At 47.7% G+C, this 57,671-nt stretch carries 54 protein-coding genes and 1 riboswitch (1 of these 55 running past the window's edge); of the genes, 9 read left to right on the forward strand and 45 right to left on the reverse strand.

Annotated elements, in window-relative coordinates:
* On the forward strand, positions 1-208 hold a 208-nt coding region (locus ACFYU8_RS15730; protein ID WP_390300554.1), incomplete at its 5' end, for a hypothetical protein.
* Between the two features lie 329 nt (positions 209-537).
* On the opposite strand, the gene ACFYU8_RS15735 is transcribed toward ACFYU8_RS15730, so the two are convergent.
* The 15 genes from ACFYU8_RS15735 to uvrB all read right to left on the reverse strand — a co-directional run bounded on the left by ACFYU8_RS15735 (position 538) and on the right by uvrB (position 15,510).
* Positions 538-1,104, reverse strand: a complete 567-nt coding sequence (locus tag ACFYU8_RS15735; RefSeq protein ID WP_390300556.1) for a GNAT family N-acetyltransferase — start codon at positions 1,102-1,104, stop codon at positions 538-540.
* Between the two features lie 160 nt (positions 1,105-1,264).
* Positions 1,265-1,909, reverse strand: a complete 645-nt coding sequence (gene hisIE, locus ACFYU8_RS15740; RefSeq protein WP_390300558.1) for a bifunctional phosphoribosyl-AMP cyclohydrolase/phosphoribosyl-ATP diphosphatase HisIE — start codon at positions 1,907-1,909, stop codon at positions 1,265-1,267.
* The gene (hisF, locus tag ACFYU8_RS15745; RefSeq protein WP_390300560.1) at positions 1,906-2,664 is read right to left on the reverse strand and encodes an imidazole glycerol phosphate synthase subunit HisF; all 759 of its coding nucleotides are present in this window, start codon (positions 2,662-2,664) and stop codon (positions 1,906-1,908) included. The genes hisIE and hisF overlap by 4 nt, the downstream gene beginning before the upstream one ends.
* Positions 2,654-3,403, reverse strand: coding sequence for a 1-(5-phosphoribosyl)-5-[(5-phosphoribosylamino)methylideneamino]imidazole-4-carboxamide isomerase (gene hisA, locus ACFYU8_RS15750; protein ID WP_390300562.1), 750 nt, complete (start codon positions 3,401-3,403; stop codon positions 2,654-2,656). Before hisA ends, hisF begins: the two co-directional genes overlap by 11 nt.
* Positions 3,400-4,014: an imidazole glycerol phosphate synthase subunit HisH gene (hisH, locus tag ACFYU8_RS15755; protein WP_390300564.1), complete on the reverse strand. Its 615-nt coding sequence runs from the start codon at positions 4,012-4,014 to the stop codon at positions 3,400-3,402. Before hisH ends, hisA begins: the two co-directional genes overlap by 4 nt.
* Before the next feature lies 1 nt (position 4,015).
* Positions 4,016-4,615 carry an imidazoleglycerol-phosphate dehydratase HisB gene (gene hisB, locus ACFYU8_RS15760; RefSeq protein WP_390300566.1) on the reverse strand — a complete coding sequence of 200 codons (600 nt, stop codon included), beginning with the start codon at positions 4,613-4,615 and terminating at the stop codon, positions 4,016-4,018.
* Complete coding sequence (gene hisD / locus ACFYU8_RS15765) at positions 4,612-5,910, reverse strand: histidinol dehydrogenase (protein WP_390300568.1); 1,299 nt, start codon at positions 5,908-5,910, stop codon at positions 4,612-4,614. Before hisD ends, hisB begins: the two co-directional genes overlap by 4 nt.
* A gap of 19 nt (positions 5,911-5,929) precedes the next feature.
* Positions 5,930-6,577 (reverse strand): ATP phosphoribosyltransferase, encoded by a 648-nt coding sequence (gene hisG / locus ACFYU8_RS15770; protein ID WP_390300570.1) that lies wholly within the window; start codon positions 6,575-6,577, stop codon positions 5,930-5,932.
* Positions 6,578-6,580: 3 nt separating this feature from the next.
* Entirely contained in the window at positions 6,581-7,756 is a 1,176-nt protein-coding gene (locus tag ACFYU8_RS15775; RefSeq protein ID WP_390300572.1) for an ATP phosphoribosyltransferase regulatory subunit, read from the reverse strand.
* Positions 7,757-7,937: 181 nt separating this feature from the next.
* The gene (locus tag ACFYU8_RS15780) at positions 7,938-8,441 is read right to left on the reverse strand and encodes an acyltransferase (protein WP_106838105.1); all 504 of its coding nucleotides are present in this window, start codon (positions 8,439-8,441) and stop codon (positions 7,938-7,940) included.
* A gap of 15 nt (positions 8,442-8,456) precedes the next feature.
* Complete coding sequence (hprK, locus tag ACFYU8_RS15785) at positions 8,457-9,392, reverse strand: HPr(Ser) kinase/phosphatase (protein ID WP_390300575.1); 936 nt, start codon at positions 9,390-9,392, stop codon at positions 8,457-8,459.
* A 155-nt stretch (positions 9,393-9,547) separates the two neighbouring features.
* Positions 9,548-9,916 carry a phage holin family protein gene (locus tag ACFYU8_RS15790; RefSeq protein ID WP_390300577.1) on the reverse strand — a complete coding sequence of 123 codons (369 nt, stop codon included), beginning with the start codon at positions 9,914-9,916 and terminating at the stop codon, positions 9,548-9,550.
* Positions 9,917-9,955: 39 nt separating this feature from the next.
* The gene (locus tag ACFYU8_RS15795) at positions 9,956-10,585 is read right to left on the reverse strand and encodes an HD domain-containing protein (RefSeq protein WP_390300579.1); all 630 of its coding nucleotides are present in this window, start codon (positions 10,583-10,585) and stop codon (positions 9,956-9,958) included.
* Positions 10,586-10,650: 65 nt separating this feature from the next.
* On the reverse strand, positions 10,651-13,518 hold the full coding sequence (gene uvrA / locus ACFYU8_RS15800; protein WP_390300581.1) for an excinuclease ABC subunit UvrA: 2,868 nt from the start codon (positions 13,516-13,518) through the stop codon (positions 10,651-10,653).
* Between the two features lie 15 nt (positions 13,519-13,533).
* Positions 13,534-15,510: an excinuclease ABC subunit UvrB gene (uvrB, locus tag ACFYU8_RS15805; RefSeq protein WP_390300583.1), complete on the reverse strand. Its 1,977-nt coding sequence runs from the start codon at positions 15,508-15,510 to the stop codon at positions 13,534-13,536.
* 179 nt (positions 15,511-15,689) lie between these two features.
* Here uvrB and ACFYU8_RS15810 point away from each other — a divergent pair, with 179 nt between their 5' ends.
* Entirely contained in the window at positions 15,690-16,622 is a 933-nt protein-coding gene (locus tag ACFYU8_RS15810; RefSeq protein ID WP_390300585.1) for a flagellar hook assembly protein FlgD, read from the forward strand.
* A gap of 64 nt (positions 16,623-16,686) precedes the next feature.
* Here the strand turns inward: ACFYU8_RS15810 and ACFYU8_RS15815 are convergent, their stop codons facing one another.
* From ACFYU8_RS15815 to ftsE, 6 genes are all read right to left on the reverse strand, one after another.
* Positions 16,687-18,381, reverse strand: a complete 1,695-nt coding sequence (locus tag ACFYU8_RS15815; protein ID WP_390300586.1) for a hypothetical protein — start codon at positions 18,379-18,381, stop codon at positions 16,687-16,689.
* A gap of 131 nt (positions 18,382-18,512) precedes the next feature.
* Complete coding sequence (locus ACFYU8_RS15820) at positions 18,513-19,874, reverse strand: PDZ domain-containing protein (protein WP_390300588.1); 1,362 nt, start codon at positions 19,872-19,874, stop codon at positions 18,513-18,515.
* Between the two features lie 15 nt (positions 19,875-19,889).
* Complete coding sequence (locus tag ACFYU8_RS15825) at positions 19,890-21,359, reverse strand: S41 family peptidase (protein WP_390300590.1); 1,470 nt, start codon at positions 21,357-21,359, stop codon at positions 19,890-19,892.
* A 92-nt stretch (positions 21,360-21,451) separates the two neighbouring features.
* On the reverse strand, positions 21,452-22,654 hold the full coding sequence (locus tag ACFYU8_RS15830) for a murein hydrolase activator EnvC family protein (RefSeq protein WP_390300592.1): 1,203 nt from the start codon (positions 22,652-22,654) through the stop codon (positions 21,452-21,454).
* 27 nt (positions 22,655-22,681) lie between these two features.
* On the reverse strand, positions 22,682-23,578 hold the full coding sequence (gene ftsX / locus ACFYU8_RS15835; protein ID WP_390300594.1) for a permease-like cell division protein FtsX: 897 nt from the start codon (positions 23,576-23,578) through the stop codon (positions 22,682-22,684).
* On the reverse strand, positions 23,568-24,254 hold the full coding sequence (gene ftsE, locus ACFYU8_RS15840; RefSeq protein WP_390300596.1) for a cell division ATP-binding protein FtsE: 687 nt from the start codon (positions 24,252-24,254) through the stop codon (positions 23,568-23,570). Before ftsE ends, ftsX begins: the two co-directional genes overlap by 11 nt.
* 335 nt (positions 24,255-24,589) lie before the next feature.
* Between ftsE and ACFYU8_RS15845 the strand changes: the two genes are divergently transcribed.
* Positions 24,590-25,747, forward strand: a complete 1,158-nt coding sequence (locus tag ACFYU8_RS15845; RefSeq protein ID WP_390300598.1) for an iron-containing alcohol dehydrogenase — start codon at positions 24,590-24,592, stop codon at positions 25,745-25,747.
* A gap of 363 nt (positions 25,748-26,110) precedes the next feature.
* Here ACFYU8_RS15845 and ACFYU8_RS15850 read toward each other — a convergent pair whose 3' ends face one another.
* The gene (locus ACFYU8_RS15850; RefSeq protein ID WP_390300600.1) at positions 26,111-27,220 is read right to left on the reverse strand and encodes a GerAB/ArcD/ProY family transporter; all 1,110 of its coding nucleotides are present in this window, start codon (positions 27,218-27,220) and stop codon (positions 26,111-26,113) included.
* Between the two features lie 140 nt (positions 27,221-27,360).
* On the opposite strand from ACFYU8_RS15850, the gene ACFYU8_RS15855 reads away from it, so the two are divergent.
* On the forward strand, positions 27,361-28,272 hold the full coding sequence (locus ACFYU8_RS15855) for an acetamidase/formamidase family protein (protein ID WP_390300602.1): 912 nt from the start codon (positions 27,361-27,363) through the stop codon (positions 28,270-28,272).
* 60 nt (positions 28,273-28,332) lie between these two features.
* On the opposite strand, the gene argH is transcribed toward ACFYU8_RS15855, so the two are convergent.
* Positions 28,333-29,778 (reverse strand): argininosuccinate lyase, encoded by a 1,446-nt coding sequence (argH, locus tag ACFYU8_RS15860; protein ID WP_390300604.1) that lies wholly within the window; start codon positions 29,776-29,778, stop codon positions 28,333-28,335.
* A complete protein-coding gene (locus ACFYU8_RS15865) occupies positions 29,775-31,034 on the reverse strand; it encodes an argininosuccinate synthase (protein WP_390301031.1) in 1,260 nt (419 codons plus the stop codon). Before ACFYU8_RS15865 ends, argH begins: the two co-directional genes overlap by 4 nt.
* A gap of 279 nt (positions 31,035-31,313) precedes the next feature.
* On the opposite strand from ACFYU8_RS15865, the gene ACFYU8_RS15870 reads away from it, so the two are divergent.
* Positions 31,314-31,853, forward strand: coding sequence for a histidine phosphatase family protein (locus tag ACFYU8_RS15870; RefSeq protein WP_390300606.1), 540 nt, complete (start codon positions 31,314-31,316; stop codon positions 31,851-31,853).
* Positions 31,854-31,881: 28 nt separating this feature from the next.
* On the opposite strand, the gene ACFYU8_RS15875 is transcribed toward ACFYU8_RS15870, so the two are convergent.
* From ACFYU8_RS15875 to ACFYU8_RS15920, 10 genes are all read right to left on the reverse strand, one after another.
* A complete protein-coding gene (locus tag ACFYU8_RS15875; protein ID WP_390300608.1) occupies positions 31,882-33,219 on the reverse strand; it encodes an HD-GYP domain-containing protein in 1,338 nt (445 codons plus the stop codon).
* Positions 33,203-33,754 (reverse strand): DUF5317 domain-containing protein, encoded by a 552-nt coding sequence (locus ACFYU8_RS15880; RefSeq protein WP_390300610.1) that lies wholly within the window; start codon positions 33,752-33,754, stop codon positions 33,203-33,205. The genes ACFYU8_RS15875 and ACFYU8_RS15880 overlap by 17 nt, the downstream gene beginning before the upstream one ends.
* A 170-nt stretch (positions 33,755-33,924) precedes the next feature.
* Positions 33,925-34,008, reverse strand: a riboswitch (cyclic di-GMP riboswitch).
* A gap of 92 nt (positions 34,009-34,100) precedes the next feature.
* The gene (gene argF, locus ACFYU8_RS15885) at positions 34,101-35,072 is read right to left on the reverse strand and encodes an ornithine carbamoyltransferase (protein WP_390300612.1); all 972 of its coding nucleotides are present in this window, start codon (positions 35,070-35,072) and stop codon (positions 34,101-34,103) included.
* Entirely contained in the window at positions 35,017-38,259 is a 3,243-nt protein-coding gene (carB, locus tag ACFYU8_RS15890; RefSeq protein ID WP_390300614.1) for a carbamoyl-phosphate synthase (glutamine-hydrolyzing) large subunit, read from the reverse strand. The genes argF and carB overlap by 56 nt, the downstream gene beginning before the upstream one ends.
* Complete coding sequence (locus ACFYU8_RS15895; RefSeq protein ID WP_390300616.1) at positions 38,252-39,358, reverse strand: carbamoyl phosphate synthase small subunit; 1,107 nt, start codon at positions 39,356-39,358, stop codon at positions 38,252-38,254. Before ACFYU8_RS15895 ends, carB begins: the two co-directional genes overlap by 8 nt.
* A 149-nt stretch (positions 39,359-39,507) precedes the next feature.
* Positions 39,508-40,689 (reverse strand): aspartate aminotransferase family protein, encoded by a 1,182-nt coding sequence (locus tag ACFYU8_RS15900; protein WP_390300618.1) that lies wholly within the window; start codon positions 40,687-40,689, stop codon positions 39,508-39,510.
* A 14-nt stretch (positions 40,690-40,703) separates the two neighbouring features.
* The gene (gene argB / locus ACFYU8_RS15905; RefSeq protein WP_390300620.1) at positions 40,704-41,504 is read right to left on the reverse strand and encodes an acetylglutamate kinase; all 801 of its coding nucleotides are present in this window, start codon (positions 41,502-41,504) and stop codon (positions 40,704-40,706) included.
* Between the two features lie 13 nt (positions 41,505-41,517).
* Positions 41,518-42,558 (reverse strand): N-acetyl-gamma-glutamyl-phosphate reductase, encoded by a 1,041-nt coding sequence (gene argC, locus ACFYU8_RS15910; RefSeq protein WP_390300622.1) that lies wholly within the window; start codon positions 42,556-42,558, stop codon positions 41,518-41,520.
* Positions 42,559-42,694: 136 nt separating this feature from the next.
* Complete coding sequence (locus ACFYU8_RS15915) at positions 42,695-43,084, reverse strand: c-type cytochrome (protein WP_390300624.1); 390 nt, start codon at positions 43,082-43,084, stop codon at positions 42,695-42,697.
* Between the two features lie 76 nt (positions 43,085-43,160).
* Positions 43,161-43,430, reverse strand: coding sequence for a YciI family protein (locus ACFYU8_RS15920; RefSeq protein WP_007718215.1), 270 nt, complete (start codon positions 43,428-43,430; stop codon positions 43,161-43,163).
* Between the two features lie 142 nt (positions 43,431-43,572).
* Between ACFYU8_RS15920 and ACFYU8_RS15925 the strand changes: the two genes are divergently transcribed.
* Positions 43,573-45,009, forward strand: coding sequence for a PAS domain-containing sensor histidine kinase (locus ACFYU8_RS15925; protein ID WP_390300627.1), 1,437 nt, complete (start codon positions 43,573-43,575; stop codon positions 45,007-45,009).
* Here ACFYU8_RS15925 and prfB read toward each other — a convergent pair.
* From prfB to hpf, 4 genes are all read right to left on the reverse strand, one after another.
* Positions 44,999-46,112, reverse strand: a protein-coding gene (prfB, locus tag ACFYU8_RS15930; RefSeq protein WP_390300629.1) for a peptide chain release factor 2 whose coding sequence is annotated in 2 segments (ribosomal slippage) — positions 44,999-46,030 and positions 46,032-46,112 — 1,113 coding nt in all. Because the reading frame shifts where the segments join, the coding sequence is not laid out codon by codon here. The two genes, ACFYU8_RS15925 and prfB, sit on opposite strands and share 11 nt — an antisense overlap.
* Before the next feature lie 114 nt (positions 46,113-46,226).
* On the reverse strand, positions 46,227-46,688 hold the full coding sequence (locus tag ACFYU8_RS15935; protein ID WP_390300631.1) for a hypothetical protein: 462 nt from the start codon (positions 46,686-46,688) through the stop codon (positions 46,227-46,229).
* Between the two features lie 245 nt (positions 46,689-46,933).
* The gene (secA, locus tag ACFYU8_RS15940; RefSeq protein ID WP_390300633.1) at positions 46,934-49,453 is read right to left on the reverse strand and encodes a preprotein translocase subunit SecA; all 2,520 of its coding nucleotides are present in this window, start codon (positions 49,451-49,453) and stop codon (positions 46,934-46,936) included.
* Between the two features lie 199 nt (positions 49,454-49,652).
* Entirely contained in the window at positions 49,653-50,210 is a 558-nt protein-coding gene (gene hpf, locus ACFYU8_RS15945) for a ribosome hibernation-promoting factor, HPF/YfiA family (protein WP_015893536.1), read from the reverse strand.
* 209 nt (positions 50,211-50,419) lie between these two features.
* Here hpf and ACFYU8_RS15950 point away from each other — a divergent pair, with 209 nt between their 5' ends.
* Positions 50,420-51,472, forward strand: a complete 1,053-nt coding sequence (locus tag ACFYU8_RS15950; RefSeq protein WP_390300636.1) for an HD-GYP domain-containing protein — start codon at positions 50,420-50,422, stop codon at positions 51,470-51,472.
* Positions 51,473-51,579: 107 nt separating this feature from the next.
* On the opposite strand, the gene ACFYU8_RS15955 is transcribed toward ACFYU8_RS15950, so the two are convergent.
* The 4 genes from ACFYU8_RS15955 to ACFYU8_RS15970 all read right to left on the reverse strand — a co-directional run bounded on the left by ACFYU8_RS15955 (position 51,580) and on the right by ACFYU8_RS15970 (position 55,010).
* The gene (locus ACFYU8_RS15955) at positions 51,580-52,254 is read right to left on the reverse strand and encodes an amino acid ABC transporter permease (RefSeq protein ID WP_390300638.1); all 675 of its coding nucleotides are present in this window, start codon (positions 52,252-52,254) and stop codon (positions 51,580-51,582) included.
* An 88-nt stretch (positions 52,255-52,342) separates the two neighbouring features.
* The gene (locus ACFYU8_RS15960) at positions 52,343-53,134 is read right to left on the reverse strand and encodes a basic amino acid ABC transporter substrate-binding protein (protein ID WP_390300640.1); all 792 of its coding nucleotides are present in this window, start codon (positions 53,132-53,134) and stop codon (positions 52,343-52,345) included.
* A 291-nt stretch (positions 53,135-53,425) separates the two neighbouring features.
* Positions 53,426-54,208, reverse strand: coding sequence for an OmpA family protein (locus tag ACFYU8_RS15965; protein WP_390300642.1), 783 nt, complete (start codon positions 54,206-54,208; stop codon positions 53,426-53,428).
* The gene (locus ACFYU8_RS15970; protein WP_390300644.1) at positions 54,201-55,010 is read right to left on the reverse strand and encodes a motility protein A; all 810 of its coding nucleotides are present in this window, start codon (positions 55,008-55,010) and stop codon (positions 54,201-54,203) included. Before ACFYU8_RS15970 ends, ACFYU8_RS15965 begins: the two co-directional genes overlap by 8 nt.
* A 157-nt stretch (positions 55,011-55,167) precedes the next feature.
* Between ACFYU8_RS15970 and ACFYU8_RS15975 the strand changes: the two genes are divergently transcribed.
* Positions 55,168-55,344 carry a putative motility protein gene (locus tag ACFYU8_RS15975; RefSeq protein WP_390300646.1) on the forward strand — a complete coding sequence of 59 codons (177 nt, stop codon included), beginning with the start codon at positions 55,168-55,170 and terminating at the stop codon, positions 55,342-55,344.
* A gap of 48 nt (positions 55,345-55,392) precedes the next feature.
* Entirely contained in the window at positions 55,393-56,490 is a 1,098-nt protein-coding gene (locus tag ACFYU8_RS15980; protein WP_390300648.1) for a DUF2920 family protein, read from the forward strand.
* Between the two features lie 346 nt (positions 56,491-56,836).
* Here the strand turns inward: ACFYU8_RS15980 and ACFYU8_RS15985 are convergent, their stop codons facing one another.
* The 3 genes in view from ACFYU8_RS15985 to fliD are tightly spaced (at most 15 nt apart) and all read right to left on the reverse strand, a layout consistent with a single transcriptional unit that may run on beyond the window.
* A complete protein-coding gene (locus ACFYU8_RS15985; protein WP_390300650.1) occupies positions 56,837-57,196 on the reverse strand; it encodes a flagellar protein FliT in 360 nt (119 codons plus the stop codon).
* A gap of 7 nt (positions 57,197-57,203) precedes the next feature.
* On the reverse strand, positions 57,204-57,581 hold the full coding sequence (gene fliS / locus ACFYU8_RS15990) for a flagellar export chaperone FliS (protein WP_087341645.1): 378 nt from the start codon (positions 57,579-57,581) through the stop codon (positions 57,204-57,206).
* Between the two features lie 15 nt (positions 57,582-57,596).
* Positions 57,597-57,671, reverse strand: the 3' end of a protein-coding gene (gene fliD / locus ACFYU8_RS15995) for a flagellar filament capping protein FliD (RefSeq protein ID WP_390300653.1). The gene runs 1,413 nt beyond the window's last position; only the last 75 of its 1,488 coding nucleotides appear in the window; its start codon lies off the right edge, out of view; the stop codon is at positions 57,597-57,599.

Raw genomic sequence — 57,671 nt, forward strand, 5'->3', positions numbered from 1 at the left:
CTCTCCAATAAAGTTTGTTACTGGTTCAAAGCTGGCAAATCATTTAATGATAGACTCATTAACGCTTTCGCTGTTCAGTTTTCAAAGAGCATTTTTTGTCGAACGTTTTACATCTTATCACGTTCGTTGTTTGCGAGTCAAGAAGTTTTTTATCGAATCTCGTTTTCTTTTCTCGTATTTTGTCGTCGTTCTTGGCGACAAGGAATAATCTATCACATATAAAATTCTAAATCAAGAGTGATTTTGAAAGTTTTTTTTATCGGTAAACGAGAAACAGCTAAAATATCGCGATACGAAAGGAAAAAGAGCGAGAAAAACATCTCGCTCTTTCTATCAAATACTCTACTATATTCAAGCTTGAACTACATAGGGGGAGAGATTTGTCAAAGGCAACCCGTACGATCTTCTCCTCCGCTTTGACCATCTCGGGAAACAAGCCGATCAAGAAAAGCAAAAGGAGTAGCCAAGGCCCTCTTTTATTGCACAAATCCTCCCCCCTTATGCAAATGCCGCTAGCGAAAAAGAAACAGGGACTTATTATTCCTTTGCTTGCTGGTAATACTCTTCGCGCAGCAGCCCCATCATGATGGTGTCATAATATTGTCCGTCTACATATTCATTTTGGCGTAGTCGTCCTTCTATAACAAAGCCTGATTTTTCATAGGCGCGGATAGCACGAGCATTTCCGCTCCACGTATCCAGCTGCACACGATTCAAGTTCAGCTTGGAAAAGAGAAAGTCGAGCAGGAGTCGCAACGTATCTGTACCGTAGCCTTTGCTCCAATACTCTTTTGCCATAATCGCAATGCCAATCGTGGCTGTCCGCGTAATGGGATTCACATCTCGGTAATCACAATTGCCGATATGCTCTCCATCCAAAGTATAGACAGAGAATACAAAACCCTTTAATTTGTCATCCGGCCGTGAAGCACGAACGATTTCCTCATACATTGCCCGCAGTGAGTCGAGCGAAATATAACTGTATGTTACCAGGCCTGAGCCCGCTGCCCATTTGGCCGCTTCTTCATCGTTGCGCCACTGGAACAATCTCTCCATATCCTCAGCAATAACTGGTCGTAATTCTACTAAATTCCCTTTGATCATTTGGTATCCTACCCTTCGATTGGTGTTTGAAAATGGAGTCTCTTTGGTTTGAAGTGAGTCTGAATTTGTTCATGGTCACCACACCTTTCACAAGTAAGATACCGATTATTCTAACAAAAAAACCACGCTCTGGAAACAGAGGTGGTTATTGCTTTATCTATTAACGACGCCTCTGAAGCTCCGTCAGTACTTCATCCAGCGGCAGCTTTTGCTCCCGTAACAGAACCATCAAGTGAAAGATCAGATCAGATGCCTCATACCGCAGCTCCTCACGACTGCGATTTTTCGCTGCAATAATGACCTCGGCAGCCTCTTCTCCGACCTTTTTCAAGATTTTGTCTACGCCTTTTTCGAACAAGTAGGTGGTGTAGGAGCCTTCCGGGCGCTCTGCCTCCCGCGCAGCAATCAATTCTTCCAGCTCACTCAAGATTGCGAACCGATCTGCTTGTACCGCCTCATCATCTGTATGTGCGGGAACATCTGTCGAGAAACAGCTGTAAGCTCCCGTATGACAAGCAGGTCCATTCGGCTCGACCATCACAACCAGTGCATCTCCGTCGCAATCATAACGCATAGCGACGATCCGCTGCGTATGTCCAGAGGTCTCACCCTTGTGCCACAATTGTTGTCTGGACCGGCTCCAAAACCATGTTTCTTTGGTAGCCAGTGACTTTTGTAGCGATTCTTCATTCATATAAGCAAGCGTCAGAACTGTCTTGCTGCCGGCATCCTGTACGATGACAGGGATTAAGCCCTTTTCGTCAAAACGCAATTTTTCTACCGCAAACTCTTCTGCTCCTGTCATGGTCGTACGACAACTCCTTTGGTTTGCAAGTACTCTTTGACCGAGTGAATCGACGTCTCGTCATAGTGAAAAATGGAAGCAGCCAGCGCGGCATCTGCCTTTCCTTGCGTCAGCACATCGTAAAAATGCTCCCTTGAGCCCGCTCCACCAGAAGCAATGACCGGAATCCCGACCGCTTCTGATACCCGCTTGGTCAATTCGAGTCCAAAGCCTTTCTTTTCTCCATCGTCGTCCATGCTGGTCAAAAGGATTTCGCCAGCTCCGAGCGCTTCTGCCTCCTGCGCCCAACGGATGACGTCCCGCCCCGTCGCATTCCGTCCACCGTGAGTATACACTTCCCAGCGATCTTCCCCGACACTTCTCGCGTCGATCGCCACGACGATACATTGTGAGCCGAAGACCTTCCCACCCTCGCGGATCAACTCCGGGCGTAACACAGCTGCTGTATTCAGCGAGATTTTGTCCGCACCCGCACGCAATATCCTTTTCATATCGTCGACGCTGTTAATGCCGCCACCAACCGTGAAAGGAATCGTAATATTTGCGGCCGTTTTTTCGATGACATCCACCATCGTCTTGCGCCCTTCGTGGGACGCAGAAATATCGAGAAAGATCAGCTCGTCCGCTCTCTCATCGCTATACTTTTTTGCCAGTTCAACCGGGTCTCCTGCATCGCGCAGTCCGACGAACTGCACGCCTTTTACCACTCGTCCGTCTTTTACATCGAGACACGGGATGATTCGTTTAGCCAGCATGCGATTCACGCCCCTCCATACGCTGGAGCGCTTCTTCCAATGTAAAAGCGTCCGTGTAGAGTGCTTTGCCAACAATCGCGCCAGAAACTCCGTCTGATGCATGGGCAGCCAGCGTCAACAAGTCGTCCAGTTGGCTGACGCCTCCCGAGGCAATCACCGATTTACCTGTAGCTATCGCCAAGGCTGCAATTTCTTCTACATTGGGTCCTGTCATCGTGCCATCGCGGGCAATATCGGTGTAAATAAACGTCTCGGCGCCATACGTAACCAACCGCTTGGCAAGCTCTGTCGCTTGCACATCTGTCGTGGTCAACCAACCTCTGGTAGCCACCAGCCCATTCCGGCAGTCCAGACCAATCGCGATTTTGTCCCCATCGTTTTGAAGAATTCGCTTCGTAAAAGGCTCGTCTTCGATTGCAGCAGTCCCGACGATCACTCGCGCAACACCCGCTTCCAAATAGTCCGCGATCTGCTCTTCTGTTCGAATGCCGCCTCCAACCTGCACGGGTACAGAGATCGAGCGCGCTATCTCCTTGATGAGCGATACATTTGCAGGCTTGCCTTCCTTTGCCCCGTCCAAATCTACGAGATGAACCCAGGACGCCCCTTGCTCTACCCAGCGCTTCGCCATCGCGAGCGGCGAATCAGCGTACACTGTCTCTTGCCCGTAATCTCCTTGGAAAAGTCGAACACACTTGCCCCCGCGAATATCGATCGCCGGATAAATGATAAAGCTCATGTCAAAACCCCCTCGCATTGAACAGCAAAGTTGCGCAGCAGCAGCATTCCTGTCTCTCCGCTCTTTTCCGGGTGAAACTGCATACCGTATACGTTGTCACGATTCACAATGGCCGTGACCTCCTGGTGATAGTCACTCGTCGCAAGCAAGACAGCAGACTGGCACAAGACATGATACGAATGGACAAAATAGACGTAATCGCCATCCTGCACACCGGCTAGTAACGGTTGCTTTTGCTTGATCATCAGTTGGTTCCAGCCCATGTGCGGTACTTTGTAATCCCCGCAAAAACGAACCACCTCACCACCGATCAGTCCCAAGCCCGTATGCTCACCATGCTCCGCACTTTTCTCAAATAAAAGCTGCATTCCGAGACAAATGCCCAAGATCGGACGACCAGATGCTGCGTATCCCTTGATCGCTTGCTCTAGTCCAAGCTCTCGTATATTGGTGATAGCATCCCCAAACGCCCCGACTCCCGGCAAAATCAACCCGCTGTAATCTTGCAGACGCTCTGCCTGAGATACGAACTCGTAAGAATAGCCTAGCCTTTCCAACGCCTTGCTCAAGCTGTACAAGTTCCCCATGCCGTAATCGATGATGCCGATCATGTTACAAAACTCCTTTTGTTGACGGGACCCCTTTTACACGCGGATCGATCGTCGTCGCTTCATCCAGTGCACGGCCCAGCGCTTTGAAAATCGCCTCGATCATGTGGTGCGTATTGTGACCGTAGTGCAGGATCACATGCAGATTGATCCGGGCCTCGAGTGCGAGCTTCCACAAAAATTCGTGTACCAGCTCAGTGGGAAACTGACCAACCATATTCGTAGGATAAGTAGCGCGATATTCCAGATGAGGACGGTTACTGATGTCAATGACGACCTGAGCGAGCGCGTCATCCATCGGGACAAAAGCATTACCATAACGCTTGATGCCCCTCTTATCTCCCAACGCTTCCCGCAGAGCATGCCCAAGACAAATCCCGATATCCTCCACGGTGTGGTGGTAGTCGATTTCGATATCTCCCTTGGCCTTGACGGACAGGTCAAAATGTCCGTGTCGGGTAAACAGGTCTAGCATATGATCCAAAAAGGGAACACCCGAATTTTGCTTGCTCTCACCCGCGCCGTCTACTCCAAAGGAAAGCGTGATCTGCGTCTCATTCGTGTTGCGTTCGATCTGTGCTGTACGTTGTTTCCCTTCACTCATCTCTTTTCACTCTCCTGCTCTTCGCTCTCAAAATCTCGTAATCGCGCAAGGATAGCTCGACCGTGCCCAGACAGTCCTTCCTGCTCGGCCAGTGCTACAATTTTATGTCCATTGTCTCGCAAATCTCGCTTGCTGTACGAAACAACACTCGACTTCTTGATAAAATCATCTACAGATAATGGCGAGGAAAAACGCGCCGTTCCATTCGTAGGAATCACATGATTGGTACCGGCAAAATAATCACCGACTGGCTCTGAGCTGTATGGGCCGAGGAAAATCGCACCTGCATTCTCCACTTTTCCGAGATGCTCAAACGGCTCCGCAGTCATGATTTCCAAATGCTCGGGTGCGATCCGGTTGATGACGGCAAACCCTTCGTCCAAATCGTCGACGAGCAAAATAGCACCGTAGTCGCGTATCGCCGCTTCTGCAATAGATTGGCGTGGGAGATCGGCAAGCTGTCGCTCAACTTCCTGTGACACCTGCTCGGCTAACGCTTGCGATGTCGTAACCAATATCGCGGCTGACATCGGATCATGCTCGGCTTGAGACAGCAGGTCTGCCGCAACGTAACACGGGTTGGCCGTTTCATCTGCGATCACAGCAATTTCACTCGGCCCTGCCACCATATCAATACTGACCAGTCCGAAAACCTCTCTCTTCGCCAACGCCACGAAAATATTACCGGGCCCAACAATTTTATCGACCACTTTGATTTGCTCCGTTCCATAGGTCAGAGCCGCAATCGCCTGTGCCCCACCTACCTTGTAAATTTCAGTCACACCTGCAATTTGGGCCGCAACGAGAATCGCAGGGTTGATTTTCCCATCCGCTCCTGGAGGTGTCGTAATGACGACTTGTGGAACACCTGCGATTTTGGCAGGAATGGCATTCATCAATACGCTGGAAGGATAAGCTGCCGTTCCGCCCGGTACATACAATCCAACACGCTGTAACGGGCGTATCAGTTGACCCAGCAATGTGCCACTCTCTTTGGTGGTAAACCAGGACTGGCGCACCTGCCGCTCGTGAAAATCCCGAATATTTTCGCTCGCTTCCTCCAATACCGCTTTGACTTGTGGGGAAACGAGCTCACTTGATTCAGCAAATTCGGCTTCGCTCACCCGGAAGCTTTGCAGATGCACACGATCAAACCGTTCTGTATAATAGCGCAATGCCTCGTCCCCTTGCTGGCGAACCGATGTGAGAATAGCCTTCACCACTTCTTGCTGTTCTCTCGTCCCTGCGTCTACCGATCGTTTCCCGTCAAATTGGCTGGCTGACATGATACGCATGGCTGTCTCCCCTTTTTCTCTAGTTCCCGCGAGGAATGACCTCTAAAAATTTTCCGGCAATCTCGTCCACCGCTTCACTTTTCATCCGATAGCTGGCTCGATTGGCAATAAGCCTCGTCGTAATTTCACAAATGCTCTCCAGTTCGACCAGGCCATTTTCCCGTAATGTCCTACCTGTCGAGACAATATCCACAATACGATCAGCCAGTCCAATCATCGGGGCTAGCTCTACGGAACCATTCAGCTTGATAACCTCAACCTGCTGTCCCTGCTCACGGAAATAACGTGACGCAATCTTCGGATATTTTGTCGCAACACGTAGCGCTTCCGTCGGTTTCCAATCTGGAAGACCCGCTACCATCATGCGACAATACCCGATATGCAAATCCAACAGCTCGTAAACATCTCGTTCTTCTTCCAATAAAACATCCTTACCGACCACTCCAACGTCAGCAACCCCATACTCTACATAAGTAGGAACATCGGTAGGCTTCGCCATAATGAACTCTAGCTTGGCATTTTCCACAGGGATGATCAGTTTACGAGAATCTTGCAGCTCCGCAGTGACCTGCAATCCAGCCTGCTGGAGGAAGTGGATGGCCTCTTCAAAAATCCGCCCTTTTGGCATGGCGATCGTCAGCTTTTGGTCGTTTTTAATGAATGCCATCTCCTACTCCTCCTGTTGTGTCATGCAAATGACCTTGGTATATCCCGCTTCTTCTCCAACCTGTGTCTCATCGTTCTTGGAGACGAGACGTGTCACCACCACGAGCCCGTCCTCACGCAATTGCTGTGCCTCTGCCAAAGCGGCGCTACGACAATCCTCCGTGTAAACAAGCAAAACTCGCGCAGGTGCTTGCCTTTTTACGAAAGGAGTGACCTGAAGCAGCCGATCCATCTTGATCGCAAAGCCTGTGGCGGATGCTGCACGCCCAAATTGTGAGAGCAATTGATCGTAGCGCCCTCCGCCCAATAGCGGGGAGCCCAAGTCTGCCGCGTACCCTTCGAAAACGATGCCTGTATAGTAGTTCAAATTGATGATCAGATTGAAATCGATCAACAAATCTTCCGTCACCCCATAGGCTTCTAACGATTCCCACAAGGAAGCAATCGTCTCGACTGCCCTCCGTGCCTTTCCGTTGCCTGCCAGTTCACGGGCGACCTCAATCTTCCCTTCCCCCCCTTGCAGGCGCAACAAGGATTCCAATCGGCTTTTTCCCTCCGTACGGATGTCTACTGCCGCGAGTAACTGCCGGAAGCCAACGAAGTCCCGCTCGTATAAAAACTGGCGGAATTGATTGCGAACATGCTCATCCTCAATCTCTTCCTCTAGAAGACCGTCTACAAAATCGACATGCCCAATGGCAATGCGAAACGTCTCCACACCCGCTGCCCGCAAACAAAACACAGCAAGCGCAATTGCTTCCGCATCCGCATCAACAGACGCATCTCCGATCAACTCGATCCCGGTTTGTGAAAACTCCGCATTCCGTCCCGCTTCCTTTTCTTGTGCCCGAAACACATTTGCCTGATAATACAACCGAATTGGCAATGGAACATCTTTATATAGGGAGGAAACAACCCTTGCAATTGGCGTCGTCATATCTGGTCGCAGGACTACGGTGTGGCCTTGTTTATCCAGGAGGCGAAACATCCGGTCCGTCAGTGTCGCGCTTGCTGCTCCTACCGTATCGAAGTATTCCAGAGAGGGTGTGGATATTTCGTCATAGCCCCATCTCTCGATACACTGCCGCAGCTCCCGCTCCAAGTGCCGTTGTTTCGCCAGTGATTCCGGCAGTATGTCCCGCATCCCGAGCGGCTTTTCGAATCCCAACGGCTTTGCCATTATTGTTCCCTCCATCACGTTCGCTTTACTCTGCTAATATGGTAATAAACTAAAGTGTTATGAAGAAGATTACCACGTCGAGTATCTTAGGTCAACCAAGATGAGAATAGTCGGAAAATTTAGCGCAAAACAAAAAACCGCCAGGATAAACACCTGACGGCTGATCACATAAGAAGAGACGCTACATCACTTCTTCCTCTGAAGCTTTCGTTCGAATGAGCTGCATGGGGTTCCCACCTACAAAGGCACCAGGCGGGACATCTTTATGAACAACCGTTCCCGCTGCGACAATGGCCCCTTTACCAATCGTTACTCCAGGCAAAATGGTAGTGTTGGCTCCCACCAGGACAGCATCCTCAATAATTACTTCTCCCAAACGGTATTCATCTATCAAATATTCATGCGCAAGTATGGTCGTATTGTACCCGATCACGCAATTACGACCGATCTTGATTTTCTCGGGAAACATGATATCCATCATCACCATCAACGCAACCGCGCTATGCTGCCCTACTTCCATACGCAAAAATGTGCGGTACATCCAGTTCTTCCACGAGACGATCGGCGTATATCTGGAGAGTTGGATGACGATAAAATTTTTCATGACTTTCCAGAAGCTTACCGTTCGATACATGTGCCAAAGCGGGTTTACCCCATTTACGGGATAACGTGTTGTCTTCCTCATATGCGTCTCTTTCTCCTACAAGTCAGAATCGGCATCTTCTAAAATGGCATTCGACTGTTTCCGAGTGAAGTGCATCGCTGCGTTGTAACCCATCCGTTTCAGACGGAAGTTCATCGCCGCAACCTCAATGATAACTGCCAGATTTCGTCCTGGTCGAACAGGTACGGTAATGATTGGAATTTCGGTATCCATGATCTTCAAGGTTTCCTCATCGAGCCCCAACCGCTCGTACATTTTATGCGGCTCCCACAGCTCTAGCTGAACAACCATCTCGATGTTCTTTACATTGCGCACGGCACCTGCACCAAACATCGTCATAATGTTGATAATCCCCACACCGCGGATTTCCAAGAGATGTTGAATCAGCTCAGGGGCGCTACCACTTAATTGCCCACCTTGTGTCTGCTTAATCTCCACTGCGTCATCTGCTACGAGTCGATGACCGCGTTTTACAAGCTCAAGTGCGGCTTCACTCTTCCCGATTCCGCTCGATCCCATAATCAGGACACCGACTCCGTAAATATCTGTGAGTACCCCATGGATCGTCGTCGTTGGAGCCAGTCGATTCTCCAGGAAGTTGGTCACTTTCCCGACTAGCGTCGTAGTCGCCAGTGGGGACTGAAGTACAGGTACCCCCAACCGATTGGAAACGTCAATCATCTCTTCAGGCACCATCTGATTACGGGTCACACAGAAGCATGGAACCTGCCCTTGCATGAGGAAGTTCATCCGTTCCAGCCGTTCCTCTGGGGTCAGCGTCTGAAAAAAGTTAGTTTCCGTCAAGCCGAACAATTGAATCCGCTCTTCCGCATAATACGAATAGTAACCGGCTAACTGCAGGCCGGGACGACTCAAATCCGTTACGGTAATTTCACGCCCCAAGCCTTCTTCTCCGCTCAAGATCGTCATATTGAAATGGTCCACTAGATGGCTCACATTCGTCTTACGCATGAAGCTTCCCCCTCACATGGGATTTTCCGTCCCTATGGTTGTGTCTCTATTGTATCGAAACCTCTGTGCTTACGACAACCTAATAAGACCTCGCATCCTTATTAGGCAAAAACCCCGTGACTCGTTTGAGAGATTACGGGGCTTTTTGAAACCTACTATCTCTTTTCTTTTTTCATCCCTACCACAACTTCAATGATGTAGCCAAAAATACTCATCAGTGCTGCTGCCACGATGACAGTGCCAATGTTGTCAGGCCATGGCCCCACTTCAAATCCATCAATAAAATAGGCAGTCAACGCAAACGTCACGGCATTAATGACAAACCAGAACAAACCGATCGTCAATACTTGCAAGGGTAACGTAAAAAACAGCAGGATTGGCCGAATCACTGTGTTTACCATCCCCAAAATCAACGTAGCCCATAGTGCCACGGTGAAATTCGCGACATAAATGGAATGGAACCAATTGCTGATCAAAAGTAACGCAGCCCCATTTAAAAGCATTTTGATTATCCAGCGGCTCATGGTGCATTCCCCCTATACAGTCTTGCCATCGCGCAACAATTAACGGATCCCGGTTACTTCCCATTCCCATTGCTCAAAAAAATTAGTCATGAATCGATGCCTGTCTTCGGCGATTTTCTGGGCAGTTTTGGTGAAAAGCTTGTCTTTGATGCGCTGCAGCTTCCACGTGTATTCCTTATAAGGTGTATGCTGATTGGGATCATCCGATTGTATGGGTTGCCCAATAACTCCAGTATAAGCAAAAACCCGAGCCACTCCAATAGCCCCAATCGAATCCAGCTTGTCGGCATCAAACAAGATCTTTTCTTCCAAGGTATGGGGAGGTCGTTCTTTTCGGAAACGATGGGCGAGAATCGCAGACTGTACACGTGAGATGAATGCTTCTGTCATACTGCGTTCTGATAGCCATTCCCCTGCTAGTCTTGCGCTGATTTCGGCATGGCACTCACCTTTTTGCCGTTCTTCTGCTCTCCCGATATCATGCAGCAATGCAGCGAGGCGCAGCACTTCCATATTTGCCCCTTCCTCGCGACCAATCCGCTCACACATCGCCATCACACGCAAATTATGCTGCCAATCGTGTGCAGGATCTTGTCCATCAAAGAGCTTCTGTGCTTCTGCCACCAGAACGGCAGGTAGTGCTGCGAGAGCTGCTTGTACGTAATCCATCTCTTCCTCCCCTATGCGTCCACCTAGCAAAGACGCCCCCCTGAATCAGGGAGGCTGTCTATCGATTACTTCGAAACGAATTGCTCTAGCTTGGCATTCGTCCGTTCTTTATCGCGTTCCAAAATCGGCTTCAAATAGATACCCGTGTACGAGCCTTCCAATTGTGCCACTTCTTCCGGTGTACCCGTTCCGATAATCTCTCCACCGCGGGTGCCGCCCTCTGGACCTAAATCTACGATGTAGTCCACCGTCTTGATCACATCGAGATTGTGCTCGATGACTAGCACCGTCTCCCCGTTTTCCACCAATCGTTGCAGTACCTTCAACAAACGATCAATGTCATCCGTATGCAGACCAGTTGTCGGTTCATCCAGAATGTAAAGCGTACGCCCTGTGCTGCGTCGATACAGCTCAGATGCGAGCTTGACACGTTGCGCTTCCCCGCCCGAAAGCGTCGTAGCAGGCTGCCCAAGCTTTACGTATCCTAGCCCTACGTCTACAATCGTCTGTAGTTTGCGCTCAATCTTTGGCAGGTTGCGGAAAAACTCTACGCCATCCTCAATGGTCATTTCTAGCACATCTGCAATGTTCTTGCCTTTGTATTTTACATCGAGCGTCTCGCGATTGTAGCGCTTGCCATGGCATACTTCGCAAGGCACATACACATCCGGCAAAAAGTGCATCTCGATTTTAATGATCCCGTCACCGCTGCACGCTTCGCAACGGCCGCCCTTGACGTTAAAGCTGAAGCGACCTTTTTTATAGCCGCGCACTTTGGCTTCGTTGGTAGAAGCAAACAGGTCGCGAATATCGTCAAAGACACCTGTATACGTTGCGGGATTGGAACGTGGTGTGCGTCCAATTGGGGATTGATCGATGTCGATCACTTTATCCAGATGCTCCAGTCCCAGAATGCGACGATGCTCACCTGGTTTCACCTTTGCTTTGTTCAAATCGCGAGCCAGTGTCTTTTGCAAAATTTCATTGATCAGCGTACTTTTTCCTGAACCAGATACACCAGTTACGGCAACAAAAACGCCTAGAGGAAGCTTCGCAGTGACGTTTTTCAGATTGTTTTCCTTCGCGCCCTCAATCTTGATCCATTTGTCCGAAGGCTTGCGACGCTCCATCGGAACAGGGATGAATTTGCGCCCGCTCAAATAAGCACCAGTCAAGGAGTTAGGGTCCTTCATGACTTCCTCAGTAGTTCCTGCCGCTACGATTTGACCGCCATGAATGCCGGCGCCCGGTCCAATATCGATAATGTAATCGCAGGCCATCATCGTATCCTCGTCATGCTCGACGACGATCAACGTATTCCCCAGCTTGGTCATATGCTCCAACGTCTTGATCAGACGCGCGTTATCCCGCTGATGCAGTCCGATACTCGGCTCATCCAAAATGTAGAGAACGCCCATCAGGCTAGAACCGATCTGCGTAGCCAGTCGAATCCGCTGCGCTTCTCCCCCGGACAGTGTTCCCGCTGCACGGCTCAGCGTCAAGTAATCCAGTCCAACATCAATCAAGAAGTTCAGTCGCGCCTTGATTTCTTTCACGATCAGATTCGCAATCTTCGTTTCCCGCTCTGTCAGCTCTAGACCATCAACAAACTGATGCGCATCGAGAATCGACAAAACAGTCAGCTCGGAAATGCTGCGCTCCCCGACCTTTACCGCAAGGCTCTCCTGACGCAATCGCTGACCTTTACATACTGGACACGGCTTTTGGCTCATGAAGCCTTCAATCTGCTCGCGGATGTAATCCGAGCTCGTCTCCAGATGACGTCGTTGCAGGTTGATTACGACACCTTCGAACGGTACGACTGCCTCGCGCACCTGCCCGAACTCGTTCTCATAGCGGAAATGAATTTTTTCGCCTTCACTGCCGTACATCAAGATTTGTCGATGTCCTGCTGTAAGCTCCTCATAAGGCACATCCATCCGAATGTTAAAATGGCGGCAAGCTGATTCCAACAGTTGTTGATAGTAAGTAGAAGTCTTCGGCTCCCATGCGCCAATCGCCCCGTCATCGAGTGTCTTCGTCGCATCGGGAACGACCATATCCGGGTCCACCTCTAGCTTCACACCCAATCCGTCACACTCGGAGCAAGCACCAAACGGACTGTTAAAGGAGAAAATCCGCGGCTCCAGATCTCCAATGGAGAAGCCGCATACCGGGCAAGCATGCTTTTCACTGAACAGCAGCTCTTCTTGCTCCATCACATCGACGATGACCTTGCCATCCGCCAAACGAAGTGCTGTCTCCAACGAGTCTGCCAGCCGTGCTTGCGCATCCGGCTTCACAACGATTCGGTCAACGACAACTTCAATGTTATGCTTCTTGTTCTTTTCCAGCTTGATGTCTTCGGACAGATCAGTAATTTCACCATTAACCCGCACACGGACAAAGCCCTGCTTGCGGATGTCCTCCAGCAGCTTGACGTGCTCTCCTTTTCGTCCTTGCACCATAGGAGCTAGAATCTGCATTCTCGTGCGCTCAGGATACTCCATCAGTCGATCGACCATTTGTTCAATGGTCTGGGATTGAATCTCGATACCATGCTCCGGGCATACCGCTCTCCCGACACGCGCATACAGCAGGCGCAAATAGTCGTAGATTTCCGTAACCGTACCTACCGTGGAACGTGGATTGCGGCTCGTCGTTTTCTGGTCAATCGAGATCGCAGGGGAAAGTCCCTCAATCGAATCCACGTCCGGCTTGTCCATTTGCCCGAGAAACTGACGGGCGTATGCAGACAAGGACTCCACATAACGGCGTTGTCCTTCTGCATAAATGGTATCAAAAGCGAGTGAGGACTTACCCGAGCCAGACAAACCCGTCAGTACGACAAATTTGTCCCTTGGAATCACTACATCAATATTTTTAAGATTGTGGGCACGTGCACCCTTTACGACAATATGTTCTAATGGCATGAAAAAAACCTCTCCTTAGAGTTCCGCCTTCAGCTCAAGAATCAAATCACGCAATTCGGCAGCACGCTCGAACATGAGGTTGCGTGCGGCTTCCTTCATTTCTTCTTCCATACGTTCTATGACAGCCACGCGATCCTTCTTCGGCATTTTCTTGAAGTCTGCATGTGGCAAGTAATCTGCTTTTTCCTCCGCTACCTTGGTCGCCTCGATCACTTCGCGGACGGACTTCTTCACGGTTTGCGGGGTGATGCCGTGCTTTTCGTTGTAAGCGACCTGGATAGCCCGGCGACGCTCCGTCTCCCGAATGGCAGAGGTCATCGAATCTGTCATTTTGTCCGCGTACATGATAACGCGTCCTTCTGAATTGCGCGCTGCCCTACCAATCGTCTGAATCAGTGAGCGCTCATTACGTAGGAAGCCTTCCTTGTCTGCATCCAAAATAGCCACAAGTGACACTTCCGGCAAGTCCAAGCCTTCCCGCAGCAAGTTAATCCCGACTAGCACATCAAACTCACCCAAACGCAATGAACGTAAAATTTGCATCCGCTCAATCGTTTTAATATCCGAGTGAAGATAGCGGACCTTGATCCCGATTTCTTTCAGATAGTCCGTCAAATCCTCAGACATTTTTTTGGTCAAAGTCGTGACGAGAACCCGCTCATTTTTGGCAATCGTGGCTTGAATTTCACCAATCAAATCGTCAATTTGTCCCTTGATCGGACGTACCGTTACCGTTGGATCAATCAAGCCTGTCGGACGAATAACCTGTTGCACCATTTCTGGGCTGTGCTCCTGCTCATAAGGACCAGGTGTAGCTGAAATGTAGATCGCTTGTTTCAGCTTTGCTTCAAACTCCTCGAACTTGAGTGGACGGTTATCACGTGCGGAGGGAAGACGGAATCCGTGATCGACCAGTACATCCTTCCTAGCGCGGTCACCATTATACATCCCCCGAACCTGTGGCAAGCTCATATGCGACTCATCCATCATGACGATAAAATCTTCTGGGAAGTAATCCAGCAAGGTATAAGGAGCATGCCCGGCAGGCAGTCCTGTCAAATGGCGCGAGTAGTTTTCAATACCGGAGCAGAAGCCCATCTCCATCATCATCTCGATATCGTATCGTGTACGTTGCTCCAGTCGCTGTGCTTCCAAGAGCTTGCCCGCATCACGGAATTCTTTCAGTCTTTCTTCCAGCTCGGCCTCGATGCTTTGGACAGCCAGCTTCATTTTCTCCTCGCGCGTCACGTAGTGAGATTTAGGGAAAATGGCAACGTGATCACGCTGTCCCAAAATCTCACCGGTCAGTATGTCAATGGAAGTAATCCGTTCAATTTCATCACCAAAAAACTCGACGCGAATCGCCTGCTCACTTTCAGAGGCAGGGAAAATCTCCACCACGTCGCCTCGCACCCTGAATGTACCGCGTGTAAAGTTGATGTCATTGCGTGTGTACTGGATGTCGACCAGGCGATGCAAAATCTCGTCCCGCCCTGTTTCCATGCCGACGCGTAACGACAAGAGTAACTCCCGATACTCCTCAGGCGAACCCAATCCGTAAATGCAGGAGACGGAGGCAACAATAATGACATCTCGGCGTTCAAACAACGCACTGGTAGCTGAGTGACGCAGCTTGTCGATCTCTTCGTTAATGCTCGAGTCTTTTTCAATAAACGTATCTGATTGGGGAATGTATGCTTCGGGTTGATAGTAATCGTAGTAGCTGACGAAGTATTCTACCGCGTTGTTCGGGAAAAACTCCTTAAACTCTGCACATAGCTGAGCTGCCAGAGTTTTGTTGTGTGCCATCACGAGTGTTGGCTTGTTCACCTGAGCAATTACCTGGGCAGCCGTATAAGTCTTTCCCGTTCCCGTCGCACCAAGTAATGTCTGGTGTCGCTTGCCAGCCTGTAACCCTGCCACCAGCTCGGCAATGGCGGTCGGCTGGTCACCGGACGGTTGAAACTCCGATACCAATTCAAAACGCTCCATTCCCTCGTTCATCTCCTCATAGCATGACTGTTTCTACTTCCATTATAACACAATTCCGGCTAGTTTAAGCCCAAAATTCGAACAAACGTTTGTCTTCATCTTTCCACCAATTTTTCCGATATAGATGAAGGAAGTACAAACATGCGCAGATAGACTCGCCACCTTCAGGGAGGATTGACATGTCAGATACCGGAACAACCGTTAAAAATAACCCTTATATACAGCCGCATATGAGCTATAAAGGCAAAAAAGAATTCACCACCGAGCTCGACCAAAATGCCTTTATGAAGCTCATGCTGGAGCAGTTAAAGCATCAAGACCCTATGTCCCCAATGGACAACTCTCAGTTCATCCAGCAAACAAGTATGCTGACCATGGTAGAAAAAATCACAAAAATGACCACGCTGATGGAGCAATCGAACAACAGCATGGTCACTTTGGAAAAGTATGAAAAGCTGGTAGGTCGTACAGCTTCGTATTCTATTACCACAAAAGACGAGATGACGGGAGAAACTTCGACGGAGAAGAAAGAAGGCGTACTTGATGCCGTCTACATGGATCAAGGCAAAATCTACTTCCGTATCGCAGGCGAATCGACACCGATTCCGCTGGCAGACGTCTCCGGACTGGAATCGCAAGGTCTGGCTGGTAATACGCTCGATAACAGCGTGAAGTACATGGAAATGATCGGTCGAGAGATTTCCTATAAAGTAACCAAGGAAGTCGACCGGGATGGCAATCCAGCTACCACAAATGACATTTCCAAGGTTGATGAAATCTTGAATGGCGTCATCACTGGCTTTACCACCAAAAACGGTACCGCACAGTTCCAACTGGATAATGGATCAACCGTAAAAGCCGAAGAAATCGTAGGCATGACAGTGAAACCTGAAAACAGAACAATGGGCAACTCCCTTGCCTACGCGCAAATGATCGGCTACAACATCACGTACAACCAGTCCCAAACGAATCCAGACGGCACCAATACTAATACCCCTCTTACCGGAGTGGTTAAGGCTGTCAGCATGAAAAACGGAGTAGTCGAATTCGTACTCCAGGATGATAATAAAGTCGGTCTCAATCAAATCACAGGATTCGAAGCAACTGCCTAAAATCCTATACAAAAAGCCGCACCTCTTCGAAATCGGAGAAGGCGGCTTTTTCTCATGCAGAATCCTATTCGTTTACGATTACTTTTCCGGTTATCGCATCCACATAAAACGTATCATCCACTTTAAATTCTCCTCCGCAGAAGCAGTGCGAGCGAGTTTGGCGAAACGAAAGGTCATAGCCAAGCTTCCAGGTAATCGTGTCTTTCTCGTAATCCAGCTTGTGGATGTAGGTCAGCTCAAGTGGATAGGTTTGTAGCAAACGTGTCATGGCCACTTGTTCTTTGAGCGCTTGGGAACGGGCTGGGTATATGACACTCGCTGGTTTGTTTATGCTCACCTGCTCCCAAGTACCCGTCCATGAATCGATACGAATCGTATACATCCCCTCTTCCACACTCTGATTAATCCCATAGACCGGAATGCCGCTCACAAAGGGATCAGCAGTGATCGAAGTATATCTTTCATTACCATCCTCTATTATTTGTATCTGATTGCTTCCAGACGGAGTCAGTCTTTTTAACAGCTTTTCCGCTTCCGTTCGATCTCGCTTCTTATCTGTTTTCACGTTAGACCATTGCGGATTGTTCACCTTAGTGGAGAACTCTAGCAGTTCACCAGTCTTTGCATCTGTCACGAGGAGATGATGCTGTTCGCCGTTACGGCTTCCCTCAGGAAACGTACTCATTCGAGATATCTTGTCAGCATCGGGAACGCCTTCACCAAAATGGCCCCAAATGAAATAACGAAGGACTGGACCATCATCGTAACTCGCCTCATAGATGGACAGCGGCAGCCTTTCTGTTTCCACTCTAAACAGCATGCGCAACAAGTCACGTGCTTGCGTCCCTGTTTGCGCTACCCACTTCTCTCCTGTTCCAGTCACGTTGATGGTTTGGGTCGGTTTGGCTGTCGTTCCCGTGTTTGTTGTTACTAATCGTTTGCCACTGAAGGCATCCACTGCACTACCTGTATGTTGTTGAGTTATGATTCCATTTTTCAGGACATAAGCGAGCTTTGCTTCTACCTGATCGCTTTGATTATGAATGGGCAATAAATAAACGAGCTCCAAAGGACGGCTCTCTTGCCACTTTTTTACGGCTTGATCAGCAGAGATGACGCGCTGTGGAGACGGGAGTGAGGAAGGACTTACTTTTTCATATAACCTGCCATCAAACGTGGAAAACCAAACGATTCTTCCCGATGCATCAAAACTAACGAGACAATCGTAGTCGTCATCGAGCACCACATTATTCAGTACTCGCACCAGTCGAACCGTCAATAGGTCCTTATTTTTATAAACCTCTCTCGCTTGATAGGTGTTACCCGTTCCCTGCAAACCAGCGACAAAAGCCAGCGCACGTGTTTTGGCTTGCTGCTCATTCGGGTAAACAGGCTTTGTTGCTACTTTCGGGGCAAGATTCAGTCTGAGCAACTCCCCAGTCTGTCCGTCAAAAATCGCATCATCCATGGACGAATCTGCCTCAGCAGCAGACTTTGCAAACGTGACCACCACCCCACTAACACCAGGTCCATCCACATCGCCACCGTAAACGACATAGCGCGAAGACAGCTCCGGTAAAAGCTTGACTAGCTTTTGGACACCTTTCGTCACATGCATCGGCACAGCCACAACCGATTGAGCCTGCGCTACAGTCATAGGACTCGTTGCGTCTGCACCTGATAAGGGTGCGGAAAAAACTGTGGCGGCAGCTAATGTACCCGACAAAAACCACGAGACCGTTTTTCTCACCTTGAACACCGAACCCACTCCCTCTTTTTTCCTCCTACATAGAGACGCAGCAGCCTCCAGTAAGTTTCCGGATGGACAAGCCTTTCTCGAAAAAAAAGAAGGCATGCACTTTTGACTGCATACCTTCTCCCCACCTATTCTTATGCCCCTACATTCAGCTTCTCCAGCTTTTGCTTGATCAGCTCGACTACACTTGCTCGTTTCAAATCAACAAATGCACGGGTATTCGCATCCGGAACCACAATGATTCCCAGTTGGTGATGATTACCCGCATAGACCGCACACTGTACGAACTTCAGCTCGCCCTCACGTGTGAGTACTTCCATTTTACAAAAGGCAGAATTGGCTTGTAGCGCCGGATACAAATCTTCTTTTTCCTGCACCGAAATGCCATTTACTTTCACGATAATCTCACCTGGCGTTATGCCGATCTCCTCTGCTCTTGTACCCGGAATGACACCCATTACTTTTACACCACGCGGAGACTGGATGAAATAAGGCGAGCGCTTTCTTTCTTGATACTGACTCCAGAAAAACAGCGCCTCATGACCGAATAGCGCAAAGATCGCAGCCAGCAAGATCAACGGATAAAACCATACAGTCAGAGCGCACAAACCCAACAAACCGATCGCATACAGTGTCAAATTTTTCGCAACCTGCGCTGCTTTTCTATACGGAGTCATTGTTTGCGTCATATCGGAGAATCCGGTCACCGTCGGCAGAAGCATCAGTCCGAATGAAGCAGCTTCCGGTGAAAAGAATGGCCATCCTGGATACAACGCACCACTGATAGCACCTGGCTCCATCTGTACGAACAGCACAGCTGGCGTCAGCCAAAAAGAATGGAGCAAATAGGCACCGACGATCCGCCCGCGCTGCCCTTCCACGAACAGCGGAGAAGCGTCCCGCCCGCCATTCCAGCGTACAAGCATCGCTTCAATCAGATGCATGATCGCAACTAACGCAAGCAACGGCAAAGGTTTAGCCTGACGAATCATTTCCCAGACATCGCTCAATCCTGGAACATCCATAACCGGTGGAACGACCTGTGCGATCGCATGTAAAATCGCCAAAATCCCTGCAGCATATGCGAAACAGAGAAACCGTAAACGAATCAGCGCCAAGATCAGCGCCAATCCCCATAGTATCCACAAATCCTGTGCTTGCACGACCACGCCGATTCCTGCACTAAGAAGGGAAATAAGCAGCCCTCCCACCAAGCCCATTCCTACAGCCCGAATCGTCGAGAGCAAGGGGGACTGAATGCGCGCAGAAAAAAGCTGTCTTTCCAGGTTCATCTGTCTGCGATAATGCAAATAAATAAAAACCAGAAAGAGATAGAAGACAGGATTGATAAAAAATGCGGCAAAGCCATATGCAATGGTAAGCATATCTGCCTGTATCGCCAATTGCCTCACCTCAACTGAAAGAAAGAAAAACCACGGCATTTGATTTGCCGTGGTTATCATTTCTACGGATAGAAGGTAATTACCTGCTTCCATTTTCTTGATTATTCATTACTTGCCCGTGACTACCTCCAGAGCTTTTTGCAATTGCAGGTCATTCTCTGGCTTCGTCATCGTTTTACGGAGACTTTCTTCCAGCGAAGAGCGTGTCTTCGCGTCTACTTTGCCAGTTACCTCAAGTTTGTTGGAGGTTTGGAACTGCTTGATTACTTCCTCTGTCTTTTCATCAAAGTAGCCATCTTCTCGTCCTGGTGACAGATTCAAGCCCTTCAGGATGAGTTGCAGGTTTTTCACGTCAGTGCCAGCCATGTCGCGCTGCAATACTTTATCTGCAGGTAACAAAGTTGCGTTGAAATAGTCCGGTTGCTTGACTGCAAAGTCTGGCACAATGCCTTTTTTATGGACCCATTCACCATTCGGTGTGACCCACTTGGCAATCGTCAGCTTCAATTGGCTCTTGTCGTTCATTTCCATTGTACTCTGAACGGTTCCCTTACCAAAGGTCTTCTCGCCGACCAGCTTGTAGTTGCCGCTATCCCGCAGGGCACCCGCTAGAATTTCCGATGCACTGGCGCTTCCGCCATTAATCAGTACCGAGATTGGATAAGCCTTGGCAGCTTCTGTATTCGAGAAATACTCTTCTTTTTGCTGTCCGCCATTTCCATACTCGATTTGGACGATCTTGCCTTTATTCGGTACGAGGATTTCTCCGATTTCTTTCACAGCTAACAAATACCCGCCCGGATTGCCCCGAACGTCAATAACCAGACCGCCAATCCCCTTCTTCTCGAGAGCAGCCAGCTGTTCTTTGAAGTGCTTAGCTGTTTCTGTAGAGAATTGGGTAATGTTGATCACACCTACTTTAACACCGTTCTTCTCGAGTATCTGACTGTTTACCGTCTCAATCGGAATATCATCCCGCACACACACGATGGTAAGAGGCTCTGGCACTCCGGCTCTCACTACTTTGAGAACCGCCTTTGTCCCTTTTGGTCCACGAATCTTAGTCACTGCCTGATGCAGGTCCAATCCTTCGAGGGATTCATCGTTTACGCTCAAAATTTGGTCGTTTGGTCGCAGCCCTGCACGCTCCGCTGGAGAGTTTTTGAATGGCGAAACAACCGTTACCCGACCATTTTGCATCGTTACCTCTGTCCCGATCCCTTGGAAAGTCGAGTGTAGGGTAGATGTGAACTCCTCAGCAGAACGAGGGTCCATGTAATCACTGTACGGATCTTCGAGCGATCCGACCATTCCGCCAATTGCACCTTCTACTAACTGTTCATTGGTGACATTTTGGATGTAATCTTTCTTGATTGCTGAAAACGCCTCGTACAGCTTCTTGAACTCTTTCGGATAATCTCCGCTCCCAGAAAACAGCGCCATGCTGGATGCTGTCAGAGCCCCGCCTTGACTTGAACTGGCGCTAGCCGATGTCTTCATGATTGCCATCGTAATAAAACTGCTGGCTACCATCGAGATAAGTACAAGCGCGATTACGGTACGTCCTTTCCATCTCACTGTTACGTCACCATCCTTTGTGCTACCGGAAAAAGATATGCTGCTAGTGTATGCATGTTCCGTTAACAATATTTGTCTGGTCGCACGAGGGTCTACTTCAAGTACGGCATAGGATTGACTGCTACGTCATTTTTATAAACGGTAAAGTGCACGTGATTTCCGGTTGAGCGACCTGTCGATCCTACCTCGGCGATCTTTTGACCCCTCGAGACGGATTGCCCAACAGAAACCTTGATACCTCCCTCGCGAATATGACCGTAGAGAGTGGTATATTCCGCGTTATGCTTAATCATTACTGTATTTCCGTAGCCGCCGTTGTATCCTGCAAAGAGAACGACTCCGTCAGCCGCAGCCAAAATTGGCGTTCCTTTCCGTGCTGCCATATCTAAACCATTATGCCCAGCCGAACGGCCTGTAAACGGATCTTTCCGCATTCCAAAGCCCGAACTGAAGCTAAATTGTCCACTTGCGACTGGCAAGGCAAACTTTCCACCCTTGTAGCCTGTACTGGAGGCGCTCATCGCACGTACTCGCTCCGCGTATTTGGCTGATTCCTGTTTGGTGATAGTCAAAAGCTCCTGTCCATACTGCTCCAAATCCACTTCCAGTGCAGATTCTTTCTTATCTAATTCTGCCTTGACCACCAAACTTTGTTTGTACTGCTTGTCCAATTCGACTTTGAGATCCTCAGCCTCATCGAACATTCCGGAGTACACAGTCAGTTGATGATCAATTTCTTTCTTTTTGGTCTCGATTGTTTCCTTATCACGAATGTTATCCTCTAAAATTCGCGTGTCCTGCTCCAAAATAAGTTGCAAGGCCTGCATACGCGTCAAAAAGTCCCCAAAGTCAGAGGAACCAAGAAGTACATCCAAATAGGAGACATTCCCTCGTTCATACATCGATGTCACACGTGTTCTGAGCAAGGCATCCCTTTTGGCTACGCGGTCTTTTGCCTCATCTAACTGATCCTGTGCATGTGCTGCTTTTTCCTTGGTATCATCCATTTGCTGCTCAAGCTTGTCCAGCTTTTTCTGTGTATCGTTGCGACGCAAATCAATTTGCATCAATTGCGTCTCCAGGCCCTTTTTCTCTTTTTGCACGGTATTGATCTGTTCTTCGGTCTTCTTCAATTGCTGCTGCTGGCTTTTCTTCTTCTTTTGGATTTCTTTTAGCTCTCGATTAATCTTGTCCAAAGAGGCCTTACTAGGCGCTGCCAAGCTCACATTCGTCGGAATCACCGTACCGACTACAAGCCCAGTGATTACGAGTGCTAGCAGGATTCTCTTTCTCATGATACTCCTCCCACGCTCTTCAAATTATTAAACTCGCAAGAAGCGACGTACGGACACCAAGCTTCCCCAAATCCCGATGAATGCACCAATCGCCAGCAAAGCCAGCGCCACTTGATACACGAGCGGGAATAGCGGCAACAGTTTAAACAGTTGGGAAGCTTCAAAGCTAGAGTGAATGGCATCCAGGAGGTAGTAATACCCAACCGTTAACATAATGGTCGGAATCAATGCCCCTGTCACACCCATCAAGAGCCCTTCCACAAAGAATGGCCAACGGATAAACCAGTTCGTGGCACCAACTAGCTTCATGATTTCAATCTCTCTACGACGTGCCACAATCGTCAGCTTAATTGTGTTGGCAATCAAGAACATCGCTGTAAAACCAAGTCCAATAATAAAGCCAATCCCGACATTACGGACTGCTCCAGTCAAGGAAAACAGCTTTTCCACAGTGCCTTCCCCGTAAGTCAGACTCTTGACATACTGGAAATTTTTAATTTGAGCGGCAACAGTAGCAGTCTCTTGCGGTTGCTTCGTTTTTACTACAAACGCATCCGGCAGAGGATTGCTTTCCTCCAAGCCTTCAAACAAGTACGCTTTTTCACCAAGGCTCTCTTTAAACTGCTTCAGACCCTCGTCTTTTGGTATAAATGAAACGGACTCCACTTGCGGCAGCTTCTTGATGTTATTTTCAACCTGCGTGATGTTTTCTTTCGTCGCCAGCAAGTCCATGAAAACACGTATTTCTACTTGTTTTTCTACGGTTTGCGCAAAGTAATTGACGTTCATCGCGAGGATGAGGAAAACGCCCAAGATAAAGAGGGTAATGGTCACGGCACTAATAGAAGCGAACGACATCCAGCCGTTCCGCCCGAGGTTTTTGACCCCTTCACGGACATGGCGCCCCAGCGTCCTAATCTTCATAACCGTATTCCCCTCTCTGCTCATCACGGGCAATCTGGCCTGCTTCGATCGCAATCACCCGTTTTCTCATGGTGTTTACAATTTCTCTATTGTGGGTAGCCATAACGACTGTCGTGCCATTCTGATTGATTTCTTCAAACAGCTTCATGATTTCCCATGAGGTCTCTGGATCCAAATTCCCCGTCGGTTCGTCCGCGATAATAATTCCCGGACTATTCACCAGTGCTCGCGCCAAGGCAACACGTTGCTGCTCACCACCGGACAGCTCGTTTGGCAGCATTTTTGCTTTATGCTTGAGCTTTACCAGACCCAAAACATCCATCACGCGGGGCTTGATTTGTTTAGGATTACTCTCGATTACTTCCATAGCAAATGCGACATTTTCGAAAACCGTCAGTGTCGGCAGCAGTTTGAAGTCCTGGAACACGACACCGATACTGCGGCGGACCAAGGGAATTTGTCGCTCTTTGATTCTGCTGACATTGAAGCCACCCAAAAAGATTTGTCCTTTTGTCGGCTTCTCTTCACGATACATCAATTTGATAAACGTAGATTTACCTGCACCACTGGGGCCTACTACGTACACAAATTCACCTTTCTCAATCCGAATGTTGATACCTTTCAAAGCATTCGTTCCATTCGGGTATGTTTTCCACACATCGAACATTTCGATCAAGCCAATCACATCCTACTTCGTCAGATCCTTCTTTATTTATCTTGATCCTGAATTTTTGTTAACGGTAAAATCGACAAAACCCTCTACCCACTAGCAACCACTGCCATACCTTGTTGAAAAACAGCGGGATTTCCCATCTTATCCATTATACCACCACGATTCAAGGATGGTATCCACTAAATCTCTCATTTCTTGTCGAAACAGCTTCGATTGTTAACAACTGTCACGATTTAGGGAGAAAAAAAGATTGCACATTCGTGCCTAGCATCATGGAAAACAGTTGGCTACAATGAAGTGTGACAAGAGGCTATCATGTAAAAGGAGCTGGTAATAACGTGGAAAATTTTGTTTACCATAACCCGACACAGCTGATATTTGGACGGGGTCAATTGGCCCAGCTCGAGGAAAAAGCAAGACAGCTAGGCCCCACTGTTCTTTTGGTATATGGTAGTGGCAGTATAAAGCGAACTGGTCTCTACGACAAAGTCATTTCTCTGCTTGAGTCTGCGGGCTGCCGCGTACATGAATTGGCAGGAGTGGAGCCAAATCCACGTCTGAGTACCGTCAACAAAGGAATTGAGCTATGTCGCCAAGAGGGCGTCAACTGGATACTCGCTGTTGGTGGAGGCAGTGTAATCGACGCGGCCAAAGCAGTCGCTATTGGTGTTCCCTACGAGGGAGATGTATGGGATTTTTATACCCGTAAAGCGATCGCACAAGAGGCTCTGCCCCTCGGTACCGTACTGACACTTGCTGCTACTGGTTCTGAAATGAATCGGGGAAGTGTCGTCACCAACTGGGAGACACAAGAAAAGCATGGAGCTGGCACGACGTTTCCGGCGTTTTCGATTCTGGACCCTGAACATACGTTTAGCGTGCCTCGCGACCAGACGATCTACGGAATCAGCGACATTTTGTCCCATGTATTCGAGCAGTATTTCACACATACAACCGAAATTCCATTGCAAACCCGTTTTGCCGAGTCGATCATGAAGACTGTCATCGAAAACGCAGAACGCGTCCTCACCAATCCGGAAGACTACGATGCTCGCGCCAACATCCTGTACTGCGGGACAATGGCCTTGAACGGCACTCTCCCGGTGGGAGTCACAACGGACTGGGCAACCCACTCCATTGAGCATGCTGTCAGTGCTGTTTACGACATCCCGCACGGTGGCGGCCTAGCGATCATCTTCCCAAAATGGATGCGTTATGTGTACTGTGATAACGTCGCTCGCTTTGTTCGCTTCGCAACAGAGGTATGGAATGTCGATCCTTCTGGCAAAACAGATGATGAGATCGCTTTGGAAGGGATTGCCGCTACAGAAGCTTTCTTTGCGCGTATCGGTGCCCCGACCCGATTGGCTGATTACGATATCACCGACGAGCACTTGCAGCTCATGGCCGAAAAAGCCACTCCGTTTGGTCCGATTGGTCAATTCAAGTTGTTGACGAGTGACGATGTGGCGCAGATTCTTCGGTTATGTTTGTAAGCCTAGCTTTGTTCTAGCCAATAAATCGACAGCTGGAAGCAACTGATTAAATACTAATCAGTTGCTTCTACTTTTTTGAAAACAGATATCCTACTAGCGTCATTTAAATAGAACGTAGCACAAAATCAAATACATCTATCATTTTTTGCGAAATATTGTTTAAATTCTGTATTTATAACCATTTTTAAATAGAATATTATGAAAAATGTAAAATAAAGCCGTTCTGGTGCTGAAGGTAACACCATAAACAAATTAACTATGGCTCGTCCCATTCAAGTGGACGAGCCATAAATTTATAGGTACACACGAAAAATGGACTGTAAAATTAGAAAGTCAGCTTCAAGCATCCTAGTGAAATACGGTTTAAGCTCGAGATCTTTGACCCAACCATCTTTTTCGAATGGCATACCCGCATAGCAGCACCAACGGTACACCGAAGCTGTAGGTAAAATCATAGAATGGCCAGTACTTCGCAATGATGTCGCCAAAGACGACAACATTGGGCGAGAAAATTGTAGACATCACCATGAGCAAAACGATATACGGCAAGACCAAAACATTGAAGTTGTCGATTCGAAAGACGTGACGGATCCCTAATTGAAAAAACACGCAATAAAGCGTAATTTTGACGCTCACCGCAATAAACCAGATCACCGCGATAATCGCCTCTAGCCGCTGAATGAAATCCCCGAGCTTCAGCTGTTTGATGAGAACATACGTCGGATAAAAATGCCGCGCGGTCTGATCTGCCCCCAACACAAGTATGCACATCAGCATGATGATGAACAGTACAATTCCCCCAAGCAACGTCCCCAGGAAAAAAGATCTCATCCGTTTTTGGACGGGAGAGACAAACGGTAGAACCGCCATAAAAATGACCAGCTCTGAATAAGGAAAGGCAATTGCCGCCGTAGATCCCTGCAAAATAGGCTTCCACCCATTTTCAAATACAGGCTGAATTCTCGATATTTCCGCCTGTGGCAGCAAAGTAATCATGAGTAAACCAAAAAGGAAAAAGAACCAGACGAAGTAGATCTCTGCAGATTCGGCGACTGTTTGCAATCCCAATCTCACGCCAAACATAATCACAATGACAAATAGCAGCTGTATCGAAAATCTTGGAGTAGTGCCCAATAGATGCGTGCCTACAAAGTCGCCAATCTCCATTACGTGCGCCCCTGCTGAAAACAGCGTATAGCTAATAAACGAGAGTGTAATGATCGTTCCCAGCACTCTCCCGACGGTTTGATCAACAAAGGTGAAAAAGCTTTGATTCGGGTAAAGCTTCCCTACTGCTATGAGTAAGACAATATTGAGCAGTCCCACCACAAGCCCGACCAGGACGGATATCCACGCATCTTGTTTAGCAAGTCCAGCCGTGATGCCAGGCAGGACGAGAACGGAGTCCCCAATCGTAACAAGGGTAACGAGCATCAAAAGTTGACGGGGACTGATGTTGTAACTCTCTTGCATGATTGCTCCCTGCTCTCTTTAGACCTTTCGACACCTTTGTACAATTATTTCCTCCATGATTCGGCGCTAAACACGTAGGCATTTCATGCTATGATAAAGAAATATATGTAAATTCCGAAATGGAGTGGAGGACTGCAACCATGTACAGAGTAAAAAAGCAGGACGTGATTTATGCCATGTCACCTGAGAATCAGCCGGTCTTGAAGGTGGAAGCAGGCAGTATCGTAACATTTGAAACCTGCGATTGTTTCGAGGACCAAATCCAATCGGCAGACACCGCATTTCAGGAGCTTGACTGGAATCGGATCAACCCCGCTTCCGGCCCTATTTATATAGAAGAAACAGAACCAGGCGATATTTTGGTTGTACATATTCAGAAAATTGAAATTAAAAATCAAGGCGTAATGGTTACTGGACCAGATCTGGGTGTAATGGGGGTCGACCTGCAAGAAAATGTGATCAAAATGATTCCGATACAAGATGGAAAAGCTGTATTGTCGGACAAGCTTCAGGTGCCAATCAATCCCATGATTGGCGTAATTGGAACAGCTCCTGCCAAAGAAGCCATTTCATGCGGTACGCCGGGAGATCATGGCGGCAACATGGACTGCAAGCAAATGCGTGAAGGTACTACATTGCTTTTACCCGTAAATGTTCCCGGCGCATTATTTGCCCTAGGAGACCTTCATGCTGCAATGGCTGACGGTGAAGTAGCTGTATGTGGTGTGGAAATTGCCGGGGAAGTAACCGTAAAGCTCGATGTGATAAAGGGAAAGCAGTGGCCGTTACCAATGGCAGTCAACCAGGAGCACTTGATCACGATTGCGTCAGAAAAAGTGCTGGACAAGGCTGCGGATCGAGCGGTAATCAACATGGTACACTTTCTACACGAAGAGCTGGGAGTAGAAAAGACCGAAGCCACCTTCTTGCTCTCCGCAGCGGGAGATTTGCGTATCTGCCAGGTCGTCGATCCTTTAAAGACAGCCCGCGTGGAATTGCCCCTTGCCTACGCAACCGCGTTAGGCTTTGAACCGAAAATGGTAGGTAGATAAATATAGAACGCAAAAAAACCCCAAAGCTTTGGGGTTTTTGCTTTTCATACATGTACGTTTTTATGCAGGTGAACCGACATCGATCAGAGATTCAATCATGACCTTTTGACTGTTTTTATCCACCCAAGCATGTGTTTGTACCAGTTGCTTGCGATACCAATCGATTTGTACTTCTACCTGATTACGAGCAGTCCCACCCAGCACGTTACGCGCATTGACAACTGTCTCAACAGTTAGAGCGTCATACACATCTGGCCCAATAGCCTCTGAGAAGCTCTGGAATTCTTCCAAGGTCAAATCGAGAAGATATTTTTGCTGCTCGATGCAGTATAAGACGGTTCTCCCTACGACTTCATGCGCCTGACGGAACGGCATATCTTTGCGAACCAAGTAATCTGCCAAGTCTGTCGCATTGGAAAAATCGTTGGTAACAGCTTGACGCATGCGGTCTGCTTTGACGTGCATCGTCTTAATCATCGGTGTGAGCAACGCCAGTGCACCATGAATGGTAGCTACCGTATCGAACATGCCTTCTTTATCTTCCTGCATATCCTTGTTGTACGCCAGTGGCAAACCTTTCAATACGGTCAACAATCCAAACAGATTGCCGTAGACACGCCCTGTTTTACCGCGAACCAGCTCTGCCACATCTGGATTTTTCTTTTGCGGCATAATACTGGACCCCGTGCAAAACGCATCGTCCAGCTCCACAAAGGAGAATTCCTGACTGCTCCAGATGACGAGCTCTTCGCACAGACGGGAAAGATGGGTCATGACCAAAGAAGCGTCTGCCAAAAATTCGACGATGAAGTCACGGTCACTCACTGCATCCATGCTGTTTTGATAGATACCGTCAAATTGCAGCAATTCCGCTACAAACGTGCGGTCGATCGGGAATGTCGTACCTGCGAGAGCACCTGCTCCAAGCGGCAGCACATTCACACGTTTCCACGTCTCGGTCATCCGTTCGATATCGCGTTGCAGCATGGACACATAAGCCATCAGATGATAACCGAACAATACCGGCTGCGCACGCTGCAAATGTGTATAGCCCGGCATAACTGTATCGAGATGCTGATTTGCTTGTTCTATCAGCGCCTCTTGCAAATACATCGCCAATTGGATGATCTCCATCAGCTTTTCGCGGAGATACAAGTGCATATCGAACGCAACCTGATCATTGCGGCTGCGACCGGTGTGGAGTTTGCCCCCCACCGGCCCGATTTCTTCAATCAGCATCTTTTCAATATTCATATGCACATCTTCATGCGCAACGAGAAACTCAGCTTGCCCGCGCTCAATCTTTTCTTTTACCTTTTTCAAACCAGCGATGATCTGTCTTACTTCCTCCATCGGCAGGATGCCGCACTTGCCCAACATGGCAACATGAGCTAGACTTCCGACGATGTCCTGTCGCCACATTTTCTGGTCGAAAGAAATAGAAGCAGTATACTCTTCTACGAGTTGATTCGTCGGTTTCGTGAAGCGTCCTCCCCAGAGTTTCATTGCTTGATCGCATCCTTTTCATCCAAAATCTTAATGGCGGTGTTTTTATTTTCTTGCAGTACACCCTCGTTTACCTGTGCGTATACCTTTGTAGGCAGACCCCACAGCTTGATGAAACCGAGTGCTGCTTTGTGGTCGAATTGGTCACCTGCATTGTAAGTCGCCAGCTCATGGCTGTAGAGAGACGATGCAGAGGTGCGTCCTACAACGATTGCATGCCCTTTGTGCAGCTTCACGCGTACGACACCCGTTACGTGTTTTTGCGTTTCTTCAATGAATGCCTGGACAGCATTGCGAATTGGCGAAAACCAGAGACCCTCATAAATCACTTGCGCCAGTTTTTGCTCGACAATCGGTTTGAACTGAGCGACCTCACGAGGTTGCGTCAAGAATTCCAGCTCACGGTGAGCCAAAATCAAGGTAGTCGCAGCCGGTGTCTCGTAAACTTCACGAGATTTGATGCCCACCAAACGGTTTTCCACATGGTCGATACGGCCTACGCCATGTTTACCAGCGATTTTGTTCAGCTTCAGGATCAACTCGGAAAGTGGAAGCTCTTCGCCGTTCAATGCAGTTGGTTTTCCTTGCACGAAGGTGATTTCGATTTCTTCAGCCTCTTCTGGTGCATCCGTGATCGACTTCGTCAGATCGTATGCACCTTCTGGAGGAGCTGCCCATGGATCTTCGAGAACACCGCACTCGCAGCTTCTGCCCCACAGGTTTTGGTCAATGCTGTATGGATTGTCCAGATCGATCGGGATCGGGATATTGTTCTTTTTCGCATATTCGATCTCTTCATCACGCGTCCAGCCCCATTCACGAACCGGCGCCACAATTTTGATATCCGGGTTCAGCGCTGTGAAGGAAACATCGAAACGCACCTGGTCGTTTCCTTTTCCTGTGCAACCGTGTGCGACTGCTACCGCGCCTTCTTTTTCCGCAATTTCAACCAGCACGCGAGAAATCAGATAACGCGACAGTGCAGACACCAATGGATATTTGCCTTCGTACATGGCGTTTGCTTTCAGAGCTGGCAATACGAATTCCTCTGCGAATGCTTCTTTTGCATCCACTACGATTGATTTCAATGCCCCTACCTGCAATGCTTTTTTCTGTACGAAATCGAGGTCTTTCCCTTCCCCTACATCCAATGCAACTGCAATGACATCGTAGTTATACGTATCTTGCAACCATTTAATTGCTACCGATGTATCTAAACCGCCTGAATAGGCCAACACAATTTTATCTTTTGCCATCATTCTCTCTCCCCGTTTCGAAGTTTCTCTTATGCGAGTAATTATACAAACGAACTAATAAAAATACAACTATTTTTCTTGTATAATTGTTGTGAATTCGCAGAAAAAAACAGGGATGCAAAGAAATTATACATTTTCCGCATAAAGAGTATCTTGTTTTTATGTATACTCATCATCTGTTTATGCATAAATGTTGTGTGATCAAAAGGAAAGATTATTCAAGGTGGAGAATGAATAAAAAGGAGGGATTACATTGCAGAATGCCTGTTGGAGGAGATTATGAAAACAATATATTTGGTACGTCATTGTCAGGCTGCTGGTCAAGAACCCGAATCCCTGCTCACAGAAAAGGGAGAAATACAAACTCGGGAGCTTGCCTCCTTCTTCGCCGGTTCCCCCATTGATCGAATTATTTCGAGTCCGTATCATCGGGCGATTGCCACTATCCAGCCACTTGCACAGGAACGCGGAATCGTGGTTGAAGAAGACACGCGTTTGGTCGAGCGCGTCCTTAGCGAAGTACCACGTGAGGATTGGTTCGAGCGACTGCGCGATACGTTCGATGACCTGACTCTTGCATTCGAAGGGGGCGAATCCAGTCTTACTGCAATGAACCGGGCAAATTCGTTGCTCACTGAGATTTTGGCAGATGAACATAAAGAAATCGTGCTTGTTAGCCACGGATGCCTGTTGGCCTTGCTCATGAAATCAATCGATGACCGCTTTGGCTTTCACGATTGGAAGAAGCTAAGCAATCCAGATGTATTCAAGCTTACCTGCCATCCAGAAACCAGAGATCTCGTCCGCATATGGTCGTAAACAAATAAAAACAGTTACAAGGGGCAGCTCATCTGGTTGCCTCCTGTAACTGTTTTTGCGGGATGGATTCGATTCCGATAATGCTCTGCAGCTCTTCGTACGGCAGTCGCTGAACGATTCTGATAAAATGCTCCGCCAATATCGGATCAAATTGGGTACCGGAGCCTCGTCTGATTTCTTGAAGCGCTTCCTCGACGGGCAAGCCTTTTCGATATGGCCTATCCGCCACCATCGCATCGAAGGCGTCTGAAATGGCTAAAATTCTCGCCATCAGCGGAATTTCATCCCCAGCTAAACCATCCGGGTATCCCCTTCCATCTATTCGCTCATGATGGGAGCGGATTGCAGGAAGCAATTCATTGAACATCCCTGCTTGCAAAATAATTTCGTAGCCAATGACCGTGTGCTGCTTGATCTTGTCGTACTCTTCCGGGGTCAGCTTTCCTTTTTTATTGAGAATTTCGTCTTCGATGCCGATTTTTCCAATGTCATGCAGGATTCCCCCGATATAAACATCTTCCACTTTTCGTTCAGACAAACCAATATCTTTAGCAATTTCTCTTCCCCAGTAAGCTACTCGCTGAGAATGTCCACTTGTGTATCGATCTCGTGCGTCAATGGAAGCAGCCATTGTCGTTAAGAAGTTGTGATTGAATGATTTGACCTCTTCTACTTTTTGCTGAAGTCTTTGAAGATTGTCATAGTAATGATGAAACACGTAGCTGATCGTAATAAACGCAATCATCATCGGGACTAATGTCAGCGGGCCATACGACTCGACTAAGCGTGAACCAACCCCCGCTAGAATTAATAGCAACAAGTAAGTCGAGGTAAAGCCTTTTGCCATCATCTTTACGGTTCGTGCCCAAGTCATTTGATGAAAATAGGAGATACCCAATCCACATAATGTCAGATTCACAAACCAATAAACAACAGCCAAGAACAAATCGCTAATAATAGGAGAAACGGTTCCGAAGCTTTCGATCCAATCTTTCAAAAACGATACTGTCCATATAGTCATTAACAATTGCCCAATATTAATAATAGCCTTTAACGGATTAAACCTTACCAGGAAAGCAATGATTAAAGACTCGATAACAGCAGCCCATACCCCTACCCATACACCGTACAACAAGATACCCGAAAAGATTACAGCATTGTTCACTGTTAAAATCGTATTCGATATACGCACGGGAGCAAAACAAGAAAAAATGGTCAAGAGGGTATAGGTAGATAATACCCCCCAATGCTCACGAACGGCCCATTCAGATGAAGATGTGTAAAAAATATAGATTGCTGCAATGACAAATCCAACCTGTACAACAATCCCCTTTATCCAGTTCGCATAATCAGTTTTTTGTCGCATAACTTTTACCTTCGCGAAGTTGTAGTAATGAAATAGGTTTATTCATCAATCGCTGAACAAGTAAAAAGGCGCCTAACATAATAAAAATATCGCCGATGCTAATCATTCGAGGAATGATAGATGGCATGTAGATGACATCCGTTAAAAATGGAAAATTTGAACTTTCCGTCAATACACTATGCTTGAAATTCGTTCCGTTTATAACTGGCTCTAGATCATAAGGAAGCTTTGCTGCTTGGACTAAATCGATTGGCATTTTTCCATTGTTAGACCAAATTGCAATCGCATTCAGAAACCAGCCGATTAAAAATATCCGCATATCTTCAAATTCTCGGTTAAAAATGAGGAAAGCCAAAATAAACACATACGCGATCGATATGAAAACGCCACCAAATGAAGGGAAGAAAACTGCACAAGCCTGTAGCAGTATGGTAATAACAAGAAGCTTCACTTGATTGAATTTAGGAAATTGTTTGATTCTTCCCCCTCGCAGCAATGCTACGAGAAAAGATAGGGCAATTACATCCAATAACATGTTGTTTCCTCCAAGCTTGAAGAAAAAACACCACTCAGCCAAGCGGTGTTTGTTTCTCCAATACGCTTATTATCCAATATGGAAGTTTGCAGATGTAGCTGCTACGATTGCTACCACCATCATAATTGCCGCGAACCATTTTTTCATTTTCTTTTCCCCCCTTCAGGCATAGTGGAGAAAGCTGGCTTCGCTACTGGCTCCATACGGACCAAGCGACCAGATACAGTCCGTACTTCTTTGCTTCTTTCCTACCTTTATTTTACACATAAGTGACAAAATTCGGCAATCATAGATTCATAGTCTATTCGATTTAATTACAGCTAGTTCTATTTAACTAGAACTATGTTCACACCAGCGCTGCCAATATCGCCTTTTGTGCGTGCAATCTATTTTCAGCCTGATCAAAAATAACAGAGCGCGATCCGTCGATAACCCCGGTTGTCACTTCTTCTCCACGATGTGCTGGTAAGCAATGCAAGAAGAGATAATCACGATCTGCTGCTGCTACCAATTTTTCGTTCACTTGATAGTCGGCAAATGCTTTTAATCGCACCTCATTTTCTTCTTCAAAACCCATACTAGTCCAAACGTCCGTGTATACAGCATCTGCCCCCATGACAGCCTCTGTCGGATCAGTGGTTACCATCATGTTGCCGCCGCTTTGTTTCGCGTATGCTGTAGCTTTTGCGACAATTGTTGCATCCATTTCGTAGCCAACCGGAGTAGCCACCCGCACATCCAGACCTAGCAGAGCTGCGCCCAGCACCAGTGAGTTCGCCACGTTGTTGCCGTCTCCTACATAGGCGAGCTTGACTCCTTTCAACTTGCCTTTGTGCTCCCAGATCGTCAGCAGATCAGCCAATGCCTGACAAGGATGGTACAGATCAGTCAAGCCATTGATAATGGGGATCGACGCGTGCTCGGCAAGCTCTTCTACATAGGAGTGGGAAAAGGTGCGAATCATGATGGCATCCACGTACCGGGAGAGAACTTTTGCTGTGTCGCTGATCGGCTCACCGCGCCCGAGCTGTAGCTCTTTTCCGCTCATAAACATCCCCAAGCCGCCCAACTGATGCATCCCTACTTCAAAGGAGACGCGCGTACGGGTCGAAGCCTTGTCAAAGATCATTCCCAACGTCTTGCCTTGCAAAGGCTGGAATGGCTGTCCCAGCTTTTGCAATTGCTTGACGTGAGCAGACAGATGGAGCAGCTCCATCAATTCTTCTCCGTTGAATTCATCGACGCGTAAGAAATCTTTTCCTTTATGCTTTTGTAACGGCAAGTTTTGAAAGTGTTCCAATATCTTCACTGGCTGCATGCGAGCCACCTCTTTTCTTCATAATCGACTTCACGTATAACTCGAACGTATCGACAGCGGAGAACAATGGCACACCTTGTTGTACCATACGGCTTCGCAGAGCAAATCCTGTCCGGCCCTGACGGTTGCCTTTCGTCGCAGTAACGAGAGCGAAAGCCGCTTCTTCCTTTTGCAACAGCTCGATCCACGCTGCTTCATCTGCCACGACATGCTTTACGACAATTCCTTCGGCTGTCAGCCACTCAGCAGTTCCTGGGGTCGCCGCCAGATTGGCGCCGTCTGCTTGCATTTGCCCGATTAACTCTCTTACATTGTCCTGCTTATCTCCATCTGCCAAAGAAATCATGACCAACTGACCTTTTTGCCAGTCGCCGTACAAATTGTCCTTGAAAGCAAAAGCCTTGCCTGCTGCTTCTTCAAATGAACGCCCCAAGCCGAGAACTTCCCCCGTCGATTTCATCTCTGGACCCAGTACCGGGTCTACGCCGTTCAGCTTGATCGTGGAGAAGACTGGCGCCTTGACGACTGCAAAAGGAATCTCTGGCAAAAGCCCTGTTCCGTAGCCCATCTCCGACAGTTTTTCACCCAATTGTGCGCGAACCGCCAGTTGAACCATCGGGATGCCAGTCACTTTGCTCGTAATCGGTACTGTCCGTGAAGCACGAGGATTTACCTCCAGTACATAAACCGTTTCGCCATCAATGACAAACTGGATATTGATTAACCCGACCGCTTCCATTTCCCTCGCAATTGCTTTTGTATAGCTCGCGATCTTGTGCTTACTATCATCCGTCAGCTGAGGAGCCGGGAACAAGGCTACACTGTCGCCTGAGTGGATGCCCGCTCTCTCCACATGCTGGAAAATCCCTGGGATAATCACGGAATGTCCGTCGCATACCGCATCTACTTCTGCTTCCTTGCCTGGAACGTATTTATCCACGAGAAGTGGAAAAAACATGCTCATGTCCGGATGGTTCAACCAGTCTTGAATGGCAGCTTGCAGCTCTTCGATGTTGTGGACAACTACCATACCTTGCCCGCCGATGACATACGAAGGTCTCATCAAAACAGGGAAGCCGATTTCCTCCGCTATCGCTGTCGCATCCTCCAAGGACGATACTCCTTTACCAGGGATATGAGGAATGTCCAGCTTGCGCAGCATGGCGTAGAACAGCTCACGATCCTCCGCGCGCTCGATGGCTGTAAGTGACGTGCCCATTACTTTCAGACCTGCATGCTCCAGCTTGGCTGCCAGATTGATCGCGGTTTGACCCCCGAACTGAACCATGACGCCCTCAACCTGTTCGCGTTCTGCGATATGCAGCACGTCTTCTACGTGAAGCGGTTCAAAATAAAGATGGTCCGCTGTTTCATAGTCAGTGCTGACCGTCTCTGGGTTGTTGTTTACAACGACAGCCGCAATACCGCTTGCCTGAAGCGCTTTGGCTGCATGCACGGAGCAGTAGTCAAACTCGATGCCCTGACCAATACGAATTGGACCTGAGCCAAGTACCAGTACTTTGCGGCTAGAGAGTGATTCGACCTCATCTACTCCTTGCCAATCCGAATAGTAGTAAGGAGTTTGGGCATCGAATTCTGCTGCACAAGTATCCACGATTTTATAAGTTGGCGTAATGCCCGACTCTTGACGAAGTGATTTGATTTGGGTAGGTGTAGCACCCACCAGTGAAGCGATGGTTTCATCGGCAAACCCGCGACGCTTTGCTTCCAACAGCAGCTCTGGGGTCAGTGTTTTCCTATCGTGGCATGACAGCTCTACTTCCAAGTCCACGATTTTACGCAAGCTCCGCAAGAAAAACGGATCGACACCAGTCAGACTGTGCAGCTCACTTTCGGTAAAGCCTTTACGGATCGCCTCGGCAAAAACAAACAGTCTGATATCAGTCGCTTCCTGCAAGGAATGGGCAAGCTCCTCACGTGTCCAAGATGCAAGCTCCGGTCGAGTCAAATGCGTGCAGCCCTGTTCCAGAGAACGAACTGCCTTCAAAAGTCCTGCTTCCAGATTGCGGGCGATCGACATGACTTCGCCAGTCGCTTTCATTTGTGTCCCCAGCTTGCGGTCTGCCAGCGGGAATTTGTCAAACGGGAAGCGTGGAATTTTGACAACGATGTAGTCCAACGCTGGTTCAAAACTAGCGTACGTATAGCCCGTAATTGGATTGAGTACCTCATCCAGTCCGTAGCCCAATGCGAGCTTGGCGGCGATCCGCGCGATTGGATAGCCTGTTGCTTTGGACGCCAACGCACTTGAACGACTTACACGAGGATTTACTTCGATCAGCACATACCGATCGGAATTCGGATCAAGCGCAAATTGTATATTGCAACCGCCTACTACCCCAAGAGAACGAATCACTTTGGTTGATACACTGCGCAGCATTTGGTACTGGCGATCTGTCAGCGTCTGAGATGGCGCGACGACAATGCTGTCTCCCGTATGAATACCTACCGGGTCCAAATTTTCCATATTGCACACGATTATGCAGGTATCATTTGCGTCCCGCATGACCTCGTATTCAATCTCTTTCCAGCCTTTTACACTGCGCTCAATCAATACCTGACCGATTGGGCTAGCTGCAATACCACCGGCTGCAACCTTTCGCAAGACCGCTTCATCCCCCGCGATCCCGCCACCTGCTCCTCCGAGCGTATAAGCAGGACGCACAATAACTGGATAGCCGATAGAGTTCGCAAACTCAATCGCGGCTTCTACAGATTCGACGGTATCGCTCTCTGGGACAGGCTCTCCGATTTGTTGCATCAATTGCTTGAACAGCTCACGGTCTTCCCCGTTTTGAATGGCAGCCAGCGGTGTACCCAACAGCTGTACACTGTACTTTTCCAGCACGCCCGCTTCTGCCAGCGAAACAGCAAGATTAAGTCCCGTTTGGCCGCCTAACGTAGGCAAGAGGCCATCGGGACGCTCTTTTGCGATAATAGCTGTCACGGATTCCACCGTGAGCGGCTCCAGATATACTTTGTCCGCTACTTGTTCGTCTGTCATGATCGTTGCCGGATTGTTATTCACCAGCACGACCTGCACACCAGCTTCTTTCAGGGAAAGGCAAGCCTGTGCACCTGCATAATCAAATTCCGCTGCCTGCCCGATGACGATCGGGCCAGAACCGATGACCAATACTTTATGAATGTGTGGCAATTTAGGCATATCTCTTCGCTCCTACTACGCGCATCGACTGCAAGAATTGGTGGAAAATGTGGGATGTATCACTAGGGCCCGGATGTGCTTCCGGATGGAACTGCACACTGAACACAGGCAGACTGACGTGACGCAGTCCTTCGACCGAGCTATCGTTCACGTTGCGATAAGAAACGGTCAGTTGGCGTTTATCCAGAGACTCTTCCTTGACTACGTACCCGTGATTTTGTGAACTCATGTATACTTTGCCAGTCATCAGATCCTTGACAGGATGATTGCTACCGCGATGACCATATGCGAGCTTTTCTGTCTTGCCGCCGTACATCAACGCCAAAACTTGATGCCCCAAGCAGATGCCCAATGTCGGGTACTGCTCCACGGCTTTGCGCCATTCGCTGCAATACGCAAGCAAGTGCTCCGGATCGCCAGGTCCATTGGAAAACAATAAGCCGTCTGGTACGAGCGCATTGATTTGGGCAAAACTCGTATCAAATGGAACGACCGTGACACGGCAGCCCTGTTGGAGAAGTGCATCCAAAATCGATTGCTTCATGCCGAGGTCAATCAAGACGACATGTTCGCCTGTTCCCGGATACCGCTCTACCTGTTGTCTGGATACGTTGGCAACTAATGATTTCTTGGCGTGTTTGTAACGCAGGGACACAACTTCCTCCACCTGCATAGGCTGATCGGAAATGACACCGAATACGGTGCCGTTTTGACGGACGCGCTTTGTAATCGTTCGGGTATCAATCCCTGCAAGGATCGGGAATCCAAATGCTTCAGCCGCTTGGGCCAAAGTCATGTTTGATTCGTAATGGCTCGGCTCCGTGCATAGCTCGCTGACAATCATCCCTGTCAACGCAGGCTTTGCTGCCTCATAATCCTTTTCGTTGATCCCGTAGTTTCCGATCAAGGGATATGTGAAGGTAACGATTTGCCCTGCAAAAGAAGGGTCAGTCATCACCTCTTGGTATCCCGTCATTCCTGTATGAAAAACCACTTCTCCGAATCCGTTAATGGGGGCGCCATACAGCTTCCCTGTAAAAACCTCACCGCTCTCCAGCGTTAGAAATCCTGTTCCTAACGATTGATTCTCTCTATCCATCTATGAAGCCACTCCTCTCCAATGGGCACCGGCCTGATCGCTCTTATCGAAAATTTATGCAACCTTTTGTATTAATATACATTTCGCGTTATAAAAATGCAACGAGTTTTTTGATCACTTCCACTCGTTGCATTTCATGCTTTTTTCTTCTACACCTGGGACAGCGCTTCGCTTAATACAGCAATTGCCTGCTTTACTTCATCATCTGTCGTCACAAAAGAAGGCAGGAGTCTCACTACTTGTGGGCCAGCCATCAGCAGAATGACTCCTTTTTCGCGTGCATACGCTACCAACTCACCAGCAGGAATCGTTAGCTCCACACCGAGAAGCAGTCCTTTTCCCCGAACTGTAACCACTTTATCTGGATGTTCTGCCTTGAGCTTCTCCAGCTCTTTGATCAATACGTCATGGATATGGGCTACCCGCTCTAAAATCTGCTCTTCTTCCATCGTCGTAAGCGTCGCGATTCCAGCAGTTGCTGCCAATGGATTCCCGCCAAAAGTAGTACCATGCGTACCCGGAGCAAATGCTTCTGCTACTTCCTTGGTCGCGACTACTGCTCCAATCGGGAAACCACTACCCAATCCTTTTGCCAATGAAATCGCATCCGGCTTTACGTCATATTGTTGGAAGGCAAACCATGTACCCGTGCGACCAATCCCAGTCTGTATCTCATCGATTAACAGGAGCAATCCGTGCGTATCGCACAATTCACGCAGCGCCTTCACCCACGCCTCTTCTGCGGGATGTACGCCACCTTCTCCCTGAACCAGCTCCAGCATGATCGCGCATGTCTTGTCTGTAATGGCTGACTTGACTGCATCAAGGTCGTTGTAAGGAACGGTGACAAAGCCCTGCGGCAATGGTGCGAATCCGTCCTTCACCTTTTCCTGTCCAGTAGCCGTCAGGGTAGCCAATGTCCGTCCATGAAAAGATTGTTCAAAGGTAATGATCTCGTAACGATTGGTCCCTTTTACTTTTTGTGCATAGCGGCGAGCGAGCTTGATCAAGCCTTCATTCGCCTCCGCTCCACTGTTGCAGAAAAAAGCCTGATCCAGTCCCGACAGTCGGCTCAGCTTTTCCGCCAAAATCTCTTGCTGAGGAACATGCACCAGATTCGAGCAATGCCACAATGTATCGAGCTGTTCGTGCAGCTTTGCCGTTACTTTTGGCGGGACATGTCCTAACGAAGTCACGGCAATTCCTGAGGTAAAATCGAGATATTGCTTGCCTTGATCATCCCACACCTGGTTTCCTTGTCCTTTTACCAAACTGATTGGCCATCTCGCATAGTTATTCATGAGATGCACAGGAGCTGATGTTGTATGCATATTCATTTCCCTCCTCATTGGGTGTAATTGACATTCATACGAACGGTTGTCCCAACTGCCTGCCCCGCACAAACACCGAGCAGATCATCAGCGGTTCCCCGGCAGATGACAACTTGCTCCACTCCCTGTCCGAGAGCGTCGAGAGCTGCCTGAACCTTCGGAATCATTCCACCAGTAATAATCTCTGCCCGAATCATTTCCTGTATCTCTTCTGCACTTGTGGCTGGCACTACTGCCTTGGTTCCGTCTGGCTGTGGCTGCATGATGCCCGGAACGTCTGTCACCATGATCAGTTTTTCAGCGCTGAGTGCTGCTGCAATCGCTCCTGCGGCTACATCAGCGTTGACGTTAAATGTCTCTGTGCCATCTTCACTGACGGAAAGGGGAGCAATCACCGGGACGTATCCCTGCCCAAGAATCGCTTTCGGAATGGTCGTATCCGCCTTCTTGATTTCTCCTACCCACCCGAGTGGCTTTGGCGTTTTTGTTGCCAAAAGGGTCTGACCATCGATGCCGCTTACTCCCCAAGCCTTGGCTCCTGCCTGCGTCAACCTTTTTACTAGTGCCTTGTTGATACTGCCGCACAAGACCATCTCTACAACACGCAGCGTATCCTCGCACGTAACACGAAGCCCATCGACAAATTGCGGAGTGATCTGAACTCGATCGAGCATACTGTTAATGGCAGGTCCGCCCCCATGGACGATGACGATCTCTTGCCCTTGCGCCTGCAGTCCAGCAATCGCCTGGAAGAAGGAGTCAGGTAGCTGATCCATGGTGCTTCCGCCACATTTGATCACGACAATTCCTTGCATCTGCTCTCCTCCTCTACGGGAATACTGGTACGAGCGGCAAACCCGTTTTCTCAGGCAAATCAAACATGATATTCATGTTTTGTACGGCTTGACCGGCTGCGCCCTTCATCATGTTATCGATTACCGACAGTAAGATGACACGCTTCGTGCGCTGATCGACATGGATGGCGATATCGCAGTAATTGGAACCATACACTTCTTTGGTATGTGGATGACTGCCTGCAGGGCGTACGCGCACAAAAGGCTTATCCGCATAAGCAGCCTCGTATAGCTCCTGAATTTGTGATTGTGTCACATCAGTCGTAAGTTGTCCGTAAGCCGTGACTAAAATCCCTCGGGTCATCGGCACCAGATGCGGCGTAAATTGAACAAGCGTCTCTTCCCCGCTCAGTTTTTGCAGCTCCTGTTCAATCTCTGGTGTATGCTGATGATTCGCAACTTTATAAGCATGAATGCTTTCATTGGTCTCGCTGTAATGAACACCGAGTGATACTCCACGTCCAGCGCCGGACACTCCTGACTTGGCATCGACGATCCAACTGTTAGGCTGTACCCAGCCTGTCTTCACCAGCGGAAGCAAGGCGAGGAGCGTAGCAGTGGGATAGCAGCCTGGATTCGCGATAAGACTGGCACCCGCCACTTGCTCTTGATTCCACTCGGTTAAACCGTAAACCGCTGCTTCTACCCATTGGGATGGGGCCGGCTCATGTTTGTACCACGTTTTGTAGATCGCGCCGTTTTCTAGGCGAAAATCCCCGGATAAATCAATGACCTTCACGCCTTTTTCGACCAGCTTCGGGGATAGCCCGCTACTTACTCCCGCAGGTGTAGCGAGGAAGATCAAATCGTTCACGCCGCTCATGCTGTCTGCATCAATCGGTGACAATGTGGGCAACCCGAGCCCAGCTGCATGTGGAAACGATTTTTCCAAGCTTTCTCCTTCTGATGAACTTGAATATAAATTGGCAATCTCAACATGCGGATGCCCAGCCAAAAGACGGATCAACTCCGCGCCACCATAACCCGTTGCTCCAACAATCCCGACCCGAACCATGCTCTCTCCCCTTTATTCTTTACCGTATTTTTATACATGAATAATAATAAAAATCCATTTAGAATACAACAGAAAAACTTTTTTAAGTCCAAAGAAAAAAGCGCCCGATTGCTCAAGCGCTGGTCTGTTGCCCTGTTTACTTTTTGTCTGCTAACCATGCAGCGATGTTTTCTGCATCTTTTCCTTTGACGAGGCCTGGAGGCATTGATCCTTTTCCTTTTTCCAAAATGCCCATGATCTGTTCCTTGTTCAACTGACTGCCGATCTTTTGCAAGTTCGGTCCAACTGCCCCTTCCAACGTCTGTCCGTGGCAGCCTGCACAGGTATTTTTGAACATGGTTTCTGCCGTTGCTGCATCATAGCTGCCAGATGGCGTTGTCGAAGGTGTTTCTGTTGCAGGTTTTTCAGCTGCCGGCGTTTCTGTCGCTGGTTGTTGTGCTGGCGGCTGTGTTTGCTTGCTGGTACCACAGGCACTTAGCGAGAATGCGAGTACAGCCGCTGTCAAAACGAGTGGAATACGTTTCAAGGCTGTTCCCTCCTTTATTCGGATTTCTTCGCTAAGTATGCCTCCGACTACCGTTTCTCATTCTTGAGACAACTATTTAGGACAGAGGAAATTCCAACGGACTCCATTCACGTAACTCCAACGTCCGTGCGCCTTCCACAACAACTGGATCAGCCTCAGCCAATTGGCGAGCTTCTTCCAGAGAGTCCGCTTTGTAAATAACCAATCCGCCAAGCTTATCTGTAAAGGGTCCTGCCATGAACACTTTTCCCTGCTTGTACAAATCATTGATATACGTAAGATGCGCAGGTCTTACTTGAGCATTCAGCTCTTGATTCACGATTGGCAAAAATGCGGCATACAACATGACGGTTTCTCTCCTTTTTCATGAGCCTGTTCTTTCATGAAGTATAACATAATTATGAATACAGACTTTTGTCTGGTAGGATTTTTCCTTTCTACAGCGAACGATTCAAAGGTAGCGAGTAGCAACAGAGAGGCGGATAGGTATGGACACGCAGATACAGTTATATACTTCTCTATTCCACAACAATCCTGATGCTGTTTTCATGTTCGACATGGAAGGCAAATTCACAGGAGTAAACGCCGCTGGTGAAGCATTGATAGGATATACCTCTCAAGAATTGCTGCGCATGCAAATTTGGGAAATTCTCACTTCTACAGAAGATCTCGACCGTACGAAACAACTACAAATCCTCCATGCAGGAATCAGAAAAAATATGCATTATCAGTTGCTCCATAAAAACGGGCAGATTGTGGATGTTATCGCTTCCAGCTTTCCTATTTTTCACAACGGCGAAATCGTCAGTCGCTATTCCATCGCCAAAAACATCACGCAGCAAAAGAAGATGGAAAAAGCTCTGCACCAAATGCAAGAAAATTTTCGGTTCATATCCGAAAACATTATGGACTTGATTTTAATTGTCGATGTCGACGGAATGATCACTTACGCTTCCCCTTCTGTTCAGGCGGTTAGCGGTCTCACGATTGATCAAGTGATTAAGCAGCACTTTTCGATCTTGATTCATCCTGAGCAAGTAACCAAAGCCAACAACGATTTTGCTCAAATGATGAAGCAGAAAATCACACTCGACGCCGAGTACCATTACCTTCACCCAGACGGTAGGATGTTGCTGTTCGATGTGAAAGGTACACCCGACATTGGTGCAAATGGTCATATCATCAGCACGGTTTTTGTGGCTCGTGATATTACAGAACGTCGGCAGTCAGAGGAATTGCTTCGTTATTCAGACAAGCTGTCTGTTCTAGGAGAGCTTGCCGCGGGAATCGCACATGAAATTCGCAATCCTCTTACGGCCTTGAAAGGGTTCATTCAACTCATGGAAGGGGACGAGTTCGCCAATCAGCAATACTTGCAAATTATGCGATCTGAAATCGACCGGATTACTTCGATTACCAGTGAGCTTTTGATAATGGCGAAGCCGCAAGCATTGCGATTTGCTCCCAACGGCTTATTGCCATTGCTTTCGTCTGTTATTAAGCTTTTGGAACCACAAGCACTTCTTAAAAATGTATCCATTCTCACTGATTTTCCTCAGGTCACGTCCCTCATTTTGTGTGAGGAATATCAAATCAAGCAAGTCTTCATTAACATCATAAAAAACGGCATGGAAGCCATGCCGTTAGGTGGAAATCTCACAATCAAGGTTGTAGAGCGCTCTTGCGATGTTATCATCCGAATCAACGATCAAGGACAAGGCATCCCCGCAGAGCTACTTCCCCGATTAGGAGAGCTTTTTTATAGTACCAAAGAAACAGGAACTGGCCTTGGATTAATGGTAAGCTCGAAAATTATTCGCGATCACGGTGGAACAATCGACATCGCCAGTGATGTTGGCAAAGGAACCACCGTATCGATTTCATTACCCAAAGCCTTGAAGCCTTCTGTTTCGTTTAACGATTAATCTGCGCGCGCAGATAGGCATCGATAAACGAATCAATTTCACCATCCATGACGGCTTGAACGTTTCCTACATCCATATTCGTCCGATGGTCTTTTACCAGACTGTATGGGTGGAAGACATAGGAACGAATTTGGCTGCCCCATGCAATATCTTTTTGTTCACCTTGAATAGCGGCCAACGTTTTCTCTTGTTCTTCCCGTTTTTTCTCAAACAGTCGTGCCGTCAGCATCTTCATCGCACGCTCTCGGTTTTTAATCTGGGAGCGTTCTGTTTGACACGTCACCACAATTCCGGAAGGCAAGTGAGTAATCCGTACAGCGGAGTCAGTCGTATTGATATGCTGACCACCCGCACCACTGGAACGATACGTATCAATTTTCAAGTCTTCCGTACGTATGTCTACCACATTATCGTCTTCGATCTCCGGCAGGACGTTGCAAGACACAAACGAAGTGTGTCGACGTCCAGAGGCATCAAACGGAGATATCCGCACAAGACGATGAACCCCTTTTTCTGATTTGAGGTAGCCATACGCATTGTAACCCTTAATGAGGAGAGTAACACTTTTTACACCGGCTTCATCGCCAGGCAAATAGTCCAACGTTTCAACCTTGAAGCCCTTGGCATCCCCCCAACGTGTATACATACGCAAAAGCATGGACGCCCAATCCTGGGACTCTGTACCACCCGCTCCCGGATGCAGCTCCAGAATCGCGTTGTTTTTGTCGTATTCATCACTCAGAAGCAATTCCAGCTCAAAGCTCTCAAATGACTTCCGCAGCTCCTGCGTACTGTCATACAGATCTTGGATGAGGGACGAATCCCCTTCTTCGATGACGAGCTCAAGCATTAACTGGAGATCCTCATACTGGGAATCCAGTTTGGCCATCGTCTCTACGAGGCTTTTGATTGCATTCAGCTCACTGATTGTCTTCTGCGCTGCATCATTGTCATCCCAAAAATCGGGTGCCAGCATACGCTCTTCCAGTTCACCGATTCGTTCCTGTTTTACTGGGAGGTCAAAGAGACCCCCTAATATCCGCTAAACGCTTAGCCATGCTAGACATCTCTTGCTTGATGTCCGCAATATCGATTAATGCCATGTTGCGAATCACCTTCTCTTTACGTAAGCTATGTTTTATTGTAACGTAATTTGCCCGATGCGCAAATACGGCAGCATGTCACGTTTAGAAAAGGGACTTCGCCGTTACACTTTGTCACGTTGCCACCGGTGGTGATGGCGAGGATCTCAGGTCTCGGATTTCATGTGGTTGTTTATTTTCCGCCTGTGGTGCAGTAACTAGATAGAGATGTGAGCGCCGAGCTTCGCTTGCTCTCAGCTGGTAAGCTTGCTTGATGAAGACTTGCCGCTTCCAGTTGTGTGTTTTTCGATATTTTTTTACTAGTGGACTTTCTCGCGTTCGATCCACCAATCCATTCGGTGGGACGATCACGGCCTCATTCCAATTCGGCTCTGGAATTTCCTCCATCAGTCGCTTGTCCTCAAAGACTGGCTCTTGCGCTGAGATGACTCTCGGTAATTCGATTCCCTCCTCTTTTTCAATCAGTTGTACTTTTTTATTCTCTTTTCCTGTCTTTAGCACCGCTTTTAATGTTATGGAAATGCGCTCCATTATATTTTTCGTTTGTATCCCCATCACGTTCACTGACGTTCTCATTTGTTCATTCCTCCGTCTTCGTGAATTTGGTAAAAAAGTGTTGTACTTACGATTCTATTTATTTTTCAGATAATTACCACTTGAATCGTTCGATGACATTTACCAGTGTTAGACAAATAGATCGATAATATCAGACGAGGAAGAATAGATGAGGACGAATACTGTCAAGGCATTAGGAATGGGCAAGAAAAAAACATTCCCCTCGTACCGAATTTGCCGATACGAGAAGAATGTTCTGTCATTGCTTATTGTTTCTTATTTTGGCGTTTGCGTCCCTGCTCCTGAGCGCGACGCTGTGCACGATTTTTCGGATCAGCATCACCGGAGGTCTCAGGATCTGGAAGATCAGATGGTCCGGAGGTTTGCAAGTTTTCAGGATCGATTCCTTGACCGCGAATGACATCCTGACGCTCCAGGTTTTGACTGACTTCGGCCTTCATGATATACATAGCGACTTCTTCCTGAACAGCAGCCAGCATGCCTTGATACATTTCATATCCTTCGAACTGGTACTCACGAAGCGGGTCGTTTTGTGCGTAGGCGCGCAGGTGAATACCTTGACGCAATTGATCCATCGCATCGATGTGATCCATCCACTTGCTGTCGACAGCACGCAGAATGACGACTTTTTCAAACTCGCGAATCGATTCGCCGATTTCCTCTTCACGCAGTTTGTACTGCTTGTCGACTTCGGCTTTCAACAGTTCGAGAATTTCTTCTGCTTCCATGCCTTTCAGCATTTTTGCCGTAATCGTTTCTTCATGGAGGAATCCATTATTGGCAGCATCGGCCAATGCTTGCAGATCCCAATCCTCTGGTACCTCTTCTTTTGGACAATGCAGAGACACTGCACGCTCCAACACTGCGTAGATCATATTCACAGCAATATCGCTGAGATTTTCCTGTTCTAGGATGTCTTTACGTTGTTTGTAGACAACCAGACGCTGCTGATTCATCACGTCGTCATATTGGAGAACGCCTTTACGTGCATCGAAGTTCGATCCCTCTACACGCTTCTGCGCAGATTCTACCGCACGAGTAACCAGTCGGCTCTCGATCGGCATATCCTCTTCCATACCCAAACGATCCATCATATTCATGATATTGTCCGCACCGAAACGACGCATCAGCTCATCTTGCATCGAGAGGAAGAACTGGGATGAACCTGGGTCCCCCTGACGACCAGCACGACCGCGCAGCTGATTGTCAATCCGACGGCTCTCGTGACGTTCTGTACCGATAATATGAAGACCGCCCAGATCCGAAACACCTTCGCCAAGCTGAATGTCCGTACCGCGACCCGCCATGTTTGTCGCAATGGTAACCGCTCCGTACACACCTGCACGCGCAACGATTTCCGCCTCGCGCTCATGCTGCTTCGCGTTCAATACGTTATGCGGTACGCCCTTTTGCTTCAGCATTTGGGACAAGCGCTCCGAGTTTTCGATGGAGATGGTACCTACCAGGATCGGTTGGCCCTTTTTGTGACGCTCGACAATGTCGTTTACAACCGCACGATATTTCGCTGCCTCTGTTTTGAAAACAAGGTCTGGTGAATCGATACGCTGTACAGGCTTATTCGTTGGAATAACCACGACATCGAGACCATAAATCTTCTTGAATTCTTCTTCTTCCGTCTTCGCTGTACCTGTCATACCCGCCAGCTTCTGGTACATACGGAAGTAGTTTTGCAAGGTAATGGTCGCCAGTGTCATGCTCTCGCTTTGGACACGCAGACCTTCTTTGGCTTCAATCGCTTGATGCAAGCCATCGCTGTAACGGCGTCCAACCATCAAACGGCCGGTAAACTCGTCAACGATCACTACTTCGCCTTCCTGCACCACATAATCGACATCGAGCTTGAACAATACTTGTGCCTTCAACGCCGCTGTAATGTGGTGGTTCAAGGTGATATGTGCCGTATCGTACAGGTTGTCGATGTTGAATGCCTGTTCGACCTTGCTCACACCTTCATCTGAAAGGTTGACGATTTTCAACTTCTCATCGATGGTGAAATCTTTTTCTGCTTCCAGACGCTTTACAAAATGCGAGCAGATGTAGTACAGCTCTGTCGATTTGTTAGCAGAGCCGGAGATGATCAACGGCGTACGTGCTTCGTCAATCAAAATGCTGTCCACTTCGTCGATGATAGCGAAGAAGAGCGGACGTTGCACCATTTGTTCCTTGTACAAGACCATATTGTCACGCAAGTAATCGAAACCAAACTCATTGTTTGTACCGTACGTAATGTCACACGCGTATGCTTCGCGTTTTTCTTCAGGGCTCAGTCCATTCTTGTTCAAACCGACTGTCAGTCCGAGGAAGTTATACAGCTTACCCATGATGGTTGAGTCACGCTCAGCCAAGTATTCGTTCACGGTAACGACGTGAACGCCTTTTCCCATCAAAGCATTCAAGTATGTCGCCAGTGTCGCAACCAGGGTTTTACCTTCACCCGTCTTCATCTCGGAGATACGGCCTTCCTGAAGAACCATACCACCAATCATCTGGACGTCGAAGTGACGCATGCCCAGTACACGAATCGATGCTTCACGTACAACGGCAAACGCTTCATTCAAAATTTTGTCCAGTTCTTCTCCACTTGCCAAGCGCGCCTTAAACTCAGCAGTCTTCTCCCGCAGTTGTTCATCGGAGAGTGCCTTAGTCGTTGCTTCCAGCGCGTTGATACTTTCTACACGCTTAAACATTTTCTTTACTTCACGTTCATTGCTATCGCCGAATATCTTTTTAACGAGTCCTAACATGAGGACACCCCTTCCATATGCTGCCAAACAAAATTGCACAAGCCGGCATGAGTCCAAATAATAAAAAAGGATACCGATTCTACGAAAATAATACTTTCTAAAAAGATATTTTATCAAATAGAGCATCCACTACACAAGTAAAGGGAGTTGCCAATAGCAACTCCCTAGTCTTATACGAATGAGAATCTGTAAAGTTTCGTTATTTTGGTTCAATCAATCCGTAACGCCCATCATTGCGGCGATACACCACACTGACGTCATTGGTGTCACTGTTTTGGAAAACGAAGAAGCTGTGTCCCAGCATATCCATCTGCATGACCGCTTCCTGTGCATCCATCGGCTTCAGATCGAAGCGTTTGGTTCGAACGATATCGATGTCGATATCCTCCTCATCCACATCCGGGATCATGACTGCTACTGGCTGACTCTCACGCTGTGCGATTCTTCCTGTCGAATCAACCCGAAGCTTCCGCATCAGCTTCGTTTTGTGTTTGCGAATCTGACGTTCCAGCTTTTCTACTACCAGATCGATAGCAGCATACATATCTTCGTGCGTTTCCTCCGCTCGGATAATGACCCCACTCAGTGGGATAGTTACCTCGATCGTGCCCTCTCCGCGATGTACATGCATGGTGACTTGTACTTCTGTAGGCTGTGGAGTTTCAAAATATTTTTCCAGACGGCCGACTTTCTTTTCGACATATTCTCTAAGCGCAGCGGTGACTTGAATGTTTTCTCCACGAATGTTAAATTTCATGGTTCCAACCTCCTTCCGTCTATACATACTTATTCGCCACCTCTGTAAATAATCCTTCTATTCAGCTTAAAAAAATCTTTGCAAATCTTTTACAATCCATCAATATCCGACATTTTTTTACCAATACTTACTAGATTCCCTATGCTATAATAGGAGAGGTAGTCATCCAATCCTATATCGCGGTCGTACATCGCACTGGAGGAATCCTCATGGCCGAGGTAAAACCTTCCCATTCACTAATCGGAACAACGCTCGCTCAAGACGTCTACAACGAGTACGGCCTGCTTTTATTACCCGCTGGTGCAATCCTTCATCTAAGTGATATACGACTGCTAGAGGCTCACCAGGTGAAAGCCGTTCACGTTACTACTGACTCGGAAGCTCCCGAAATGCCTTTTCCTCTCCTTCATTGGAGTGAGACAGAGGCTGCAAAGGCCTATATGGTGGCCGTACAAAAAACCGAGTATTTATTTAAACAGTTCGCAAATGGGGATACCCCCCAACTTCATCAATTTAGCAACGCAGTTCATCCCATGCTCGATCAAGTTCTTCATCACATGAGATTTCTGCGTTTCATTTATTTGAATGAGGGAACAGAAAGTTATACGTATCGCCACTCTCTTCATGTAGGAATCGTGGCTGCCTTAATCGGAAAAATCATGGGATTGCCGCAACGTGATGTCCATTTTTTGGGACTAGCAGGCCTTCTCCATGACATCGGCAAGATGAAAATTCCCGACGAGCTGCTGTCCAAGCCAGAGCGTTTGACAAACGAAGAGTATACGATTATGAAAAAGCATACCGTATACGGCTACGAGCTCCTGCGCACCATGGACGATGCCGACCATTTGCTGGCACAATGCGCTCTCATGCACCACGAACGCTGGGATGGAAGTGGATATCCGCTCGGACGAAAAAAAGATGACATTCCTTTTGAATGCCAAATCATCAGTGTCGCAGACGTATTTGATGCGATATGCGCAGATCGCGTATATCGGAAGGGAACCTCTCCCTTTGAGGCCGCGAATGTTCTGTGGGAGTTAGCTTGTTCAGGCAAATTAAATCCGATGATTGTATCTCGTTTTATCCATTACATTATCTTACTTTATATCGGTTCCCATGCGCTTTTGAGCAATGGCGACCACGTCGAAATCATTATGATTCATACCGATGAGCCTATGCGCCCTCTCGTTCGTAGAGGTAATGATTTTATAGACCTGAGACTGCAGCGTTCCCTACGCATTCAAAGAATGATCAGTTAAACACGTTGAAAAAACGAATCCCCCTGTCCTATCTAAGGAAGCAGGGGGATTTGCTATTGTTTCGTGTATAACTTCACGACGTTCAGGCGATTCATTCCACACGCTCATTACCGTGTGGAGTATTTTTTCTCAAGTCCTCTCACGACTACACGGGACAAGAACAACGTAAGTACCAGGTAAACTGCCGCTTCCGTCAAATACGGGGGGTAGCGCTCAAATGTACTTTTCGCCACGTTCATGGCTGCGTAGTTTAATTCCGGTGTCGCGATCACTGCCAGAAGGGATGAATCTTTCAAAAGAGCAATAAACTCATTTCCGATCGCAGGCAGCATTCGTGTAAATGCTTGCGGAAGTATAATTTGGCGCATCGCAAGACCCTTGTTCATGCCAAGTGATCGTGCTGCTTCCATTTGGCCCGGATCGATCGATTGAATCCCTGCCCGAAAGATTTCTGCCATGTAGGCTGCCGCATTAAGTGAGAGTGCGACGAAACCTGAATAAATCGCTTCCGGACTACTCGCTCCCGGATACAGAATACCCCAAATAGATGGGATCACCGCAAAGTGAATCAGCAAAATTTGGACCAACATCGGCGTTCCCCGGAATAGCTCGACGTAAATCGAACAGGTCCATCGTAAGATTCGCTTAGACGACATTTTCCCCAAGCTCATGAACAATCCCAAAAATGTTCCGCAAACCGTAGCCACTGCGGTTAGTAAGATCGTATTAATAATGCCTCGGATAAACAGTTCACGATAGTCGTAGATGACACTCCAGTCCAATGGCTAGTCCTCCCTTCTTCATGTCAACAAGCCAAGTTGCGAACAAACGCCGGCTACGTCATAAGGACGCACCCGGCCATTTTGCTGCCTACTTATTGCCAAAGTACTGGGTGTAAATTTCCTGCAGCTTTCCATTTTCTTTTATCTTTTTCAATCCGTCGTTGATTTTGTTCATCGCATCGGTGTTGCCTTTTTTCACGATAATTCCGTAAAATTCTTTTTCAAAGGAATCATCTTTAATCAGCTTAAACTTCTTATCTTTTACTTTGTTCACGTAGTAGGACAAAACGCCATTGTCGCCAATCACTGCATCTACTCGACCATTAAAGAAGTCATCGACGGAGGATGGCATGTCATCATAGCCTTTCAGGCCTTCGTACGTATCTCCAAACGCTTTTTTGACCACTTCCTCACCCGTGGTCGCAGCTTGCACCCCGATCTTCTTGCCTTTCAAATCAGCCAGCTTCGTCACTGGGGAATCTTCCGCTACCAGAATGAGTTGGTTCGCTTCAAAGTATGAGTCCGAAAAATCGTATTTCTCCTTGCGCTTCTCCGTGATCGTGATAGACGAGATCCCGATATCAACCGTCCCTTTGTCCAGTCCATCAAACAGTGGGTCCCATCCGGTGTTTTTCCACTCGATTTTGAATCCACCAGCTTCCGCGATCGCGTTCATTACATCGATGTCGTGGCCACTAATTTTGTCAGCCTCAAGCATTTGGAACGGTGGGTATGCTGCATCTGTACCGACTACGTACACCTTGTCGCCCGTACCGCCACTGCCAGACGTTTGCTGACCACCCGATCCACAGCCTGCGAGGAGTACCCCCACACCGACGACCAACGCGAGCGATTTGAACCAATTTGTCCCGATACGCATTTCGAAATCCCCCTTGTGTCTCTCTATCTGCCCATTTTGTCCCCAGCAATGTCCACATGAAAATCACGGATTTTTTGCGTTCTCCACAGAGTTATCCACATTATCCACATGACCTTGTGCACAAGCTGGGTATAACTATTTTCCTGTATATTCTGCCACTTTGGTACGAAAGTAAGGGGAGCGAATTGGGAGTATTAGTGCGAATAGCAGCAAAAAACAGGATTCATATACACTGGATATACTTCTATCCTGTATATAAAAATCCTGCTTTTATCTGAAAAATATGAATTGTTATTTTTCCCCTAAAATCACGATTTCCACCCGGCGGTTCTTCGCACGGTTCTCCGCGTTGGAGTTGTCCACAAGCGGTTTGTATTCGCCCAAGCCAGCCACTGTAAAGCGAGACGCTGGTAAGGTATGAGCATCCACCATTTCACGCATCACAGAGATCGAGCGCGCCGAGGATAGTTCCCAGTTGGATTGGTAGGAACTGCGCGATATCGGCACATCATCTGTATAGCCCTCGATTCGCACCTTGTGCTCAAAGCGCTTCAAAACGCCTGCTACCGTCCCGACGACTTGCTTTCCTTGGGCCTGTAGGTCTGCCGAACCACTCGTAAACAAGATCGTTTCCGGCAAACGGATACGCAAGCCTTCTTCGGTCTCCTCATAGTCCAGATTCAGCTCGGCCAATGCAGAGGATAGCTGGTTACGCACCGTCTCCATATCGCGCTCACTCGAGTCAGACATGCCCATTGGCGGCTTCGGCACATTTACGGTGTCTTCGGAGCCTTCTTCTTCTTTTTTGCCCTTGAGCTCCTTCTGACGAGCCTCCAATTGGTAGAGCTCTCGCTGCAGCTCCAACTTTTGCAGGTTGAGCAGGTCGAGACTCTCATGCACCTGCTCCAAGCTCGCTTTTTCCTTTTGGACCTCTTCCTTTTGTGACTGAATGCTCTTCGTCTGCATTGCCGCGATAATAATCACGATCACGAACAACAGCGTAATCAGGTCACTGTAGCTAAGCAGCCAGCTTTTCTCTAGCTCTTTTTCATCGTATAACCGTTCGTCATGCATAGCGGTCCTGCCTTTCAATCGTGCCCTTCATGCTGCCTGCTTCTTTAATCAGCACCAGCTTCTGGTCACCTGGCAAGAATGAGTTCAGCTTTTCAAACAACAAGCGTGGCGTCTCCATGCGCTGCAAGCCAACGCAACCTTCGACGAAGAGACGCTTTTCAAACATTTCCCGGTCGTACAGATCCATCAGACGGTAGTAGCATGGCAGCGCGAACAGGTTCGCCAAGAGCGCGCCATACAGCGTCGCTACGACCGCTGCGCTCAGGCTGTGGCCTGTCAGTGCCATGTCGGAGAGCGACTTCAGTACCCCCGTCATCCCTAAGAGCGTACCGACCAGCCCCATCCCAGGCGCCAGCAAGCTAATGAGACGAAAGAACCCAGCCGACTGTTGGTAACGATACTGCTCGCCCTTGAGCTCGTTCTCCAGGATCAGGCGCAGCTCTTCTTCGGGAACTCCCTCGATCGCCAGTAAGCTGCCGCGTTGGACAAACGAATCGGGTTCTTGTTGCAGCTCCTTTTCGAGCGCGATGTAGCCCTGTTCCTTCAGAACGAGCGCATAATAGTAGAAGCGCTTGATCGTCTCTTCGACGTTGCTTTGCCGGCCGTGGATAAGGAGGCGCCAGATTTTTTTCAAGTCGAGATGCTTGCGTTTAACTGCATAGGACATGACTACGGAGAGCGCGACCAGCTCGATGGCGGTTATGTTGAGGAGATCCGATAAGGTTCCGTTTAGGTAGACCGCGTGTATGAAGATGAGGAGGACGGCTCCGATTAAGACGAGTGAGCGGCGTTTTGTGGACAAAAGTGATTCACCTTCCTAGTTTTTCAACAAGATGTTCTTAAAGTATAGCAGATGGTGGAAAAAAGATGAGAGAATAGAGTCATGGTTATAGTGAAGCTTGGTATAGAAAATGTCGATAATGATAAAGAAAGTAATTCTAGCAAAGAGGTGATCATCTGTGAATGCCGTACAATTAAAACAAGCTGTTACTATTAGTTTGACGAAGCAAGTGCAGGAGACTGCGCAAGCGCAAGCTTCCATCATGTTGGAGGGTTTTGCTAAGACGCAGCAAAATGTTCAAGCGGCTCAGGCAAGTCATCCCGTGTTGGGGAAGGTTTTGGATATTAAAGCTTAAGCCTGAAGACCGGGTTATTCCGGTCTTTCTTTATATTTAAAAATAGGAGTGTTCATTTTGGCAAAGGATTACCAGGTGAATTGGTCTGCACACCCTAACATCTACAACGATTATAGTGAAAGAACGTATAATTTCTATTTTTCCGAACCAGAGGCTGGAGTAAATGCAGAAACTGGTTTATTGCTTTTTATAGCAGGATTTGGTGGTAATGCTAATTCGAATGTCTATAAGAAAATGCGGAGAGTGTTTGCAGATCAATATAACCTTGTTACAGTACAATGTGATTATTTTGGCCAAGAGTTCATGCAAAGCTATCAATCACTACAATTTAACCTTACTCCGCAAGATATGGAACCGGTGTTTACTCCGGATGAGATTAAAACCATCTATAATGAGGGTTTTAATCCATCGCTATTCTTAGACATAGCAAGCAAATATCATATCGGAGTGTCTGCATATGAAAAACTAAACGAAAGTAAGGAAAGTTTTAATGATATGGGAATAATGCAAGCCCTGGATAACATTACCGCCATTTGCTACGTCATCCAAATTCTTAAAGATAATAACTTAAAGTTTAACCCTAAAAAAACGATTATTTATGGCCACTCTCATGGCGCCTATCTAGGCTATTTATGTAATGCACTTGCGCCTAATCTTTTTAATCTATTAATCGATAATTCATCATGGCTATTCCCCGCTTACTTGAATAACGAGCGCCGTTTACGCCATAAAATAGGTAACATGCTATTAGACATTTCTTTCAAATACACAGCTTCTACAATTGATTACGATCCAGAAATTCTTCACTTACCTACTCTTTATAAGAAGTTTAATAATTTCTGTGAGATACAATCTTTCCATGGTACTACTGACAATATAATTAGTCATATTAAAAAACAGCAGTTTTGCAAATCACTGAAGAATTGTACATACCATGAAATTTCTGAAGAAAAGCTTGACGGGATCACCTTTCAATCAACAAATCATGGTTTGGACGCAGATTTTCTAGCTCTATTTGATTATGTGATGAAAAATAAGTCCTTTGAAAAATCTGATGAGTTACAGTTAAATCCTATTCATTTACAAACGAAAACTCGTAACTATCTTTTCGATTACAGTTCCGGTATTCCCTTACTATACAAATAACTCAATAATCTTTTACGAAGACAACAGAGTCAAGGGCTTAAGGCGAAGCAAGCCCTTGACTCGTTGGTGGAGAGAAAGAAAATCTTTTCGAAAAGGAAGCCTTGATCTACTCTTTTGACATCAATTATTCTACAGACACCGCTTTTATAAAACAAACGTGTATAAAGGTAATACCTGTCGTCCTCAATACACGTTTGTTTTTGTATTACGAGATACTTTACTACTCCAGTTACTTCTTTAAAGGTTGAGTAACATCACCATTAACCAATTCACGCCTCATACCATTCGCTAACAGCATAGACTCCTTTTTAAAGATACTGTCCGTGCCATCCTTTTCAACTTGTTCCTATTTTTTTCGGTCAAAAAACGCTCCGTAGCCATTGGGTCCTGCATCCTGATAAGAATTCGTAACCATCCTGCTACGTTGAACATTGTTCAATTTTTGTTGGATCTCTTGCTTGTGTCCCTCTATCAGTGGAAACAGTCTTTGATTGATGGCAAACACTTGCGAGAGTAGTTGACGATTGGAATCTGTTAGCCTATCCTCCAGCCCTTTTTCTTGCAGCAATTCAATGAGCTTTTCCCTCTCATCCAAAATAGTCAACCACTCTTCTGGCTCCGAGTCATCCTGCATCACGATCTCTTCCAAACGAAGGGTCTCTCTAAGCAAACGTTCCAAGAGCTCCTCAATTGTCTTTTCCATCATTTGCTCCTTACCCTTGTGATTTCGCGAGCTGCATGGCCTCTTTCCATGTGTCGCGGAACTGGAGGAATAAGCTTTCCACTTCACTCAGAATCTCTATATCTTTACGCATATTTGCTTCAATCGTACGGTGGAGCATATATTCATAGAGCTTAATGAAGTCTTTAGAGATCGTATAATCGCTATTCAAGGTAGACATCAGCTCATATAAAATATTTTGCACTTTGAGAGATGCTTCGTGTGCTTTTGCTACATCCTTATCCTCGATTGCGCCTTTGGCTTGTTTAATAAACTTAAGTGCCCCATTGTATAACATCAATGTCAAATCAGCAGGAGTAGCGGTCGTTACCTGATTAGATTGGTATGTCTGAGCAGCATTTTGTAACATCTGCATCACTCCCTATTATCGTTGCCCTAACATTTGTGCGAACCAAGAGCCTTGGGACTGGCTTTTGGACATTGCTTTCTCCATAGCAGA

Origin of the sequence: Brevibacillus sp. NPDC003359, from assembly GCF_042878995.1 — a bacterium.
GTDB lineage: Bacteria > Bacillota > Bacilli > Brevibacillales > Brevibacillaceae > Brevibacillus.

Coding starts and splice junctions, on each gene's coding strand:
- ACFYU8_RS15735 (WP_390300556.1), bottom strand. CDS start 1,104: ATGATCAAAGGGAATTTAGTAGAATTACGACCAGTTATTGCTGAGGAT.
- hisIE (WP_390300558.1), bottom strand. CDS start 1,909: ATGACAGGAGCAGAAGAGTTTGCGGTAGAAAAATTGCGTTTTGACGAA.
- hisF (WP_390300560.1), bottom strand. CDS start 2,664: ATGCTGGCTAAACGAATCATCCCGTGTCTCGATGTAAAAGACGGACGA.
- hisA (WP_390300562.1), bottom strand. CDS start 3,403: ATGAGCTTTATCATTTATCCGGCGATCGATATTCGCGGGGGCAAGTGT.
- hisH (WP_390300564.1), bottom strand. CDS start 4,014: ATGATCGGCATCATCGATTACGGCATGGGGAACTTGTACAGCTTGAGC.
- hisB (WP_390300566.1), bottom strand. CDS start 4,615: ATGAGTGAAGGGAAACAACGTACAGCACAGATCGAACGCAACACGAAT.
- hisD (WP_390300568.1), bottom strand. CDS start 5,910: ATGCGTATCATGTCAGCCAGCCAATTTGACGGGAAACGATCGGTAGAC.
- hisG (WP_390300570.1), bottom strand. CDS start 6,577: ATGGCATTCATTAAAAACGACCAAAAGCTGACGATCGCCATGCCAAAA.
- ACFYU8_RS15775 (WP_390300572.1), bottom strand. CDS start 7,756: ATGGCAAAGCCGTTGGGATTCGAAAAGCCGCTCGGGATGCGGGACATA.
- ACFYU8_RS15780 (WP_106838105.1), bottom strand. CDS start 8,441: ATGAGGAAGACAACACGTTATCCCGTAAATGGGGTAAACCCGCTTTGG.
- hprK (WP_390300575.1), bottom strand. CDS start 9,392: ATGCGTAAGACGAATGTGAGCCATCTAGTGGACCATTTCAATATGACG.
- ACFYU8_RS15790 (WP_390300577.1), bottom strand. CDS start 9,916: ATGAGCCGCTGGATAATCAAAATGCTTTTAAATGGGGCTGCGTTACTT.
- ACFYU8_RS15795 (WP_390300579.1), bottom strand. CDS start 10,585: ATGGATTACGTACAAGCAGCTCTCGCAGCACTACCTGCCGTTCTGGTG.
- uvrA (WP_390300581.1), bottom strand. CDS start 13,518: ATGCCATTAGAACATATTGTCGTAAAGGGTGCACGTGCCCACAATCTT.
- uvrB (WP_390300583.1), bottom strand. CDS start 15,510: ATGGAGCGTTTTGAATTGGTATCGGAGTTTCAACCGTCCGGTGACCAG.
- ACFYU8_RS15810 (WP_390300585.1), top strand. CDS start 15,690: ATGTCAGATACCGGAACAACCGTTAAAAATAACCCTTATATACAGCCG.
- ACFYU8_RS15820 (WP_390300588.1), bottom strand. CDS start 19,874: ATGGAAGCAGGTAATTACCTTCTATCCGTAGAAATGATAACCACGGCA.
- ACFYU8_RS15830 (WP_390300592.1), bottom strand. CDS start 22,654: ATGAGAAAGAGAATCCTGCTAGCACTCGTAATCACTGGGCTTGTAGTC.
- ftsX (WP_390300594.1), bottom strand. CDS start 23,578: ATGAAGATTAGGACGCTGGGGCGCCATGTCCGTGAAGGGGTCAAAAAC.
- ACFYU8_RS15850 (WP_390300600.1), bottom strand. CDS start 27,220: ATGCAAGAGAGTTACAACATCAGTCCCCGTCAACTTTTGATGCTCGTT.
- ACFYU8_RS15855 (WP_390300602.1), top strand. CDS start 27,361: ATGTACAGAGTAAAAAAGCAGGACGTGATTTATGCCATGTCACCTGAG.
- argH (WP_390300604.1), bottom strand. CDS start 29,778: ATGAAACTCTGGGGAGGACGCTTCACGAAACCGACGAATCAACTCGTA.
- ACFYU8_RS15865 (WP_390301031.1), bottom strand. CDS start 31,034: ATGGCAAAAGATAAAATTGTGTTGGCCTATTCAGGCGGTTTAGATACA.
- ACFYU8_RS15870 (WP_390300606.1), top strand. CDS start 31,314: ATGAAAACAATATATTTGGTACGTCATTGTCAGGCTGCTGGTCAAGAA.
- ACFYU8_RS15875 (WP_390300608.1), bottom strand. CDS start 33,219: ATGCGACAAAAAACTGATTATGCGAACTGGATAAAGGGGATTGTTGTA.
- ACFYU8_RS15880 (WP_390300610.1), bottom strand. CDS start 33,754: ATGTTATTGGATGTAATTGCCCTATCTTTTCTCGTAGCATTGCTGCGA.
- argF (WP_390300612.1), bottom strand. CDS start 35,072: ATGCAGCCAGTGAAGATATTGGAACACTTTCAAAACTTGCCGTTACAA.
- carB (WP_390300614.1), bottom strand. CDS start 38,259: ATGCCTAAATTGCCACACATTCATAAAGTATTGGTCATCGGTTCTGGC.
- ACFYU8_RS15895 (WP_390300616.1), bottom strand. CDS start 39,358: ATGGATAGAGAGAATCAATCGTTAGGAACAGGATTTCTAACGCTGGAG.
- ACFYU8_RS15900 (WP_390300618.1), bottom strand. CDS start 40,689: ATGCATACAACATCAGCTCCTGTGCATCTCATGAATAACTATGCGAGA.
- argB (WP_390300620.1), bottom strand. CDS start 41,504: ATGCAAGGAATTGTCGTGATCAAATGTGGCGGAAGCACCATGGATCAG.
- argC (WP_390300622.1), bottom strand. CDS start 42,558: ATGGTTCGGGTCGGGATTGTTGGAGCAACGGGTTATGGTGGCGCGGAG.
- ACFYU8_RS15920 (WP_007718215.1), bottom strand. CDS start 43,430: ATGTTGTATGCCGCATTTTTGCCAATCGTGAATCAAGAGCTGAATGCT.
- ACFYU8_RS15925 (WP_390300627.1), top strand. CDS start 43,573: ATGGACACGCAGATACAGTTATATACTTCTCTATTCCACAACAATCCT.
- ACFYU8_RS15935 (WP_390300631.1), bottom strand. CDS start 46,688: ATGAGAACGTCAGTGAACGTGATGGGGATACAAACGAAAAATATAATG.
- secA (WP_390300633.1), bottom strand. CDS start 49,453: ATGTTAGGACTCGTTAAAAAGATATTCGGCGATAGCAATGAACGTGAA.
- hpf (WP_015893536.1), bottom strand. CDS start 50,210: ATGAAATTTAACATTCGTGGAGAAAACATTCAAGTCACCGCTGCGCTT.
- ACFYU8_RS15950 (WP_390300636.1), top strand. CDS start 50,420: ATGGCCGAGGTAAAACCTTCCCATTCACTAATCGGAACAACGCTCGCT.
- ACFYU8_RS15960 (WP_390300640.1), bottom strand. CDS start 53,134: ATGCGTATCGGGACAAATTGGTTCAAATCGCTCGCGTTGGTCGTCGGT.
- ACFYU8_RS15965 (WP_390300642.1), bottom strand. CDS start 54,208: ATGCATGACGAACGGTTATACGATGAAAAAGAGCTAGAGAAAAGCTGG.
- ACFYU8_RS15985 (WP_390300650.1), bottom strand. CDS start 57,196: ATGATGGAAAAGACAATTGAGGAGCTCTTGGAACGTTTGCTTAGAGAG.
- fliS (WP_087341645.1), bottom strand. CDS start 57,581: ATGTTACAAAATGCTGCTCAGACATACCAATCTAATCAGGTAACGACC.